The sequence below is a fragment of the Lysinibacillus irui genome, from assembly GCF_028877475.1.
Classification (GTDB): Bacteria; Bacillota; Bacilli; order Bacillales_A; family Planococcaceae; genus Lysinibacillus; species Lysinibacillus irui.
Window position 1 is genome coordinate 3,401,639 of record NZ_CP113527.1, and the last position, 57,671, is coordinate 3,459,309.

At 39.9% G+C, this 57,671-nt stretch carries 41 protein-coding genes, 40 tRNA genes and 4 rRNA genes (2 of these 85 running past the window's edge); 20 read left to right on the forward strand and 65 right to left on the reverse strand.

Annotated features, from left to right (window positions below):
• A protein-coding gene (locus OU989_RS17035) for a FecCD family ABC transporter permease (protein ID WP_274794193.1) crosses the window boundary here: on the forward strand, nucleotides 1-614 show its 3' portion. 442 nt of this gene lie to the left of the window's left edge; 614 of the gene's 1,056 nt are visible here — the last part of the coding sequence; the start codon falls outside the window, past its left edge; the stop codon is at nucleotides 612-614.
• Nucleotides 615-629: 15 nt separating this feature from the next.
• Nucleotides 630-1,427 (forward strand): ABC transporter ATP-binding protein, encoded by a 798-nt coding sequence (locus OU989_RS17040; protein WP_274794194.1) that lies wholly within the window; start codon nucleotides 630-632, stop codon nucleotides 1,425-1,427.
• A 132-nt stretch (nucleotides 1,428-1,559) separates the two neighbouring features.
• On the opposite strand, the gene OU989_RS17045 is transcribed toward OU989_RS17040, so the two are convergent.
• The 22 genes from OU989_RS17045 to OU989_RS17150 all read right to left on the reverse strand — a co-directional run bounded on the left by OU989_RS17045 (nucleotide 1,560) and on the right by OU989_RS17150 (nucleotide 4,895).
• Nucleotides 1,560-1,631: transfer RNA gene (locus OU989_RS17045), tRNA-Glu, on the reverse strand.
• Nucleotides 1,632-1,633: 2 nt separating this feature from the next.
• Nucleotides 1,634-1,724: transfer RNA gene (locus OU989_RS17050), tRNA-Ser, on the reverse strand.
• Nucleotides 1,725-1,734: 10 nt separating this feature from the next.
• A tRNA-Asn gene (locus OU989_RS17055) sits at nucleotides 1,735-1,811 on the reverse strand.
• Nucleotides 1,812-1,815: 4 nt separating this feature from the next.
• Nucleotides 1,816-1,892 (reverse strand) — tRNA-Ile (locus tag OU989_RS17060).
• Between the two features lies 1 nt (nucleotide 1,893).
• Nucleotides 1,894-1,967, reverse strand: a tRNA-Gly gene (locus OU989_RS17065).
• Between the two features lie 5 nt (nucleotides 1,968-1,972).
• Nucleotides 1,973-2,048 (reverse strand) — tRNA-Phe (locus OU989_RS17070).
• Nucleotides 2,049-2,106: 58 nt separating this feature from the next.
• Nucleotides 2,107-2,182 (reverse strand) — tRNA-Asp (locus OU989_RS17075).
• Between the two features lie 3 nt (nucleotides 2,183-2,185).
• A tRNA-Met gene (locus OU989_RS17080) sits at nucleotides 2,186-2,260 on the reverse strand.
• A gap of 53 nt (nucleotides 2,261-2,313) precedes the next feature.
• Nucleotides 2,314-2,406, reverse strand: a tRNA-Ser gene (locus OU989_RS17085).
• A 15-nt stretch (nucleotides 2,407-2,421) separates the two neighbouring features.
• Nucleotides 2,422-2,498, reverse strand: a tRNA-Ile gene (locus OU989_RS17090).
• 7 nt (nucleotides 2,499-2,505) lie between these two features.
• Nucleotides 2,506-2,579: transfer RNA gene (locus OU989_RS17095), tRNA-Met, on the reverse strand.
• 26 nt (nucleotides 2,580-2,605) lie between these two features.
• Nucleotides 2,606-2,681 (reverse strand) — tRNA-Ala (locus OU989_RS17100).
• A 14-nt stretch (nucleotides 2,682-2,695) separates the two neighbouring features.
• Nucleotides 2,696-2,772 (reverse strand) — tRNA-Pro (locus tag OU989_RS17105).
• A 10-nt stretch (nucleotides 2,773-2,782) separates the two neighbouring features.
• Nucleotides 2,783-2,859 (reverse strand) — tRNA-Arg (locus tag OU989_RS17110).
• An 8-nt stretch (nucleotides 2,860-2,867) separates the two neighbouring features.
• Nucleotides 2,868-2,956 (reverse strand) — tRNA-Leu (locus OU989_RS17115).
• A gap of 5 nt (nucleotides 2,957-2,961) precedes the next feature.
• Nucleotides 2,962-3,036, reverse strand: a tRNA-Gly gene (locus OU989_RS17120).
• A gap of 36 nt (nucleotides 3,037-3,072) precedes the next feature.
• Nucleotides 3,073-3,157: transfer RNA gene (locus tag OU989_RS17125), tRNA-Leu, on the reverse strand.
• Nucleotides 3,158-3,174: 17 nt separating this feature from the next.
• A tRNA-Lys gene (locus OU989_RS17130) sits at nucleotides 3,175-3,250 on the reverse strand.
• A gap of 7 nt (nucleotides 3,251-3,257) precedes the next feature.
• A tRNA-Thr gene (locus tag OU989_RS17135) sits at nucleotides 3,258-3,333 on the reverse strand.
• Between the two features lie 3 nt (nucleotides 3,334-3,336).
• Nucleotides 3,337-3,412 (reverse strand) — tRNA-Val (locus OU989_RS17140).
• A 10-nt stretch (nucleotides 3,413-3,422) separates the two neighbouring features.
• A 5S ribosomal RNA gene (gene rrf, locus OU989_RS17145) occupies nucleotides 3,423-3,538 on the reverse strand.
• Nucleotides 3,539-3,800: 262 nt separating this feature from the next.
• Nucleotides 3,801-4,895 carry a cysteine desulfurase family protein gene (locus OU989_RS17150; protein ID WP_274797371.1) on the reverse strand — a complete coding sequence of 365 codons (1,095 nt, stop codon included), beginning with the start codon at nucleotides 4,893-4,895 and terminating at the stop codon, nucleotides 3,801-3,803.
• A 91-nt stretch (nucleotides 4,896-4,986) separates the two neighbouring features.
• Between OU989_RS17150 and nadB the strand changes: the two genes are divergently transcribed.
• The 4 genes from nadB to OU989_RS17170 all read left to right on the forward strand — a co-directional run bounded on the left by nadB (nucleotide 4,987) and on the right by OU989_RS17170 (nucleotide 9,105).
• Nucleotides 4,987-6,573 carry an L-aspartate oxidase gene (gene nadB, locus OU989_RS17155; RefSeq protein ID WP_274794195.1) on the forward strand — a complete coding sequence of 529 codons (1,587 nt, stop codon included), beginning with the start codon at nucleotides 4,987-4,989 and terminating at the stop codon, nucleotides 6,571-6,573.
• Nucleotides 6,530-7,390, forward strand: coding sequence for a carboxylating nicotinate-nucleotide diphosphorylase (gene nadC, locus OU989_RS17160; protein WP_274794196.1), 861 nt, complete (start codon nucleotides 6,530-6,532; stop codon nucleotides 7,388-7,390). The genes nadB and nadC overlap by 44 nt, the downstream gene beginning before the upstream one ends.
• Nucleotides 7,377-8,480: a quinolinate synthase NadA gene (nadA, locus tag OU989_RS17165; RefSeq protein WP_274794197.1), complete on the forward strand. Its 1,104-nt coding sequence runs from the start codon at nucleotides 7,377-7,379 to the stop codon at nucleotides 8,478-8,480. The genes nadC and nadA overlap by 14 nt, the downstream gene beginning before the upstream one ends.
• Nucleotides 8,481-8,688: 208 nt before the next feature.
• Nucleotides 8,689-9,105, forward strand: a complete 417-nt coding sequence (locus OU989_RS17170) for a VOC family protein (RefSeq protein WP_274794198.1) — start codon at nucleotides 8,689-8,691, stop codon at nucleotides 9,103-9,105.
• A 62-nt stretch (nucleotides 9,106-9,167) separates the two neighbouring features.
• On the opposite strand, the gene OU989_RS17175 is transcribed toward OU989_RS17170, so the two are convergent.
• The 24 genes from OU989_RS17175 to OU989_RS17290 form a co-directional block, all read right to left on the reverse strand.
• Nucleotides 9,168-9,239, reverse strand: a tRNA-Glu gene (locus OU989_RS17175).
• A 2-nt stretch (nucleotides 9,240-9,241) separates the two neighbouring features.
• Nucleotides 9,242-9,332 (reverse strand) — tRNA-Ser (locus tag OU989_RS17180).
• Nucleotides 9,333-9,342: 10 nt separating this feature from the next.
• Nucleotides 9,343-9,419: transfer RNA gene (locus OU989_RS17185), tRNA-Asn, on the reverse strand.
• Nucleotides 9,420-9,423: 4 nt separating this feature from the next.
• Nucleotides 9,424-9,500 (reverse strand) — tRNA-Ile (locus OU989_RS17190).
• Nucleotide 9,501: 1 nt separating this feature from the next.
• Nucleotides 9,502-9,575: transfer RNA gene (locus OU989_RS17195), tRNA-Gly, on the reverse strand.
• Between the two features lie 5 nt (nucleotides 9,576-9,580).
• Nucleotides 9,581-9,656: transfer RNA gene (locus tag OU989_RS17200), tRNA-Phe, on the reverse strand.
• A gap of 58 nt (nucleotides 9,657-9,714) precedes the next feature.
• Nucleotides 9,715-9,790: transfer RNA gene (locus tag OU989_RS17205), tRNA-Asp, on the reverse strand.
• Between the two features lie 3 nt (nucleotides 9,791-9,793).
• Nucleotides 9,794-9,868: transfer RNA gene (locus tag OU989_RS17210), tRNA-Met, on the reverse strand.
• Between the two features lie 53 nt (nucleotides 9,869-9,921).
• Nucleotides 9,922-10,014: transfer RNA gene (locus OU989_RS17215), tRNA-Ser, on the reverse strand.
• Between the two features lie 15 nt (nucleotides 10,015-10,029).
• Nucleotides 10,030-10,106: transfer RNA gene (locus OU989_RS17220), tRNA-Ile, on the reverse strand.
• Between the two features lie 7 nt (nucleotides 10,107-10,113).
• A tRNA-Met gene (locus OU989_RS17225) sits at nucleotides 10,114-10,187 on the reverse strand.
• Nucleotides 10,188-10,213: 26 nt separating this feature from the next.
• A tRNA-Ala gene (locus OU989_RS17230) sits at nucleotides 10,214-10,289 on the reverse strand.
• Nucleotides 10,290-10,303: 14 nt separating this feature from the next.
• A tRNA-Pro gene (locus OU989_RS17235) sits at nucleotides 10,304-10,380 on the reverse strand.
• Between the two features lie 10 nt (nucleotides 10,381-10,390).
• Nucleotides 10,391-10,467, reverse strand: a tRNA-Arg gene (locus tag OU989_RS17240).
• A gap of 8 nt (nucleotides 10,468-10,475) precedes the next feature.
• Nucleotides 10,476-10,564, reverse strand: a tRNA-Leu gene (locus tag OU989_RS17245).
• Between the two features lie 5 nt (nucleotides 10,565-10,569).
• Nucleotides 10,570-10,644: transfer RNA gene (locus OU989_RS17250), tRNA-Gly, on the reverse strand.
• A 36-nt stretch (nucleotides 10,645-10,680) separates the two neighbouring features.
• Nucleotides 10,681-10,765: transfer RNA gene (locus OU989_RS17255), tRNA-Leu, on the reverse strand.
• 17 nt (nucleotides 10,766-10,782) lie between these two features.
• Nucleotides 10,783-10,858 (reverse strand) — tRNA-Lys (locus tag OU989_RS17260).
• Nucleotides 10,859-10,865: 7 nt separating this feature from the next.
• A tRNA-Thr gene (locus OU989_RS17265) sits at nucleotides 10,866-10,941 on the reverse strand.
• 3 nt (nucleotides 10,942-10,944) lie between these two features.
• Nucleotides 10,945-11,020, reverse strand: a tRNA-Val gene (locus tag OU989_RS17270).
• A 10-nt stretch (nucleotides 11,021-11,030) separates the two neighbouring features.
• Nucleotides 11,031-11,146 (reverse strand): 5S ribosomal RNA (gene rrf, locus OU989_RS17275).
• 161 nt (nucleotides 11,147-11,307) lie between these two features.
• Nucleotides 11,308-14,235 (reverse strand): 23S ribosomal RNA (locus tag OU989_RS17280).
• A 305-nt stretch (nucleotides 14,236-14,540) separates the two neighbouring features.
• Nucleotides 14,541-16,092: ribosomal RNA gene (locus OU989_RS17285) — 16S ribosomal RNA — on the reverse strand.
• Together the 16S, 23S and 5S rRNA genes with 20 tRNA genes alongside form the textbook arrangement of a ribosomal RNA operon.
• Before the next feature lie 269 nt (nucleotides 16,093-16,361).
• Nucleotides 16,362-17,261, reverse strand: a complete 900-nt coding sequence (locus OU989_RS17290; RefSeq protein WP_274794199.1) for a DMT family transporter — start codon at nucleotides 17,259-17,261, stop codon at nucleotides 16,362-16,364.
• A gap of 250 nt (nucleotides 17,262-17,511) precedes the next feature.
• Between OU989_RS17290 and OU989_RS17295 the strand changes: the two genes are divergently transcribed.
• The gene (locus tag OU989_RS17295) at nucleotides 17,512-18,234 is read left to right on the forward strand and encodes an MgtC/SapB family protein (RefSeq protein ID WP_274794200.1); all 723 of its coding nucleotides are present in this window, start codon (nucleotides 17,512-17,514) and stop codon (nucleotides 18,232-18,234) included.
• Between the two features lie 14 nt (nucleotides 18,235-18,248).
• Nucleotides 18,249-19,232, forward strand: a complete 984-nt coding sequence (locus tag OU989_RS17300; protein WP_274794201.1) for a cation diffusion facilitator family transporter — start codon at nucleotides 18,249-18,251, stop codon at nucleotides 19,230-19,232.
• Nucleotides 19,233-19,283: 51 nt separating this feature from the next.
• Here OU989_RS17300 and OU989_RS17305 read toward each other — a convergent pair whose 3' ends face one another.
• The 8 genes from OU989_RS17305 to pruA form a co-directional block, all read right to left on the reverse strand.
• Entirely contained in the window at nucleotides 19,284-20,021 is a 738-nt protein-coding gene (locus OU989_RS17305) for a hypothetical protein (RefSeq protein ID WP_274794202.1), read from the reverse strand.
• A gap of 358 nt (nucleotides 20,022-20,379) precedes the next feature.
• A complete protein-coding gene (locus tag OU989_RS17310; protein WP_274794203.1) occupies nucleotides 20,380-21,543 on the reverse strand; it encodes an iron-containing alcohol dehydrogenase in 1,164 nt (387 codons plus the stop codon).
• A 56-nt stretch (nucleotides 21,544-21,599) separates the two neighbouring features.
• Complete coding sequence (locus tag OU989_RS17315) at nucleotides 21,600-22,709, reverse strand: response regulator (protein ID WP_274794204.1); 1,110 nt, start codon at nucleotides 22,707-22,709, stop codon at nucleotides 21,600-21,602.
• A complete protein-coding gene (locus OU989_RS17320) occupies nucleotides 22,706-25,759 on the reverse strand; it encodes a sensor histidine kinase (protein ID WP_274794206.1) in 3,054 nt (1,017 codons plus the stop codon). The genes OU989_RS17315 and OU989_RS17320 overlap by 4 nt, the downstream gene beginning before the upstream one ends.
• A 192-nt stretch (nucleotides 25,760-25,951) precedes the next feature.
• Entirely contained in the window at nucleotides 25,952-31,696 is a 5,745-nt protein-coding gene (locus tag OU989_RS17325; RefSeq protein ID WP_274794207.1) for a DUF8202 domain-containing protein, read from the reverse strand.
• Between the two features lie 427 nt (nucleotides 31,697-32,123).
• Nucleotides 32,124-33,368: a Glu/Leu/Phe/Val family dehydrogenase gene (locus OU989_RS17330; protein ID WP_036119847.1), complete on the reverse strand. Its 1,245-nt coding sequence runs from the start codon at nucleotides 33,366-33,368 to the stop codon at nucleotides 32,124-32,126.
• A gap of 83 nt (nucleotides 33,369-33,451) precedes the next feature.
• Nucleotides 33,452-34,645, reverse strand: coding sequence for an ornithine--oxo-acid transaminase (locus OU989_RS17335; protein WP_274794208.1), 1,194 nt, complete (start codon nucleotides 34,643-34,645; stop codon nucleotides 33,452-33,454).
• A 241-nt stretch (nucleotides 34,646-34,886) separates the two neighbouring features.
• Nucleotides 34,887-36,431 (reverse strand): L-glutamate gamma-semialdehyde dehydrogenase, encoded by a 1,545-nt coding sequence (gene pruA / locus OU989_RS17340; protein WP_274794209.1) that lies wholly within the window; start codon nucleotides 36,429-36,431, stop codon nucleotides 34,887-34,889.
• Nucleotides 36,432-36,576: 145 nt separating this feature from the next.
• On the opposite strand from pruA, the gene OU989_RS17345 reads away from it, so the two are divergent.
• Nucleotides 36,577-37,884: an AAA-type ATPase lid domain-containing protein gene (locus OU989_RS17345; RefSeq protein WP_274794210.1), complete on the forward strand. Its 1,308-nt coding sequence runs from the start codon at nucleotides 36,577-36,579 to the stop codon at nucleotides 37,882-37,884.
• A gap of 43 nt (nucleotides 37,885-37,927) precedes the next feature.
• Here OU989_RS17345 and yugI read toward each other — a convergent pair whose 3' ends face one another.
• The 3 genes from yugI to OU989_RS17360 form a co-directional block, all read right to left on the reverse strand.
• The gene (gene yugI, locus OU989_RS17350) at nucleotides 37,928-38,305 is read right to left on the reverse strand and encodes a S1 domain-containing post-transcriptional regulator GSP13 (RefSeq protein WP_004228409.1); all 378 of its coding nucleotides are present in this window, start codon (nucleotides 38,303-38,305) and stop codon (nucleotides 37,928-37,930) included.
• A gap of 84 nt (nucleotides 38,306-38,389) precedes the next feature.
• Nucleotides 38,390-40,024 carry a hypothetical protein gene (locus tag OU989_RS17355; protein ID WP_274794211.1) on the reverse strand — a complete coding sequence of 545 codons (1,635 nt, stop codon included), beginning with the start codon at nucleotides 40,022-40,024 and terminating at the stop codon, nucleotides 38,390-38,392.
• Nucleotides 40,017-40,565 carry an RNA polymerase sigma factor gene (locus OU989_RS17360; protein ID WP_274797372.1) on the reverse strand — a complete coding sequence of 183 codons (549 nt, stop codon included), beginning with the start codon at nucleotides 40,563-40,565 and terminating at the stop codon, nucleotides 40,017-40,019. Before OU989_RS17360 ends, OU989_RS17355 begins: the two co-directional genes overlap by 8 nt.
• 209 nt (nucleotides 40,566-40,774) lie before the next feature.
• Between OU989_RS17360 and OU989_RS17365 the strand changes: the two genes are divergently transcribed.
• Nucleotides 40,775-42,115 carry a sodium-dependent transporter gene (locus tag OU989_RS17365; protein WP_274794212.1) on the forward strand — a complete coding sequence of 447 codons (1,341 nt, stop codon included), beginning with the start codon at nucleotides 40,775-40,777 and terminating at the stop codon, nucleotides 42,113-42,115.
• Nucleotides 42,116-42,192: 77 nt separating this feature from the next.
• Here OU989_RS17365 and OU989_RS17370 read toward each other — a convergent pair whose 3' ends face one another.
• The gene (locus OU989_RS17370; protein WP_004228396.1) at nucleotides 42,193-42,453 is read right to left on the reverse strand and encodes a DUF1871 family protein; all 261 of its coding nucleotides are present in this window, start codon (nucleotides 42,451-42,453) and stop codon (nucleotides 42,193-42,195) included.
• A gap of 72 nt (nucleotides 42,454-42,525) precedes the next feature.
• Here OU989_RS17370 and OU989_RS17375 point away from each other — a divergent pair, with 72 nt between their 5' ends.
• A complete protein-coding gene (locus tag OU989_RS17375) occupies nucleotides 42,526-43,698 on the forward strand; it encodes a MalY/PatB family protein (protein ID WP_274794213.1) in 1,173 nt (390 codons plus the stop codon).
• Between the two features lie 114 nt (nucleotides 43,699-43,812).
• A complete protein-coding gene (locus OU989_RS17380; RefSeq protein ID WP_274794214.1) occupies nucleotides 43,813-45,243 on the forward strand; it encodes a magnesium transporter CorA family protein in 1,431 nt (476 codons plus the stop codon).
• A 40-nt stretch (nucleotides 45,244-45,283) separates the two neighbouring features.
• On the opposite strand, the gene OU989_RS17385 is transcribed toward OU989_RS17380, so the two are convergent.
• Nucleotides 45,284-45,496, reverse strand: a complete 213-nt coding sequence (locus tag OU989_RS17385) for a hypothetical protein (protein ID WP_274794215.1) — start codon at nucleotides 45,494-45,496, stop codon at nucleotides 45,284-45,286.
• A 22-nt stretch (nucleotides 45,497-45,518) separates the two neighbouring features.
• Entirely contained in the window at nucleotides 45,519-46,106 is a 588-nt protein-coding gene (locus tag OU989_RS17390) for a peptidylprolyl isomerase (RefSeq protein ID WP_274794217.1), read from the reverse strand.
• 237 nt (nucleotides 46,107-46,343) lie between these two features.
• Here OU989_RS17390 and OU989_RS17395 point away from each other — a divergent pair, with 237 nt between their 5' ends.
• Nucleotides 46,344-48,194, forward strand: a complete 1,851-nt coding sequence (locus OU989_RS17395; RefSeq protein ID WP_274794218.1) for a transglycosylase domain-containing protein — start codon at nucleotides 46,344-46,346, stop codon at nucleotides 48,192-48,194.
• A 52-nt stretch (nucleotides 48,195-48,246) separates the two neighbouring features.
• Here the strand turns inward: OU989_RS17395 and OU989_RS17400 are convergent, their stop codons facing one another.
• The gene (locus OU989_RS17400; RefSeq protein WP_274794219.1) at nucleotides 48,247-48,810 is read right to left on the reverse strand and encodes a DUF5366 family protein; all 564 of its coding nucleotides are present in this window, start codon (nucleotides 48,808-48,810) and stop codon (nucleotides 48,247-48,249) included.
• 155 nt (nucleotides 48,811-48,965) lie between these two features.
• Here OU989_RS17400 and OU989_RS17405 point away from each other — a divergent pair, with 155 nt between their 5' ends.
• From OU989_RS17405 to mnhG, 7 genes are read left to right on the forward strand one after another with little or no spacing between them, the layout of a single operon-like run.
• Complete coding sequence (locus tag OU989_RS17405; RefSeq protein WP_274794220.1) at nucleotides 48,966-51,377, forward strand: Na+/H+ antiporter subunit A; 2,412 nt, start codon at nucleotides 48,966-48,968, stop codon at nucleotides 51,375-51,377.
• Nucleotides 51,364-51,786, forward strand: coding sequence for a Na(+)/H(+) antiporter subunit B (locus OU989_RS17410; protein ID WP_274794221.1), 423 nt, complete (start codon nucleotides 51,364-51,366; stop codon nucleotides 51,784-51,786). Before OU989_RS17405 ends, OU989_RS17410 begins: the two co-directional genes overlap by 14 nt.
• Nucleotides 51,786-52,127 (forward strand): Na(+)/H(+) antiporter subunit C, encoded by a 342-nt coding sequence (locus OU989_RS17415; RefSeq protein WP_274794222.1) that lies wholly within the window; start codon nucleotides 51,786-51,788, stop codon nucleotides 52,125-52,127. Before OU989_RS17410 ends, OU989_RS17415 begins: the two co-directional genes overlap by 1 nt.
• Nucleotides 52,120-53,607, forward strand: coding sequence for a Na+/H+ antiporter subunit D (locus OU989_RS17420; RefSeq protein ID WP_274794223.1), 1,488 nt, complete (start codon nucleotides 52,120-52,122; stop codon nucleotides 53,605-53,607). The genes OU989_RS17415 and OU989_RS17420 overlap by 8 nt, the downstream gene beginning before the upstream one ends.
• Nucleotides 53,608-53,611: 4 nt before the next feature.
• Nucleotides 53,612-54,091 carry a Na+/H+ antiporter subunit E gene (locus OU989_RS17425; protein ID WP_274794224.1) on the forward strand — a complete coding sequence of 160 codons (480 nt, stop codon included), beginning with the start codon at nucleotides 53,612-53,614 and terminating at the stop codon, nucleotides 54,089-54,091.
• Complete coding sequence (locus tag OU989_RS17430; RefSeq protein WP_054610630.1) at nucleotides 54,088-54,369, forward strand: Na(+)/H(+) antiporter subunit F1; 282 nt, start codon at nucleotides 54,088-54,090, stop codon at nucleotides 54,367-54,369. The genes OU989_RS17425 and OU989_RS17430 overlap by 4 nt, the downstream gene beginning before the upstream one ends.
• Nucleotides 54,353-54,721: a monovalent cation/H(+) antiporter subunit G gene (mnhG, locus tag OU989_RS17435; RefSeq protein ID WP_274794225.1), complete on the forward strand. Its 369-nt coding sequence runs from the start codon at nucleotides 54,353-54,355 to the stop codon at nucleotides 54,719-54,721. Before OU989_RS17430 ends, mnhG begins: the two co-directional genes overlap by 17 nt.
• A 46-nt stretch (nucleotides 54,722-54,767) precedes the next feature.
• Here mnhG and cysC read toward each other — a convergent pair whose 3' ends face one another.
• From cysC to OU989_RS17455, 4 genes are all read right to left on the reverse strand, one after another.
• Nucleotides 54,768-55,361, reverse strand: coding sequence for an adenylyl-sulfate kinase (gene cysC / locus OU989_RS17440; RefSeq protein WP_274794226.1), 594 nt, complete (start codon nucleotides 55,359-55,361; stop codon nucleotides 54,768-54,770).
• Nucleotides 55,358-56,497: a sulfate adenylyltransferase gene (sat, locus tag OU989_RS17445; protein ID WP_274794227.1), complete on the reverse strand. Its 1,140-nt coding sequence runs from the start codon at nucleotides 56,495-56,497 to the stop codon at nucleotides 55,358-55,360. The genes cysC and sat overlap by 4 nt, the downstream gene beginning before the upstream one ends.
• A gap of 68 nt (nucleotides 56,498-56,565) precedes the next feature.
• Nucleotides 56,566-57,630: a sulfate permease gene (locus OU989_RS17450; protein WP_274794228.1), complete on the reverse strand. Its 1,065-nt coding sequence runs from the start codon at nucleotides 57,628-57,630 to the stop codon at nucleotides 56,566-56,568.
• A gap of 12 nt (nucleotides 57,631-57,642) precedes the next feature.
• Nucleotides 57,643-57,671: the end of a phosphoadenylyl-sulfate reductase gene (locus tag OU989_RS17455; RefSeq protein WP_274794229.1), read on the reverse strand. 673 nt of this gene lie beyond the right edge of the window; 29 of the gene's 702 nt are visible here — the last part of the coding sequence; the start codon falls outside the window, past its right edge; the stop codon is at nucleotides 57,643-57,645.

Here is a 57,671-nt window from a genome sequence, read left to right on the forward strand (position 1 = left end):
CTGTTGTCGGATGTATTGTCTATCTATTTGCTTGGAAAGATGGTGTCACACCAAATCGTCTTGTCTTAATCGGTATTAGCGTGTCAGCTTTTATGCAAGCTATTACTACCATGTTAATGATTATCGGGCCAATTTATCAAGCAAGTGAAGCGAATAAATGGATTACGGGTAGTGTCAAAAGTGCAGATTGGGATCAAGTACAAATCGTTGTACCATTGATCATCGTTCTACTACTTATTACATTCTTTATTACACGACAGTTAAATGTTCAAGAACTAGGTGATGATACAGCGTCAAGCCTAGGGCAATCTGTTCAAAAAACACGCCTTTACTTAATCCTATTATGTTCCAGTCTAGTAGCGAGTGCTATAGCATTTGCTGGCGCCATTGGGTTTGTAGGATTAATGGCACCTCATATTGCACGACGCATTGTTGGTTCATCATTCGGTGTACTTATTCCAGCATCTGCAGCAATCGGAGCATTGCTTGTGATGATAGCAGATATTATTGGTCGTACTGCTTTTAGCCCGTTAGAAGTACCCGCTGGTGTCTTTACCGCTGCCATTGGTGCTCCCTATTTTATCTATTTACTATTTAGAAATCCTAATAAATAAAGGAGTCTATACTACATGACTGAATCGTTATTAACCAAATCCCTTACATTAAGTTATGGTGATTCCAATATTATAGAAGATCTCAATTTATCTATCCCTTTGAATGAAATTACTGTATTAATTGGAGCGAATGGCTGTGGTAAATCCACACTCCTACGCTCCATCGCTCGATTATTAAAACCTAAAAAAGGTTCCGTTCTATTAGATGGAGAGGATATTTTTAAATTATCAACAAAGCAGGTGGCTAGAAATCTTTCGATTCTTCCCCAATCCCCTGTTGCACCAGAAGGCCTAACTGTCCTACAGCTTGTGAAGCAAGGTCGCTATCCTTACCAAAGCTGGCGTCAACAGTGGACGGAAAAGGATGAAGAAATCGTATTAAATGCCTTAAGAGCAACAGGCACAGAGCATTTACAAGATAGACCAGTGGATGAGCTATCAGGAGGACAACGTCAACGTGCTTGGATTGCTATGACGCTTGCTCAAGATACCGATATTATTCTTTTGGACGAGCCTACGACATACTTAGATTTAACTCATCAGATAGAAGTTTTAGATTTATTGTACGAGTTAAACCAACAGCAAAAGCGAACGATTATTATGGTATTACATGATATTAATCTCGCATGTCGCTATGCCGATCATATTATTACTGTCCGTGATCGTGGTGTCTATCGTCAAGGTAAACCAGAAGAAATTATGACAACTGATTTAGTTAGTCATGTGTTTGACCTTGATTGCCAAATGACGACAGATCCAATATTTGGTACACCTCTATGCATTCCATATGGAAAAGGACGTAGAATTTCATAGCTTCTTAGTAAAATTAAAAGCCTACACAGATTAAACTATCCTGTGTAGGCTTTAATTTATGGTAGCTATATTATAAATCTATGACTAAAATTAAAAAGTGCAGTAGATGAATTTCATCTACTGCACTTAGTATGACCCGTACGGGATTCGAACCCGTGTTACCGCCGTGAAAGGGCGGTGTCTTAACCACTTGACCAACGGGCCAATGGCGGAGAAGGAGGGATTTGAACCCTCGCGCCGGTTACCCGACCTACACCCTTAGCAGGGGCGCCTCTTCAGCCTCTTGAGTACTTCCCCAAATAAAAAATGGCTCCGAAGGCAGGACTCGAACCTGCGACAACCTGATTAACAGTCAGGTGCTACTACCAACTGAGCTACTTCGGAATAATGGTGGGCCTAAATGGACTCGAACCATCGACCTCACGCTTATCAGGCGTGCGCTCTAACCAGCTGAGCTATAGGCCCTTGGAGCGGGTGATGGGAATCGAACCCACGACATCAGCTTGGAAGGCTGAGGTTTTACCATTAAACTACACCCGCATAAATGGTGGGTCAGGACGGAATCGAACCGCCGACACTTAGAGCTTCAATCTAATGCTCTACCAACTGAGCTACTGACCCATTTCGTCCATGCTAAGCTTGCTCACTCTTTTGCTTCTCATGTTTTTCATTATAATAATGGCGGTCCCGACCGGGATCGAACCGGCGATCTCCTGCGTGACAGGCAGGCATGTTAACCGCTACACCACGGGACCTTTTGGTTGCGGGGGCCGGATTTGAACCAACGACCTTCGGGTTATGAGCCCGACGAGCTACCACTGCTCCACCCCGCGATAATGATATTCTGTTTCGAGTTTTTAAAGCACCATTTATAAAAATTTAAAACTGGAGGAGGTAGAGGGATTCGAACCCCCGCGCGGTGTTACCCGCCTGTCGGTTTTCAAGACCGATCCCTTCAGCCAGACTTGGGTATACCTCCGTTACACTATATAAATGGTGGACCTTGCAGGACTCGAACCTGCGACCGGACGGTTATGAGCCGTCTGCTCTAACCAACTGAGCTAAAGGTCCTTTAAGATGGCGGCAGAGGGGATCGAACCCCCGACCTTACGGGTATGAACCGTACGCTCTAGCCAGCTGAGCTACGCCGCCAGGATCTTTATACTGGTTATTTACTATGGTGGAGCCTAGCGGGATCGAACCGCTGACCTCCTGCGTGCAAGGCAGGCGCTCTCCCAGCTGAGCTAAGGCCCCATAATTTTAGGAAATGGTCGGGAAGACAGGATTCGAACCTGCGACCCCTTGGTCCCAAACCAAGTGCTCTACCAAGCTGAGCTACTTCCCGTTCGTTCTTTTGGCGCGCCCGACAGGAGTCGAACCCATAACCTTCTGATCCGTAGTCAGACGCTCTATCCAATTGAGCTACGGGCGCATAATAAATGGTGCCGAGGACCGGAATCGAACCGGTACGGTAGTCACCTACCGCAGGATTTTAAGTCCTGTGCGTCTGCCAGTTCCGCCACCCCGGCACATTTGGAGCGGAAGACGAGGTTCGAACTCGCGACCCCCACCTTGGCAAGGTGGTGTTCTACCACTGAACTACTTCCGCATGTGCATAAGTTTTTTTATCTGGCAATGAAAATAATGGTGCGGGTGAAGGGAGTCGAACCCCCACGCCTTGCGGCGCTAGATCCTAAGTCTAGTGCGTCTGCCAATTCCGCCACACCCGCTTATTATTATTTCAAAATGGTGAGCCATGAAGGACTCGAACCTTCGACCCTCTGATTAAAAGTCAGATGCTCTACCAACTGAGCTAATGGCTCGAAAAAATGGTGCCGGCTATAGGAATCGAACCCACGACCTACTGATTACAAGTCAGTTGCTCTACCTGCTGAGCTAAACCGGCATATGGTGGAGGATGACGGGCTCGAACCGCCGACCCCCTGCTTGTAAGGCAGGTGCTCTCCCAGCTGAGCTAATCCTCCTGGGTATTATGCCTAGCGACGTCCTACTCTCACAGGGGGAAGCCCCCAACTACCATCGGCGCTAAAGAGCTTAACTTCCGTGTTCGGTATGGGAACGGGTGTGACCTCTTTGCCATCATCACTAGACTATTTTATGTATCTTGTTTTGAAGTTGTTTACCTGTCCTTCAAGACAAGAATTATTGTATAACGTTTTTTAACATTGTGCAATACTTTTTTATAAAAAAAAGAAATTATTACTTTTTAAAGATATTTTTGTTAAGTAAGAGAAAATATTGCCCTACAAAATATTATATCAATTGTTGTTTCAAAAGAAAACAATTATTTTTCTTGATATGTTTTATAGCCTAAAATCTATAATAAAACAAGTGAAGGTCTTATAATTTCCCTCACTTGTTATCTAATGAAATGGTTGAAAGCTCTATTGTTAATCTTGTAATCTCTTCAATTGTTGTCGAAGGTCCAAAAGAGATTCTAAAAAATTGGCGTGCTGCTTCCAAAGAAAAACCCATCGATAAAATAGCCTTCGTTCCAGATTCACTATGAATATCACATGCGCTACCTGTAGAGATACAGATTCCCGACTCGTTCAGCTTTAAAAGAACATATTGGCCCTCTACTCTATCCATCATTACACCACAAATATTAGGTAATTGCTGCTTACATTCTATTAGCTTGCATGTTTCAGGCAGTTTACTTTTTAAAACTCCTCTTAACATCACATAATGTTGTAATTCATATTGATAGTTTTCAATTGCAGCTGCAAAGGCCACAATTGCAGGCGTATCTAATGTACCTCCTCTTAACCCTCTTTCATGTGTCACACCTGGTGTTAATGCTTGCACGCGGATGGAGGGATTTAGATAAACCGCACCACACCCCTTTGGCCCACCTATTTTATGAGCCGAAATTGTAATAGCATCTATTCCTTTTGGTATAGCTAATTTTCCAAATGACTGAACACAATCAATATGACAGTAAACACCTGATTCTCCTGCCAGCTCTATTATTTTCTTCAGAGGCTGAATGGAGCCAATCTCTGAATTAACATGTTGAATGGTAATCAAAGCCGTGTCTAATCGTATTGTTTTTTGAAGTTCCTGCAAATCAATACAACCATCCTTCTGTAACGGCAATTTTGTCACTTCATACCCCATTTTCTCAAGTGTATTCAAAGCTGCGTGCACTGACGTATGCTCAGCTTGAGATGAAATAATATGCTTCCCTTTTTTAGAGGCTAGCGCTAATGACAAGATGGCCATAATATTTCCTTCTGTTCCGCTCCCAGTGAAAATAATACCATCGCTAGTTACGCCTAGAGCTTGCGCTACAACTTCTCTTGACTGTTGTACGAAATAATGCGCTTGTCCTCCTAGATCATGAAGACTTGAACTGTTTCCATAATAACGCTGCGCTACCCCTATATAGGCATCAAGAGCTTCCTTCGTCATAGGTGACGTTGCAGCATAATCCATATAAATCATCATATTCTTCCTCTCTAATTCATCGGGTCTTGTTTTCTTTTTTATTTTATGTAAAGATAGGTGTCAAGACAACTGTAAAGAAGGTATAACTATGGATGTAAAGACAGACGTCCTTATCATCGGCAGTGGTATTGCAGCACTTCAGGCTGCTTTACTACTCGAAGAACATTTTCAAATACAAATTGTTACAAAATCTTCTGTTTATATGAGTAGCTCTTATCGTGCACAAGGTGGTATAGCAGCCGTTACAAGCAAAGAAGATCATATTAAACATCATATTGCTGATACATTGAAAGCTGGAGAATATCATCATGAAAAAAGAAATGTGGAAACACTTATAGAAGACGGCACTAAAATTATGCAGAACTATTTAAAAACTGGTCTCCCAATTGATCGTCACCTCGATGGAAAACCTGTTCTAGGACTAGAGGGGGCACATAGTCATCATCGTATTTTACATGCAGGTGGTGATCGAACTGGTCAAATTTTCATAGATTATTTGCTTCATAAACTTTCACCCAAAACAAAGGTCAATTGTTATGAAATGGCTTATGAGCTTTTACTGAATACAGATGGTGATTGTATAGGTGTACTCACTAAAGGCGAAAAAGGGATTAAACGCTATTTGGCTCATCATGTTATTTTAGCCACAGGAGGTGCAGGGGCACTTTATTCAAGCACATCCAATTATCCAAACAATACAGGAGATGGTATTGCTTTAGCATTTCGTGCAGGCGCTGCGATCAGTGATATGGAATTTATGCAGTTTCATCCAAGTTTACTATGGTGTGAAAATAAGGCAAAAGGTTTAATCTCCGAAGCTGTACGAGGTGCAGGCGGTACCTTTGTAGATGCACAGTGTAAACCTATTATGAAAGGCTTACATCCACAAGGTGACTTAGCCCCTAGGCATATTACGGCACACGCACTATTTACTAAACGTGCTGCTGGGGAGGAAACGTTTATTGATATTGCCACCATCCAAAACTTTGATGCAAAATTCCCAGCAATTGCTCAGCTCTGCTATGACAATCAAGTTCATTTGCAAGATGGTTTAATCCCTGTGGCTCCAGGTAGTCATTTTTTAATGGGTGGTGTTATTGCTGATGACAACGGTAGAACTACTATCCCAAACTTATATGCAGTTGGTGAAGTGGCTTGTACAGGTGTCCATGGAGCGAACCGTTTAGCAAGTAATTCTCTATTGGAGGGCATTACATTTGGTCAAAAAATGGCGTATTTCATTATTCAACAAGGTTGTCATCAAAAAAATTTTTTACTTGACCAACCTCAATATGCTGATAAAAAACCACCTTTATTTAGCAAACAGCAATTACAGCAACGTATGATGCAGTTTGTAGGCATCGTTAGAAATATCGATGATTTACAGTACTTTGTTCAGCAACTCCCCTCTCTACAATCTCTTCTTCACACTAATCTAGAGGGTATGGAGCAAGCAGAATTGGAACTATTTATGATGCATGTTGTCGCAACACTGATGACACATGCGGCCATTATAAGAACTGAAACACGTGGTGCCCACATACGTACAGATAAATCCGAAATGGATGCACAATGGGCAAGCCGGTGGATTATTTTTTCGCAAGGACAATTGAAAGTGAGGAACTCATTGTATGAATATCATCAAACTCGAGGAAATGCTCAAACAGTTTTTTAATGAAGATTTAGGTGATGGGGATTTATCGAGTGAATTTATTTTTTCAGCCGAACAACAGGGATCTTTTTCGTTTTATGCTAAAGAAAAAGGAATTTTTTGCGGAGCTCTCATTATTGAGCATGGCTTTCTTCTACTAGATCGTTCTATGGAAATTTATCTTCATAAAAAGGATGGAGAGACAGTAGATGCAGGCGATATACTAGCCGTGATAAAAGGTCCCTTACAAAAATTGTTAATAGGCGAACGTGTCATCTTAAATCTTATTCAACGTATGTCTGCCATTGCAACAGCTACTCACCAAGCAGTCCAAGAAACGATAGGTACGCATGCGAAAATATGTGATACTCGTAAAACAATGCCTGGCATGCGTATGCTTGATAAATATGCAGTGAGAGTCGGTGGTGCTTTTAATCATCGAAATGGACTGTATGATGCCATCATGTTAAAAGATAATCATCTTGCCTTTGCAGGTAGTATAACAAAAGCTGTTCAGACCGCTAGAGAGAAAGTCGGTCATACCGTGAAAATTGAAGTAGAAATTGAAACAAAGGAACAGCTAGATGAAGCCATCATTGCTGGAGTAGATATCATTATGTTTGATAACCGCAGTCCAGAAGAAATTCGAGATTGGCTTCCTTCTGTCCCCCCTACTATTGCAACAGAAGCTTCAGGGGGTATCACACTGGATAATTTAAAGGCTTATGCACAGTCAGGTGTTCAGTGGATTTCACTTGGTTCATTAACCCATTCTGTCAAAGCTTTTGATATTAGTGCACTTGTTCAAATGAAAGGAGCTCATTCCCTTGTCCATCACTAGTTTATTACAACAGACGACACTACTTCCTGAGCATTATCGGACATTATCCGTAGAGGAAATGGAATCTCGTATTTTAGCAATAAAGAAAAAATTAGGCTCTAAACTTTTTATCCCAGGACACCATTATCAAAAAGATGAGGTTATTCAATTTGCTGATGCAACTGGTGATTCTCTACAACTAGCTCAATTATCTGCCGCTAATAAGGAGGCTGAACATATCGTATTTTGTGGTGTACATTTTATGGCAGAAACGGCAGACATGCTGACAATGAAACAGCAACATGTCTATTTACCAGATATGCGTGCAGGCTGTTCGATGGCTGATATGGCGAATATTTATCAAACAGAACAAGCATGGCCAATCCTTCAACAGCTCTTTGGCGATACGATTATTCCTCTAACTTATGTCAATTCAACCGCGGCCATTAAAGCCTTTACGGGACGACATGGTGGTGCCTGTGTTACATCATCGAATGCAAGGGAGCTTGTTCAATGGGCATTTACACAAAAACAGCGTATTTTCTTTTTACCCGATCAACATTTAGGGAGAAATACCGCCTATGATTTAGGTATTCCCCTTGAAAATATGGCCGTTTGGAATCCTCATAAAAATATGCTCGAAACTAAGGAATCACTTGAAAACATCCAGGTTATTCTGTGGAAGGGTCATTGTTCTGTGCATGAGGGGTTTACAGTTCAACATACGGAAGTCATTCGCAAAGAACATCCCACAATGAGAATTATTGTTCATCCAGAATGTAGTCGTGAAGTTGTTGCAGCAGCTGATGATGCCGGCTCGACAAAATACATTATTGATACAATCAATCGAGCACCAAGCGGATCTGCATGGGCCATTGGAACAGAAATGAACCTTGTCAATCGTATCATTAAGCAACATCCAGATAAACATATTATTTCGCTAAATGAAAATTTTTGTCCTTGTCTAACTATGAACCGAATAGACCTTCCACATTTACTATGGAGTCTTGAAAGTATTGAACAGGGGCAACCTCATAATCGTATACAAGTAGATGAACATACTACCGCTGAAGCACTTAGCTCACTTGAAAGAATGCTTGTACGGGGGTAACAAGAAGAATTTTAAAAGCAGACATGTTGTTGTATCAATATTTCTGCTTTTTTTGTAAAGTTAAGGAGTTATGAAAAACGTCGTTCATTTTTTGATATGACTTATACTTTTTCATTAAGGATGTTGGGAATTAAATGAAATCCATTTACTTGTAGAAATTGACATGGATTTATTTTCTATGATAATGTCGATTTGGAGGTGATAATCAATGGCTTTTCAATCGAAAAATATATTTATCAATTTACCAGTAAAAGATCTTAACAAATCAATCAACTTTTTTAAAGACTTAGGTTTTGAATTCAATCAACAATTTAGTGATGAAACAACAGCTTCAATGATTATTAGCGAAAATATCTTTGCATTAATAATGGTAGAAGAACGATTCAAAGGATTTACAAAGAAGGAGATTGCAGATACAGCTACTTCTGCAGAGGCGATATTATGTCTTTCCGCTGAAAACCGAGAACAAGTAGATCAATTAGTAAATAAAGCACTAGCCTCTGGTGGTAAACCTTACAGTAAACCACAAGATCACGGATTTATGTACGGCTGGGGATTCCAAGATGTAGATGGGCATATTTGGGAAGTAGTATATATGGATGAAAGCGCACTAAATAATGAGTAATTATATATCTATCTAAATATAAAAAAAACAGTAGCTGCAAATGCAGTTACTGTTTTTTAGTATGACCCGTACGGGATTCGAACCCGTGTTACCGCCGTGAAAGGGCGGTGTCTTAACCACTTGACCAACGGGCCAATGGCGGAGAAGGAGGGATTTGAACCCTCGCGCCGGTTACCCGACCTACACCCTTAGCAGGGGCGCCTCTTCAGCCTCTTGAGTACTTCCCCAAATAAAAAATGGCTCCGAAGGCAGGACTCGAACCTGCGACAACCTGATTAACAGTCAGGTGCTACTACCAACTGAGCTACTTCGGAATAATGGTGGGCCTAAATGGACTCGAACCATCGACCTCACGCTTATCAGGCGTGCGCTCTAACCAGCTGAGCTATAGGCCCTTGGAGCGGGTGATGGGAATCGAACCCACGACATCAGCTTGGAAGGCTGAGGTTTTACCATTAAACTACACCCGCATAAATGGTGGGTCAGGACGGAATCGAACCGCCGACACTTAGAGCTTCAATCTAATGCTCTACCAACTGAGCTACTGACCCATTTCGTCCATGCTAAGCTTGCTCACTCTTTTGCTTCTCATGTTTTTCATTATAATAATGGCGGTCCCGACCGGGATCGAACCGGCGATCTCCTGCGTGACAGGCAGGCATGTTAACCGCTACACCACGGGACCTTTTGGTTGCGGGGGCCGGATTTGAACCAACGACCTTCGGGTTATGAGCCCGACGAGCTACCACTGCTCCACCCCGCGATAATGATATTCTGTTTCGAGTTTTTAAAGCACCATTTATAAAAATTTAAAACTGGAGGAGGTAGAGGGATTCGAACCCCCGCGCGGTGTTACCCGCCTGTCGGTTTTCAAGACCGATCCCTTCAGCCAGACTTGGGTATACCTCCGTTACACTATATAAATGGTGGACCTTGCAGGACTCGAACCTGCGACCGGACGGTTATGAGCCGTCTGCTCTAACCAACTGAGCTAAAGGTCCTTTAAGATGGCGGCAGAGGGGATCGAACCCCCGACCTTACGGGTATGAACCGTACGCTCTAGCCAGCTGAGCTACGCCGCCAGGATCTTTATACTGGTTATTTACTATGGTGGAGCCTAGCGGGATCGAACCGCTGACCTCCTGCGTGCAAGGCAGGCGCTCTCCCAGCTGAGCTAAGGCCCCATAATTTTAGGAAATGGTCGGGAAGACAGGATTCGAACCTGCGACCCCTTGGTCCCAAACCAAGTGCTCTACCAAGCTGAGCTACTTCCCGTTCGTTCTTTTGGCGCGCCCGACAGGAGTCGAACCCATAACCTTCTGATCCGTAGTCAGACGCTCTATCCAATTGAGCTACGGGCGCATAATAAATGGTGCCGAGGACCGGAATCGAACCGGTACGGTAGTCACCTACCGCAGGATTTTAAGTCCTGTGCGTCTGCCAGTTCCGCCACCCCGGCACATTTGGAGCGGAAGACGAGGTTCGAACTCGCGACCCCCACCTTGGCAAGGTGGTGTTCTACCACTGAACTACTTCCGCATGTGCATAAGTTTTTTTATCTGGCAATGAAAATAATGGTGCGGGTGAAGGGAGTCGAACCCCCACGCCTTGCGGCGCTAGATCCTAAGTCTAGTGCGTCTGCCAATTCCGCCACACCCGCTTATTATTATTTCAAAATGGTGAGCCATGAAGGACTCGAACCTTCGACCCTCTGATTAAAAGTCAGATGCTCTACCAACTGAGCTAATGGCTCGAAAAAATGGTGCCGGCTATAGGAATCGAACCCACGACCTACTGATTACAAGTCAGTTGCTCTACCTGCTGAGCTAAACCGGCATATGGTGGAGGATGACGGGCTCGAACCGCCGACCCCCTGCTTGTAAGGCAGGTGCTCTCCCAGCTGAGCTAATCCTCCTGGGTATTATGCCTAGCGACGTCCTACTCTCACAGGGGGAAGCCCCCAACTACCATCGGCGCTAAAGAGCTTAACTTCCGTGTTCGGTATGGGAACGGGTGTGACCTCTTTGCCATCATCACTAGACTTGCACGTAGATGTGCTGTCTTCTGCATTACAATAAGGATATAGCATTCTTAGCAGAAGTTCCTATATGTTAAGCTTCAAAATACAGTATGTATAAAAGCTCTTATGAAAGAGTTGTTCTTTCAAAACTGGATAAACGTACATTGACTGCTTCAAACAATTTGGTTAAGTCCTCGATCGATTAGTATTCGTCAGCTCCATGTGTCACCACACTTCCACCTCGAACCTATCTACCTCATCGTCTTTGAGGGATCTTACTTACTTGCGTAATGGGAAATCTCATCTTGAGGGGGGCTTCATGCTTAGATGCTTTCAGCACTTATCCCGTCCACACATAGCTACCCAGCGATGCCTTTGGCAAGACAACTGGTACACCAGCGGTGTGTCCATCCCGGTCCTCTCGTACTAAGGACAGCTCCTCTCAAATTTCCTACGCCCACGACGGATAGGGACCGAACTGTCTCACGACGTTCTGAACCCAGCTCGCGTACCGCTTTAATGGGCGAACAGCCCAACCCTTGGGACCGACTACAGCCCCAGGATGCGATGAGCCGACATCGAGGTGCCAAACCTCCCCGTCGATGTGGACTCTTGGGGGAGATAAGCCTGTTATCCCCGGGGTAGCTTTTATCCGTTGAGCGATGGCCCTTCCATGCGGAACCACCGGATCACTAAGCCCGTCTTTCGACCCTGCTCGACTTGTAGGTCTCGCAGTCAAGCTCCCTTGTGCCTTTACACTCTACGAATGATTTCCAACCATTCTGAGGGAACCTTTGGGCGCCTCCGTTACCTTTTAGGAGGCGACCGCCCCAGTCAAACTGTCCGCCTGACACTGTCTCCTGCCCCGCTAAGGGGCATGGGTTAGAATTTCAATACAACCAGGGTAGTATCCCACCGACGCCTCCTTCGAAGCTGGCGCTCCGAGATCTCTGGCTCCTACCTATCCTGTACAAGTTGTACCAAAATTCAATATCAGGCTACAGTAAAGCTCCACGGGGTCTTTCCGTCCTGTCGCGGGTAACCTGCATCTTCACAGGTACTATAATTTCACCGAGTCTCTCGTTGAGACAGTGCCCAGATCGTTACGCCTTTCGTGCGGGTCGGAACTTACCCGACAAGGAATTTCGCTACCTTAGGACCGTTATAGTTACGGCCGCCGTTTACTGGGGCTTCAATTCGCAGCTTCGCTTGCGCTAACCACTCCTCTTAACCTTCCAGCACCGGGCAGGCGTCAGCCCCTATACGTCACCTTACGGTTTTGCAGAGACCTGTGTTTTTGCTAAACAGTCGCCTGGGCCTATTCACTGCGGCTCTCATGCGCTTGCACGCTCAAGAGCACCCCTTCTCCCGAAGTTACGGGGTCATTTTGCCGAGTTCCTTAACGAGAGTTCTCTCGCACACCTTAGGATTCTCTCCTCGACTACCTGTGTCGGTTTGCGGTACGGGCACCTCTCACCTCGATAGAGGCTTTTCTTGGCAGTGTGAAATCAGGAACTTCGTCCATACGGACTCGCCATCACAGCTCAACGTTACAGTGTGCGGATTTGCCTACACACACGCCTTACTGCTTGGACGCGCATAACCAACAGCGCGCTTACCCTATCCTACTGCGTCCCCCCATTTCTCAAACGGTGAGGAGGTGGTACAGGAATATCAACCTGTTGTCCATCGCCTACGCCTGTCGGCCTCGGCTTAGGTCCCGACTAACCCTGAGCGGACGAGCCTTCCTCAGGAAACCTTAGTCATACGGTGGACGGGATTCTCACCCGTCTTTCGCTACTCATACCGGCATTCTCACTTCTAAGCGCTCCACCAGTCCTTCCGGTCTGACTTCAACGCACTTAGAACGCTCTCCTACCACTGACATCGTAGATGTCAATCCACAGCTTCGGTGAATCGTTTAGCCCCGATACATTTTCGGCGCAGCGTCACTCGACCAGTGAGCTATTACGCACTCTTTAAATGATGGCTGCTTCTAAGCCAACATCCTGGTTGTCTGTGCAACGCCACATCCTTTTCCACTTAACGATTACTTTGGGACCTTAGCTGGTGGTCTGGGCTGTTTCCCTTTTGACTACGGATCTTATCACTCGCAGTCTGACTCCCGTGTATAAATATCTGGCATTCGGAGTTTGTCTGAATTCGGTAAACCGGGATGGCCCCCTAGTCCAAACAGTGCTCTACCTCCAGTATTCTCATCACGAGGCTAGCCCTAAAGCTATTTCGGAGAGAACCAGCTATCTCCAAGTTCGATTGGAATTTCTCCGCTACCCACACCTCATCCCCGCACTTTTCAACGTGCGTGGGTTCGGGCCTCCAGTAAGTGTTACCTTACCTTCACCCTGGACATGGGTAGATCACCTGGTTTCGGGTCTACGACCACGTACTATTTCGCCCTATTCAGACTCGCTTTCGCTGCGGCTCCGCCTTCTAAAGCTTAACCTTGCACGTAATCGTAACTCGCCGGTTCATTCTACAAAAGGCACGCTATCACCCATTAACGGGCTCTAACTACTTGTAGGCACACGGTTTCAGGATCTCTTTCACTCCCCTCCCGGGGTGCTTTTCACCTTTCCCTCACGGTACTGGTTCACTATCGGTCACTAGGTAGTATTTAGCCTTGGGAGATGGTCCTCCCGGATTCCGACGGAATTTCACGTGTTCCGCCGTACTCAGGATCCACTCAGGAGAGAACGAACTTTCGACTACAGGGCTTTTACCTGCTCTGGCGGACCTTTCCAAGTCGCTTCATCTAACTCGCTCTTTTGTAACTCCGTATAGAGTGTCCTACAACCCCAAGAGGCAAGCCTCTTGGTTTGGGCTCTTCCCGTTTCGCTCGCCGCTACTCAGGGAATCGATTTTTCTTTCTCTTCCTCCAGGTACTTAGATGTTTCAGTTCCCTGGGTCTGCCTTCAAGACGCTATGTATTCACGTCAAGATACTACGCGATTAAACGTAGTGGGTTCCCCCATTCGGAAATCTCCGGATCAAAGCTCACTTACAGCTCCCCGAAGCATATCGGTGTTAGTGCCGTCCTTCTTCGGCTCCTAGTGCCAAGGCATTCGCCGTGCGCCCTTAATAACTTAACCTACAGCTTTCAATACACATCGCATTTCGTTGTCAGCTTCACTCGTTCAATCAGTCACGTACTGAAGTACGCTCCTTCATTCACTCGATTGCTTCCTAGAACTGCTTGTGTCTTGAAACCTTACTAATGTTATTAAGCCTATAAAAAACTTAAAAAATAAATGTGTTTGTTACAATTTCAATGTCGTTTTATCCAGTTTTCAAAGAACAAGTTTTGAAGTATTTCATTCGGAAGAATGAACCTTCAAAACTGAACGCAAAACGTAATCTTACAAACCCTAGGTTTGTATTCCGAAATAATCCTTAGAAAGGAGGTGATCCAGCCGCACCTTCCGATACGGCTACCTTGTTACGACTTCACCCCAATCATCTATCCCACCTTCGGCGGCTGGCTCCAAAAGGTTACCTCACCGACTTCGGGTGTTACAAACTCTCGTGGTGTGACGGGCGGTGTGTACAAGGCCCGGGAACGTATTCACCGCGGCATGCTGATCCGCGATTACTAGCGATTCCGGCTTCATGTAGGCGAGTTGCAGCCTACAATCCGAACTGAGAACGACTTTATCGGATTAGCTCCCTCTCGCGAGTTGGCAACCGTTTGTATCGTCCATTGTAGCACGTGTGTAGCCCAGGTCATAAGGGGCATGATGATTTGACGTCATCCCCACCTTCCTCCGGTTTGTCACCGGCAGTCACCTTAGAGTGCCCAACTAAATGATGGCAACTAAGATCAAGGGTTGCGCTCGTTGCGGGACTTAACCCAACATCTCACGACACGAGCTGACGACAACCATGCACCACCTGTCACCGTTGCCCCCGAAGGGGAAACTATATCTCTACAGTGGTCAACGGGATGTCAAGACCTGGTAAGGTTCTTCGCGTTGCTTCGAATTAAACCACATGCTCCACCGCTTGTGCGGGCCCCCGTCAATTCCTTTGAGTTTCAGTCTTGCGACCGTACTCCCCAGGCGGAGTGCTTAATGCGTTAGCTGCAGCACTAAGGGGCGGAAACCCCCTAACACTTAGCACTCATCGTTTACGGCGTGGACTACCAGGGTATCTAATCCTGTTTGCTCCCCACGCTTTCGCGCCTCAGCGTCAGTTACAGACCAGAAAGTCGCCTTCGCCACTGGTGTTCCTCCAAATCTCTACGCATTTCACCGCTACACTTGGAATTCCACTTTCCTCTTCTGCACTCAAGTCCCCCAGTTTCCAATGACCCTCCACGGTTGAGCCGTGGGCTTTCACATCAGACTTAAAGGACCGCCTGCGCGCGCTTTACGCCCAATAATTCCGGACAACGCTTGCCACCTACGTATTACCGCGGCTGCTGGCACGTAGTTAGCCGTGGCTTTCTAATAAGGTACCGTCAAGGTACAGCCAGTTACTACTGTACTTGTTCTTCCCTTACAACAGAGTTTTACGATCCGAAAACCTTCTTCACTCACGCGGCGTTGCTCCATCAGGCTTTCGCCCATTGTGGAAGATTCCCTACTGCTGCCTCCCGTAGGAGTCTGGGCCGTGTCTCAGTCCCAGTGTGGCCGATCACCCTCTCAGGTCGGCTACGCATCGTCGCCTTGGTGAGCCGTTACCTCACCAACTAGCTAATGCGCCGCGGGCCCATCCTATAGCGACAGCCGAAACCGTCTTTCAGTGTTCCACCATGAGGTGGAACAGATTATTCGGTATTAGCCCCGGTTTCCCGGAGTTATCCCAAACTATAAGGTAGGTTGCCCACGTGTTACTCACCCGTCCGCCGCTAACGTCAAAGGAGCAAGCTCCTTCTCTGTTCGCTCGACTTGCATGTATTAGGCACGCCGCCAGCGTTCGTCCTGAGCCAGGATCAAACTCTCCATAAAAGAAATTTGATTAGCTCAAATTGTTTTGCTGGCATCAATTTTGATGTCCAAAATTTTGTTTTGTTCACTAGCCGAAACTAGTTACTTAAAACTTTATTGATTACGTTTTGCTTGTTCAGTTTTCAAGGTTCATTTTGTTTAAGTCGTTTTAGCGACTTTACTATCATATCTCATTCTCAACGAGAAGTCAACAACTTTTTAAATTTCTTTTTTCAAGTGTTCCTTCTTGTTAAGGACAAGTAATAATATATAATATATCATTTTTAAAATCAAGCATTTTTCATAAAAAATTTAAAAATCTTTTTTATATCAATTACAAACAATAGGATTCCTACTAATACAATTAACCCACCAAAGATTTGGGTAACGATTAAATACTCCTTAAATATCCACAATGCTAAAAGAGCTGCACCAACCGGCTCAAAGAGAATAGCTATTGAAACAACATTCGTACTTACGTATTTAATAGACCAATTAAATAAAGTATGACCAAATAAATTAGGTATTAACGCTAATAAGACAAACCATAACCAATCAGAATAAGAATACGGTCCAAATGATTCTCCTTTAATTAGTACATAGATAAATAAAGTAATTGTACTCACTACATAAACAACCATTGTATAAGTCATTAACGATAATCTTTTGCGTACATCCTGTCCTAATAAAAAATAAGCTGTAGCAAGTGCACAAGCAATGAGCGCTAATATATCTCCGTAAAAAGCTGTCCCACTTACTTTAAAATCGCCCCAACTAATTAAAATACTTCCCGCAATAGCAATTGTTCCAGCAACGATTGTTTTCATCGTTATCTTTTCTTTAAAGAAAAAGTATGTCCCCACAAAGGCAAACAAAGGTTGTAGCGTTACCAGAACTGTTGAACTTGCGACAGAAGTATAGTTGAGTGACTCAAACCATAAAATAAAATGAAATGCTAAAAAGATTCCCGCGGCTGTGGAAAAAAGCCAATCACGCCTCTTTAATGTTGTAAGCTCCTTTGAATATCTCCCCAAAAACAATGGAAGCATTATTAAAACCGAAAATAGCATACGATAAAATGCTATAATGCCCGCTTCCGCTGATGCTAATTTCACGAAAATAGCGGACATAGATACTGAAATAACACCAATTACGATTGGAATGTACGGATGAATCTTCGGCTTCTCCATAAAATCACCTCCATCAATTTCGCTCTCCTATTTCTTACGAAAGAAAACAATTAAGTAACCCTCCCATTAATGAGAGAGCATTCCATACTAATGCTTCATTTCAGAAATAATAGATTCTTGCTGTATCAAGATAAAAAAATACTTATATTTCCTTCCTTTCATGTTGTACAATACAAAAAAGTAATGGCACATATAATAATGACAGCTTGCATATCTCTTAGCAATACGAAATATCAATGGAGGGTTGTGTATGGAAACATTATTGGAAAATATGATTACATATGAAGTTGGCATAAAATTAGTTATTGCAGCCACATTAAGTTTAGTAATCGGTATCGAAAGGGAATTAAAGAAGAAGCCAGTTGGATTAAAGACAAGTTTAGTGATCGCTACTTTCAGCTGCTTACTTACCATCATCTCCATTGAAACAGCCTACTCAACTCCTCCCAGAGAAGATATTAATATTACGATGGATCCGCTTCGTTTAGCTGCACAAATCGTTAGCGGGATTGGATTTCTTGGCGCGGGCGTCATTTTAAGACGAGGCAATGACAGCATTACAGGTTTAACAACCGCGGCCATGATATGGGGAGCTGCTGGTATCGGTATCGCCGTTGGAGCGGGATTTTATATGGATGCAACATTAGCTGTTGTAATCATTGTTTTCGGAATCGAAATTCTATCGCCCTTTCTCATGAAAATTGGTCCTAAACGCATTCGCATGCGAGAGATTTTATTAAAAGTACAAATAGATGATGACAACAATACAGAATCGTTTCTATTATTTTTAAAGGACAACAACATCATCATCGAAAATATTCGCATTAAAGATGTACATTTAAAAAATAATAGTGTTTTACACGAGTTGGATTTACGTCTATCCTTAATTGTTTCTGATAATTTATTGTCATTTTATCGTTCATTACGAGAACTATCCTATATAGAAAAAATCGAAATGGAAATTTTAAATTAGTTGGAGGATTTTTTATGGCAGAACTATTTAAACTACTAAAAGATGGCAACAAACCCTCCCTTATGGCGGCATTTGTAAATGCCTTTTTAGGAATTATCAAAGGAGCCGCCTTTTTCTTTACAGGTAATGTAGCCATGTTTGCAGAAATGATGCACTCTCTTGGTGACGCAGCAAACCAATTTTTTGTATATATAGGTTCGGCCCTTTCAAAAAAGGCACCTACTAAAAAGTTCCCTGGGGGCTTCGGCCGTATTGTCAATTTGGTATGCCTATTCGCCGTTATTATAGTAGCTATACTTTCTTACGAAACAATAAAAGAAGGCTGGCATCATTTCATTCACCCTGCCGGTGAGTCTAGTGGGGTACTTATTGCACTTGGCGTATTGTTAATAGGGATTGTTTTAGAGGGCACAGTACTGGCTAAAGCAGCTGTAGAAGTACTACATGAAGCAGGACAAGAGAAAGCTGGAATCACATCTATTATTAAAGCATTTCCTTTCTTAAATCGCGCAAAGCCTGCAACTAAATTAGTCTTTATGGAAGATTTAGTCGCTACAAGCGGGAATATTTTAGCCTTCGCCGCTATCGTGATTGCTTATTTTACAGGTTGGGGCAGAATAGAAGGACTTGTTTCGATGATTATCGGGGCGATGATGTTCTATGTTGTCGGTAAGGTTTTCCTCGATAATGCACGCGGCGTCATTGGAGAAACAGATGAAGAGATGTTAAATCATATCGCTCACCTTGTAATGGATGATCCGAACATTAAAGACATTGTTCGTCTTGAGGTAATTAAAGAAGGGGAATTTTTACACGTTGAATTAGTTGCTGAAGCAGACCCCCATCTATCACTTGCTTTTTTAGATGATGTTCGCGATCATTTAACTGAGGTCATATTAAGTCAAAAAGGGGTATCCAAAGTAGCGATTTTATTCGATGAAGATGATGGAAAAACTAACTGGGTACATGTCGGAGAAAGACCAAACAACACTATATAATCATAAAAAAACAAATAGCCAATTGCCGTATTTCAGGCAGTTGGCTTTCTTTTATACTAATTTTAAATGGTTGCGTCCGTCATCACTATTCACTTCATTTAGATCTTCAGGGATATTCTCGTACCCCACAAAGACATGATTGGTAATCATAAAAGTGAGCAATCGGTTACAAGCAATGGTCCTTCTTTTACCATTCTGTTGAATGACGATTTTCGAAAATTGTAATGTTGCTTGTCGATTCGCTAAAGCATATTCTTCTGCATTCTGAATGTCTCTACCATCGACATGACAGCCTAACACAAAATTACCAGCGAATGAATCCTTTAAAACGTTTGGATGCATGGAATGATAATGTACTTCAGCAATGGAATCTTCCATATTCATCAATTGATGGGCTACCAAATAATGCTTCAAAGCACCTTTTAGGTCAATTGCTATAGCAGTATCTGCTAAAATTGTTCGATAATACACCGTAACAATTTCAGCACCCCCTAGATACGGCTTTACTTCTACAACAATTTCTCCTGAAGGACGAACAAATAATTGTACAATTGCTTTATTTACACCATCTGAAAAAATAATAGTCGTTTGCCCAAAACGTAAGCTTTTGAATAATATACTCTGATCAACAATGTATCCTGTAATAATTTTATCATTTTCAATTTGCAGTGATTTTGCTTCAATTCCCAATACTTCTACACAATTTTGCATTTTATAAACATGCTGCTGAAACGGTATCTCGATACAGCTTAATGTAACGATACGGTCCTCTAGCAATTGTTTCAACATTTGATCCCTCTCCTTTTTGTTTAATAGTGTAATTATTTTAATAAAGATGACTGAACAACTTCTGAACACCCCTACATTAATTGAGCAATTACGACAAAAACCTATCTTTCCCCTTCATTCACAGAAGGTTTCACATAACAAAAATTTGATATTATAGACCAAAAGATACATTGAACAAAGTACTTTTATCACTACAAAACCCCCAAAAATATAATTACCTCCATTTTGTATCTATCCATTTCATTATACACCAAGGACTTTAGAAACATCTACGACATTATTCAACATAAATCGTTATTTTTTCTAAACCTTTCAACAAAAAAGTGTGAGACTATAATCACAGTCTCACACTCATACCTTATAAAGAATTTCGCAAAATTGTTCTGACATCTTCCTCATGCAATTTATTAAAGTTTCCAAATGGACCGTTCTGCATTGCATGCTCTACAATCTGTTCAAATTTCGAATCATCAATATGATAATCAGCCAAACGATCAGGTGCACCTAATGATGTCCAGAATGCTGATAAACGATCGATGCCTTCGTAAGCCACTTCTTCTGCTGTCTTGTTCGTTGCATCGACGCCAAATACACGTGTCGCTATACCGGCAAAACGCTCTGGATTGACTGGCACACTTAAGCGCATCCAATGTGGCTGAAGAATAGCTAAACCACCCGCATGTGGAATATCATAGACAGCCGAAACAGCATGTTCAATATTATGTGATGCCCAATCACCACGAGAACCAATCGATAAAAAGCCATTTAAGCCAATTGTTCCAGCTAATAGAATCGTTTCACGTAACTTAGTATTTTCTAAATCCTCTAGCAATTTTGGTGCAGTCGTAATGACTGTTCGTAATACCCCTTCACACATCTCATCAGTAATCGGGGTATTCGTTGTATTATGGAAATATTGTTCGAATACATGTGACATCATATCAACAATCCCATAAACAGTATGGTTTTTAGGTACAGTCACTGTATAGGCAGGATTGAGTATTGAAAATTTCGGGAACGCTGCTGGGCTACCCCAGCTTAATTTTTCCTCTGTAGCAGCATTGGTAATGACAGACCCCGAGTTCATTTCTGAGCCAGTAGCAGCAAGTGTTAATACTGTTCCTAATGGTAGGGCTTGCTCTACAACTACCTTACGTTTAACGATATCCCAAGCATCTCCATCATATTTTGCACCCGCAACGATTAATTTAGAACAATCGATAACAGAGCCGCCACCAACTGCCAGCACTAAGTCGATTCCTTCTGTTTTACAAATCTCAATACCACGTCTAGCTGTTTCTACACGTGGATTTGGTTCTACACCACTTAATTCAAAAATCGTTTTACCAGCCTGCTGTAATTTGTCCATGACAGCCTTGTACACACCGTTAGCCTTGATGCTTCCACCACCATAAACAACTAATACTTTTTTTCCATATAGCTCTAATTCTTTCGGCAGCTTTTCTAGCGCATCCTCACCAAAATGTAGCTTCACTGGGTTATAAAATGTAAATGAATCCATGTCATTCGCCCCTTTCTTCTTGGATTTTCTCATATTCCTGTTGAAGAAAGCAAAGATTACACTTTCGACATGTAATCATTATAAATTTTATGAATGTTCTCAGGGACAGGCATATTAATCTCCGCTAATTTTTCCTGAATGGCTTCGTAGCACTTCGTACAATTCTGTTTTTTATTTTGCGAGATTAAAAATTTTAACAAAAGAAACATATACTTTTCATTAAATTCATCTAGCTCTAGCAATTTTTGCAGGCAATTATATTTCAACAATGAATTAACAGAATTTGAATGGGCAATATATGTTTCAAGCACATGCATTACACCCTGCTTTAAACGAAGTCTCATTTGAATAGCCCATGAATATTCCTCCTCAGCTAAAAAATCACCTTCATAGCAATTCAATAGTTGTTGAATGGAATCTTCGTCATGCGCACTCTGTTCCAATAATTGGTTCAGATAATCAAAATCACTTTTAATTTCTACATTTAATTGATAGTGGTTATTAATTAATTGAATGGAATCTTGCATTCCATTTTCTTTTAGCAGTTTTCTTAATTGATAGATCGTCGTATGTAAATTACTTGTCGCCTTCTCAAAATCTAAATCTGGCCATAATTCCTCTATAATGACAACATTCATCATAGGCTTTTTTTGATGAAACCATAGATATAAAAACAGCTCGCGTGTCTTCCTAGTACGCCACTTAATGACCTCCTGCTTAGCATCGAGTAAATAAAAACTGCCTAAAGTATGCGCATATATAGAATTCTCATTACGAACGGGTTGTGTTTCTACTTGTAATTGCATTTTCTTCTGCGCTTTTACTAATGCATTGACCAGTCGTTTTTCATGGACAGGCTTTAATAAATAATCTGTTGCCTCTACTTCAAATGCATCCACAGCAAATTGTGCATGGGCCGTCACAAAAACTATTTGTAAGGATGGATGCTTTTCTAGCAATTGTTTAGCCACTTGCATACCATGCATATCAATCATTTCAATATCTAAAAAGACAAGATCAACTGACTCTTTTTCAAGAAAACGGAGGGCATCCGCTGCATTTGTAAATGCCCCCTTGATGTCAATCTGAAATTGCGTAAGCCGCTGTAGCATGATGCTTAAAACATCGATTGCCATTTTTTCATCATCAACAATAATTATGTTCATGCTCCACCACCCTCTGGTAATAAAACGACAATAGTGGTCCCTTTTCCTTCCTCGCTGTATAAACGTAAACTTGCATTTTTCATTAATTTGAATTTCTTTAACGGATTCATAAAGCCAATACGGGTACTTTCTTCATTTACCAGCTGATGAAGTTTTTCCTCAGGGATACCCACACCATTATCATAGATTTTAATGCGGACAAACTGCCCCTCACGCTGTACACTGATCTCTACTGTACCGCCCTCTTGTTTTTTAGAAATACCATGGAAAACAGCATTTTCAACTAATGGCTGAATAGATAATGCAGGAATCATTAAATGAATGGATTCATCAATATCATATTTAATCGTTAAACGATCACCAAAACGCATCTTTTCAATATATAAGTATGCTTTTACCAGCTCCATCTCTTCTTCAACAGAGACAAAGCTATTTCGATAATGGACATTAAGCTTGGCTCGGAAATACGTTGCCAAACAATAAAGTGCTTCACGAGTATTGTCCATATCCGTATAGCTCAAACCAATAATTGTATTAAGCGTGTTATACACAAAATGTGGCGTGACCTGTGAATACAAATAATTCATTTCTACTTCTATGGCATCTATTGAAGATTGACGAACAGCTAACAAAGATTCAATGCGAATAAATAATTCATCCATTGAAATAGGTTTTTGTAAGTAATCATTTGCACCAACTTTTAAAGATAACACTAAATCAGAGTGCTTCATGATTGCTGTTAAGATAATGATCGGCAATTCCAGCATATCATATTGTTTGCGTACTCGTTTACATAACTCATAACCAGACATCCCATTCATCATTAAATCTATTAACATACAATCTACTTTATTTGCTTTAATATAATCTACAGCATCAAAGCCATTATCAACAGCTATCACTGTATATCCTTTGACAGCTAATGCGTCAGCTAAAGCTTTTATATTGACATGATTGTCATCCACAACAAGTATTTTTTTATCATTTCCTTTATGAATAAGTGGTAAGTTAAGCTGGAGTACCTCAGTAGTTGTCTGTGTGACAATCGCAGGTGATTGCTCAATGCTAACATTTTCACCAGTTGCAAGTGGCATTGTAAACGTAAAGGTTGTCCCTTGTCCTAACGTACTTGTTACATGAATGTCACCATTTAATTTTTCTACAATATTTTTAGTAATACTTAATCCCAAACCGAGCCCTTCTTTTTTATGTTGATTATTTACTTGATAAAAGGCATTAAAGATACGATCTAAATCCTGTGCAGGAATGCCAACGCCTGTATCACTCACTTGGATCACCATATGCTCTTCATTGACATAAGCCGTCACTACGATTTCGCCATTTTCTGTGTATTTCATGGCATTATGCAGTAAATTATAGAGCACTTGCTTAAAGCGTAACTCGTCTGTCCATATAGCTGGCAGCGCTAAATCAACTTCAGCATGTAAACGGACTTGACTATTCTTAGGCATCACACTAAGAATTTCTTCTACTACCTCATTGACAACAGAGATAGGGACTTGACGAGGAGAAACTCTTACTTCACCCGTCATTTGGTTGGATGAAAACAATAAATCCTCTACTAAATGTCCTAAACGCTGTGTGACATTATGGATCAAAATGACTTGCTCCTGTTGCGTCCGCTTCAACGGTCCCTGCCCACCTTCCATTAAGGTTTTTGATAAATTTAAAATACCATTAAGGGGGGTACGTAATTCATGGGATGTTTTTAGTAGAAATTCATCCTTCATTTGATTGTGTGCTAGCAATTCTTCTGATAAAGTTTGGATTTTCTCAAATGCTTGATTAGCCCGGTAATTTAATAATGAAGCAAAGCCGAATAAGATCAGTAAAAACAGCACAAATTCTGTATAATCAATCGGTATACCAAATATAAAATTAATAACAAGTAAAATCGTATAACAACAAATAGCTGAAATAACGATTAATACATAACGAACACCTTCAAGTCGATTTAACATCACTCGAATCAGAATCCAAACATTATAGAAAATAACGGGTAACGTTACACTGATATACGCTATTTTCCTCAGGAACACCTCTAAATCAGAAGACGCTCTTGCATTTTGAGTAATTGGATTGTAAAAACCGTAAAATACAAAAACAACACTGAGTAAGGCCACAAGCATATAAATAACTTTTCTCTTTTGTAATTGTGGGTACATCGTATAAATAAATAATGTTAAAGAAAGGAGCGCTATTGGAATCGAACCTAGCTGTAAACGCAATTGATCGATTGGTACTATATCAGAAAATAATAGGAAAAATACTTTTTGATTAATAAACGACATATAAAATCCTAATGAAATCGTAAATAGGCCAAAAAACAGTTCTTCTTTACGTCTACGATTCTGTATATAGGTAAAAGTATAAACGACCCCAATAACGATATGCCCAATGCTGATTAATGCATCTAAAAACACTTTCCAATTATAATGCTGTTGAATAACCTTCTTTTTGCCAAATTCAATAGGATAGACGATACCAGGCTGAAAATTATTGTAGTTCACAACATGAATAATGATGTCTAATTCTTTATTTTCACTATAGGCGTAGACAGTATATCTATCATCATTTTCAGAGCCATATTCGCTTAGCACTGTACTTACTTTTCCTTTAGCCCCTACCTCTACACCATTTAAAAAAACACGATTAGCCTGTCGAATTGATCGAATATATAACCCATAAAATCCATCTTTCGGAACCTCTACTTTGACGTGGTAGGTGCCAACCTCAATCCCTTCTTCATTTGGCTGTACATATTTCCCCCAATCAAAAGGAACATCAAGTGTAAGCCGTGTATTTTCATAGTTATCAAGCTTTTCCCATGAAGGAATTAAGACATTAGGATAAAAAGCCCATTCTCCTTCTAGCTTTATTGGTTTTTGTAATTGCTCCTCCTCTATTTTTACAACACCTTCATGTACCGTTTGAAGATGATTATTGGAGAAATAATGCCAATTGCTAAAGAAAAAGACCATAACAAACAGCATGATAATACTCACAATAAGTAGGATATTCTTTTTCATTATCACGCCTCCGTAGACGAGTAAATTCTTATGTATGTTAACATCATATTGCTTATGTTTTTTTCAATCAACTCCTTTTGAATAGTAACATAGAATGTATGAACAAAATCTGAACAAGAAATCATTTGAATGAATGATAAATCTATTAAAAAAACAGGCTAAGGATTTTACCCTAGCCTGTTTAAACTATCATTATTTTGAAAGCTGTTCTTTGCCATCCTCATCAATAAAATATTTGTGAGAGTTAGCTGCTTCTTCGATTTCTTTGAAAGCCCAGTGTGTAGCTTTCACATCTGGGAAGCTTGGTTTTGCCACACCTTGTAATGGACCACGTTCAAACATGCGGTTCATCATCACAACAGCCTGTGCACGTGTTAACGCTGCATTTGGTGCAAAGCTTCCATCCTCAAGACCGTTGATGATGCCTGAGGCGCGATTTGCTTCTATGATCCATTGTGCCCAGTGGCCTTTTGTATCCTTGAATGTAATCGGCACACCTTCTTCTACAGAAAGCTGTTTATAGTTGGCTACGACTGCTGCCATTTCAGCACGTGTAATGTTGGCATTTGCATGGAAGTTGCCGTATTGATCACCATTCATAATGCCTTGTTCTTTTACAAAGGCAATCGCTCCTGCCGCACTATGATCTTTTGCTACATCTTTAAATGGTGCTTTATGGACTGCTTGTCCTTCTGTGTAGCCTAAAATACGAGCCATCATGATCGCTATCTGTGCACGTGTTACATTCTTATCAGGACCAAATGTGCCATTCGGGAATCCTTTAATATAAGCCTCGTGCTCACTTACCTCTGGTTTTTCAAATTGAATAATTGTAAATGTACTAAACTTCTCTACCGTGAAACGTAGACCCAGTTCACCCTTCGCCATTGTTACGACTTCAGGGAACACTACTTTTTTCTCACCATCAGAGTGTTCAATGAATACAGCTAATTGATCAAGGAATGCTTGACGCTCCGCTGCCACTGTTGGTACATTCACACCTTTTAAAGGTAGTGTTACTTGAACAGGACGACTTGGCATATTCGTTTCAATTGTCATCGGACGTGCTACAACATGTACATCATCACTTTCTAGTGTTTCACGTACGACTTGCTCTGCTTTTGCACGTTCCTCAATCGCTTGACGCTCACTTTCCTTCTTCACTGGTACTAAACGGAAGTAGAAGTTGTCGTCAATGCCTTCCATTGAGCTATGCGGAATCGCAATATGACCATTTTCAGTAGAAATTTCTAATGATAAACCATTGTCACGTAACGTTTGTAGAGATTGTTTTGGTACTTCTACCGTTACTTGATCCACTTCATCTTTGACATCAGGAATAACAATACGTGCAATGCTATTACCAATTTGTTTCGCTTTTTCTACTGCTTCTAGTGCTTGCGCTGGTGTTAAGTTGACAAAGTCTGTTACGTCACCATTCGCATGCTTCGTACGTTCAATTTCCACTGTTGTTTTTTCAAGTGGATTGTCACCGTCAATTTCAAGTTCTACCTGAATTTTTGTTTTTGTTTCACTTGGTGTCGGTGTTACCGGTGGTGTTGGATCTGGCGTCCATGTACCTCCGCCGCCTGAATTACCTCCGCCTGTATAGGCTTCACGGTATACTTTAATCGTGTAATGTTTCACATTGCCGTTTCCATCTGCCACTGTGATCACAATAATATTTTCCCCTACTTGTAGTGGAATTTGTTCAAGGGTACCTAGTTGTCCATTGACCGTTGTTGTCACCGAAGCACCTGGAATAATTGGTGTTGCTAAGAACGATAATTGTGATGTGGCATAATCAACGTTCATCGTATAATCTGTTACTTCTGAAGAGAAGCTTGGACTTAATGTGCCTTGAGATGGTATTAATGAGCCTAGACCTGGTGCCTGTGGTAGTGGATTCTTTGTAAGTGCATTTTGTGCTTTGGTTAAGGCTGCTAATGCTGCATCTACTTCTGCTTGTGTTGCATCCGGCTTAGCTAATATTGCCTTCGCTTCTGTTAGCTTCGCTTGATATTCTGTCCAGCTTGTTGGTGTATAGTTTACTTCTGTTAATGTGCCTTCTTCTGTCACTTTCGCTTGAAGGGCTGTTTTATCTACTTCTGACACTGGAACTAAGTCGTTTTGTGCTTTGGTTAAGGCTGCTAATGCTGCATTTACCTCTGCTTGTGTTGCATCTGGCTTAGCCAATACTTCTTTCGCTTCTGTTAGCTTCGCTTGATACTCTGTCCAGCTTGCTGGCGTATAGTTTACTTCTGTTAATGTGCCTTCTTCTGCTACTTTCGCCTGAAGGGCTGTTTTATCTACTCCTGGTACTGAAGGAACCAAGTCGTTTTGTGCTTTGGTTAAGGCTGCTAGTGCCGCATCTACCTCTGCCTGAGTTGCATCCTGTTTAGCCAATACTTCTTTCGCTTCTGTTAGCTTCGCTTGATACTCTGTCCAGCTTGCTGGCGTATAGTTTACTTCTGTTAATGTGCCTTCTTCTGCTACTTTCGCCTGAAGGGCTGTTTTATCTACTCCTGGTACTGAAGGAACCAAGTCGCTTTGTGCTTTGGTTAAGGCTGCTAGTGCCGCATCTACCTCTGCCTGAGTTGCATCCTGTTTAGCCAATACTTCTTTCGCTTCTGTTAGCTTCGCTTGATACTCTGTCCAGCTTGCTGGCGTATAGTCTACTTCTGTTAATGTGCCTTCTTCTGCTACTTTCGCCTGAAGGTCTGTTTTATCTACTTCTGATACTGGAACTAAGTCGTTTTGTGCTTTAGTTAAGGCTGCTAATGCTGCATCCACCTCTGCTTGTGTTGCATCTGGCTTAGCTAATATTGCCTTCGCTTCTGTTAGCTTCGCTTGATATTCTGCCCAGCTTGATGGTGTATAGGCACTTTCTGTTAATGTGCCTTCTTCTGCTACTTTCGCCTGAAGGTCTGTTTTATCTACTTCTGATACTGGAACTAAGTCGTTTTGTGCTTTAGTTAAGGCTGCTAATGCTGCATCCACCTCTGCTTGTGTTGCATCTGGCTTAGCTAATATTGCCTTCGCTTCTGTTAGCTTTGCTTGATATTCTGCCCAGCTTGATGGTGTATAGGCACTTTCTGTTAATGTGCCTTCTTCTGCTACCTTCGCCTGAAGGGCTGTTTTATCTACTTCTGATACTGGAACTAAGTCGTTTTGTGCTTTAGTTAAGGCTGCTAATGCCGCATCCACCTCTGCTTGTGTTGCATCTGGCTTAGCTAATACTGCCTTTGCTTCTGTTAGCTTCGCTTGATATTCTGTCCAGCTTGATGGTGTATAGGCACTTTCTGTTAATGTGCCTTCTTCTGCTACCTTCGCCTGAAGGGCTGTTTTATTTACAATTGATTCTTCAAAGTCACTTACAGGCACACCATTTGTCCCTTTTAAGTTTCCTAATCCATCATATTTGATCGTTACTTCTTTACCTGTTAAATCTTTATCAACTGGTAATGAAATAATAACTTTTTTCGCATCAGTTGGATCAACTTTAAAAGTCGCATTTTTAATATTCTCTCCGCCAACTGTAATCGTAAATCCTATTCCACTAATTGAGGAGGCGATGTCTTTGTCAAACGTCAGGGAAATTTGATTGCCCCCTGCTTGTGCTTGCTCAAGTTCTGCACTTGCAAGTTTTGGAGCAGGTGAAGCAAATGTGAAATATTGCCCATTGGCTAATGTCACGTTTGCTGCATAGTAGTTAACACCGTTTATCATGATTTTAGTTAATGTTTTTTCTTGTTTAATGCTAAATGTTTCAGTGTCACTTACCAAAAGTGTTGCATCTGCATCAACCGCATCTGCTGGAATAGCAATTTGCACCTGTCCAACATTATTTGTGTTTTGTACTTTCCAAATACGCTCTGCATGACCTTTTTCTGTTGTATCTTCAATTGGTTGTGTAAATGTTAGAGCTTTACCATTATCACCCCAAATTAAATATTGCTTGTCAGTCAGTGGGTTCGTATTTTCAGCATTCGTTCCTGCCAGTGCACCTAAACCAATTGCAACTTGTGGTTTATCTGCGTTAATACTTTGACTTTGCTTTTGAAGCAAGTCCTCTGCATCGTCTCGCCCGATCCCCGCGATATTGCTCTTATAAATAGGGTCAGCATTCCAAACAGGATTACCGTTTGTATCAATGTAATCGCTATTGCCACCATTCAACGTGATCCCATACTTTACAGCTAAGTAGCTCTCTATCTTTGGCGCATCTGCACTTGTTAATTGGTCATACAAAATAATCTCGGCGACATCACCGCCAAAGCCATGCCAATCACTGCCGCCGCCATTCGTAGCCCCTACAACAGGATAGAATTTGAATTCGGAAAAACTATTATTCCGGCTAAAGCTTGCTACTTTACCGTCTATTTTAGCCGAATGATTATTTGAAGCAGCGAGTTCATAATTGGCAAGCTGATGTCGGGTCCTATCCACAGTTCCAAAATAGTCATAAGTTACGGAAATTCCAGGCCCCGTAACAAAAGCATTTCCAAAACCACCTATTATAATCACACCATTTGCTTGGATATTACCATTTCCATCTAATCTCTGATCTTTTGCCCCGACTAAAGCACCTGCACTGTCGGTAGGGTTCTTATAGACCGCAAAACCCGATCTGAAAGTAATTTCCTTATCCCCAATCAATTTGGGTGAAACGGCATAATGTTCAGTAGTCACAGCATTGTTTTTAAATTTGACACTCGGATTAAAATTCACTCCGTTTGTATTCACTTCAGGAGTCTTTATTTCTTGTCCCTCAGGTACATCAAGAGTAAAGTTAATAGGCTCGAAAGATTGATCTTCCCAACCAGTCAGCAATCCGGCCTGTTGTCTCAGTCCTTCATTGGCTTTTAACCAAAGGACAGGTTGTTTATTTTTTATTCCACCTGGAGCTACCTTAGATTTCCATACCAAAGCTTTATTTTCGCCATATGCTGCAATAAGATCTGGAATGTTGTCAGCAAATAGATTCTTTAGTCCTGTCAATCCTTCTGTAGTTGCTTGACCAAACTGCACTCCCGGTTTCATACTATTTGCGGTAATACCTGCTTTTCCATCAAAAACACCGTTTAGAGTAACAAGCGTAGTACCTTGCAAAATAACGTTTCGCTCGGTTGCTTGGCCAGATACATCGACCGTATTACCTGTGATTTGTGCATTGCCGGAAAGCATGAACCGACCTCCCGATTCGACATCAACGCCTCCCCCACTATTACTAGTGATTTGGCCGCCGCTCATACTAAATGTTGCACCACTAGCATTAATTAAGATTGCACTTGTTCTCGATTTCAAATCTAAACTTAGGTCCTTATTACCCGTAACTTCTCCACCAGTCATTTCTACAACCGCATTACTGTTGTTGAGAATAATTGCACTTCCTACAACTGAGCTTTCATTGTTACGTAATATAGCACCATCTTTAATAATCAGTTTTGCATTACCGACATTGATTATTCTTCCAGCAGCTGTAGTTCCCTCAAGGCTGCCGTCAATAATAATATCTTTTAATGTAAGCTGGCCCAATTGAAGATCTATAAGCGATGTTTCTCCCGAGCCACGACGAATCACAGCATCAGCAGGCTCGACTCCCGGAGCTGCAGTGATCGTAACATTTTTGTCAAGAGCCATATTAAGGAATTTTTTATCTCTTCCGACCATCATAACTTTCAATGTGATATCGTCCATGACATATATCGTTCCCTCATTGTCCACCTCTTGATAGGCCTTGTGCAATGAATTATAAGGACTCGCCTCTGATCCATTACCTGTAGTGTCATCGCCTCCATTAGATACATAAACAACATCCAAAGAAGCAGCATAACTTACCGGCATTCCTCCAACCAGAAAACTACTGATCACTAGCACTAACGAGAGCATCAGTGCTAATGAACGTTGCCACCATTTTTTCTGTTTCCTCTCCATTTTTAAACCTCCATTCAAAAACTCTTTTATTTCAATTATTTTCGCTACTCCCTCCTATAATTCTAGTATTTTCAACACATTCTAATGTACTATATTGTGTCTGAACAAAATCTGAACAAAAGGCTCATTATACTGGTTTTATCTAATCGTAATAGTTCATCTGTTCAGATTTTGTTTAGGCTGCATCTGTATAGTTAGGGTTACTTTAAGGAAAAGGGATTTTGCTATGGTTATGCTTATAATTGTCGTTTTTTGTTGTATCCTGTTGATCGGGGGAATCATTACGTTTAAATATCTTCAGGTACGGAGAGTTCGGCAGGAGAAAAAAATGATGTTAGAGCAGCGACTTGAACATCTTATTTATACGAATAAACATGAAAAAAACGAGCCATCCGATTAAGGAATGACTCGTTTTTCGATCTATTGCTTACACCCATCCACGGAAGCGAGAAGCTTCTGCAGTACGGCGAACACCTACCATGTAAGCTGCTAAGCGCATGTTGATGTTACGTGTTGTAGCTGTTGTATATACATTATCAAATGCTTCAACCATTTTTTTGTATAGACGTTCTTCCACTTCTTCTTCTGTCCAGTAATAACCTTGGTTATTTTGAACCCATTCAAAGTAAGAAACTGTCACACCACCAGCAGAGGCTAATACGTCTGGTACAAGTAAAATGCCACGCTCTGTTAAGATTTTAGTTGCTTCTGCAGTTGTTGGACCATTTGCTGCTTCTACTACGATATTGGCTTTAATATTGTGAGCATTGTCAGCAGTAATTTGGTTTTCAATTGCAGCTGGCACTAAAATATCACAATCAAGCTCTAATAATTCTTTGTTTGAAATTGTGTTTTCAAATAAAGTTGTTACTGTTCCGAAGCTATCACGACGATCTAATAAATAGTCGATATCTAAACCTTCAGGATCATGAAGTGCACCATAAGCATCTGAAATACCGATTACTTTTGCACCTAAATCATGCATGAATTTCGCAAGGAAGCTTCCTGCGTTACCAAATCCTTGAATAACAACGCGAGCACCTTTAATATCAATACCACGTTTTTTCGCTGCTTCTTCGATTACGATTGTAACACCTTGTGCAGTCGCACGGTCACGACCTTGAGAACCACCAAGTACTAGTGGCTTACCTGTGATAAAGCCTGGAGAGTTGAATTCATCCATGCGGCTATATTCATCCATCATCCATGCCATAATTTGTGCGTTTGTAAATACGTCTGGCGCAGGAATATCTTTTGTTGGTCCTACGATTTGACTTACTGCACGTACGTAGCCACGGCTTAAACGTTCGATTTCGCCCATAGACATTTGACGAGGGTCACAAATGACACCGCCTTTACCACCACCGTATGGTAGGTCGACAATACCACATTTCAATGTCATCCACATTGAAAGCGCTTTAACTTCCTCTTCAGATACTTGTGGGTGGAAACGAACCCCACCTTTTGTTGGGCCTACTGCATCATTATGTTGTGCACGGTAACCAGTAAACACTTTTGTTGTACCATCATCCATTTTCACTGGGATACGTACTTGGAGCATGCGAAGCGGTTCTTTTAGTAATTCATACATTGCTTCATCATAGCCAAGTTTATTTAGAGCATCTTGAATGACATCTTGTGTTGATGTGAAAAGATTTAAGTTTTCAGACATTATTAAATCGCCTCTTTGTTTTTTTTAATGATAGTTATCGGCATCATTGTAACATACTTCCGAATTAAAATGTGAACATTTTGTTAAAGTTTAAATACTTTTTCAATTTGTTCGATTGACCAATCTAAATCCTCTTGAGAAATCACTAGTGGTGGTGCAAAACGGATAACTGTATCATGTGTTTCTTTACATAATAAGCCTAGTTCTTTTAGTTTTTCACAGTATGGACGAGCAGCCTCTGTTAATTCCATACCGATAAATAAACCACGACCGCGTACTTCTTTAATGACTGGGTTGTTAATTTCTCTTAATTTACCTTTGAAATATTCGCCAAGCTCATGAGAACGCTCTGCTAATTTTTCATCAAGTAAAACTTTAATAGATGCAATAGAAACTGCACATGCTAAAGGATTACCACCAAAAGTTGAACCGTGTGAGCCTGGGTTGAAGACACCTAAGATGCTACGGTTTGCAGCCACACAAGAAATTGGGAATACACCGCCACCTAGTGCTTTACCTAGGATGTACATATCTGGCTCTACTTCTTCCCAATCACAAGCAAACATTTTACCAGTACGTGCTAAACCAGCTTGAATTTCGTCTGCGATGAATAATACATTGTTTTCACGGCAAAGTTCACGAGCTGCTTTTAAGAAACCTTCTGGAGGAATAACGATACCAGCTTCACCTTGAATTGGTTCAATTAAAAATGCAGCAGTATTTGGTGTAATAGCCGCTTTTAATGCTTCAAGATTACCGTAATCTACTAGTTTAACGTTTGGTAACATTGGACCGAAGCCACGACGGTATTCTTCATCAGAAGATAAAGATACAGCTAGCATAGTACGACCATGGAAGTTACCATTACATGCGATAATTTCAGCTTTACCATCTTCTACGCCTTTTACATCATATGCCCAACGACGAGCTGCTTTAAACGCAGTCTCTACAGCTTCAGCACCTGTATTCATTGGTAATACCATTTCTTTATTTGTTAATTTACCTACTAGCTCATACCATTCACCTAGGTTTTCACTGTAAAATGCACGAGAAGTTAACGTTACTTTATCTGCTTGCTCTTTTAAAGCAGCGATAATTTTTGGGTGACGATGACCTTGGTTTACAGCTGAATAAGCAGATAACATATCTAAGTATTTGTTGCCCTCTGGATCTTTAACCCAAGCACCCTCAGCCTCTGAAATTACGATTGGCAGTGGATGATAGTTTGCTGCACCAAAATTTTGCGTTTGTTCAATAACTTGTTGACTTTTTGTCATATCCTGTTCTCTCCTAACTAAATCATAATAAAAACTCTATGGAAGAAAGGGACTATGTATCTCTATAAGTAGAATGATTAACCAATAATTCAAACGGTAAATTTGTTCACTTCTCCAAAGTAAACTACCATGTCATGTTACGGTTTTAGCCAGAGGTAGCATTACCTGGAGAAGTGTCCCAAATTCATTTGAAATGCCTCAATTTCTACTTATTTGAACAGCCCTAACGTCAATTTGAAAATTAAAGCATTTCTGAAGTTGTTTTAGCTTGCATATGCAGTTGTAGGTAGTCTGGACCACCAGCTTTCGAGTCTGTACCTGACATGTTAAAGCCACCAAATGGTTGGTAACCTACGATTGCACCTGTACAGCCACGGTTGAAGTAAAGATTTCCTACATGGAATTCTTCACGAGCTTTTTCTAAATTCATACGGTTCTTCGTGATAACTGCACCTGTTAAGCCGTATTCTGTGTCATTTGCGATGTCAATTGCTTGGTCAAAGTCTTTTGCTTTTGCAATCGCAACAACTGGTCCGAAGATTTCTTCTTTCATAATACGAGCTGAAGGATCAACGTCAGCGAATACTGTTGGTTGTACGAAGTAACCTACTGAATCGTCAGCTGTACCACCAGCTACTAGACGGCCTTCGCCTTTACCGATTTCAATGTACTCAGTAATTTTGTTGAAAGCGGCTTGGTCGATAACTGTTGCCATGAAGTTGCTGAAGTCTGTTGGGTCTCCAACTGTTAAAGCGTTTGTTAATTCAACCACGCGCTCTACTACTTGGTCATACACATCTTCTACGATGACTGCACGAGAACATGCTGAACATTTTTGACCTGAGAAACCAAATGCTGATTTCACGATCGATTGTGCAGCTAGCTCTAAATCCGCTTCTTTATCGACAACGATTGTATCTTTACCGCCCATTTCAGCGATAACACGTTTAATCCAAATTTGACCTTCATTTAACACAGAAGCACGTTGGTTAATACGTAAACCAACATCACGTGAACCTGTGAAGCTGATGAAGCGCGTTTTTGGATGATCGACTAAGTAGTCACCTACTTCAGCACCAGAACCTGGTACGAAGTTAACAGCTCCTGCTGGAAGACCAGCTTCTTCTAATACTTCGATAAATTTATATGCTATAACTGGAGTTGTTGACGCTGGTTTTAATAACACTGTGTTCCCTGTTACTAATGCAGCTACTGTTGTACCAGCCATGATTGCAAATGGGAAGTTCCAAGGAGAAATCACGATACCGATACCTAATGGAATGTAGTCATAACGGTTGTATTCACCTGGACGGCTTTCTACTGGGTGGCCATCTTTAATGCGTAGCATTTGGCGACCATAGTATTCCATGAAGTCGATTGCTTCTGCAGTATCTGCATCAGCCTCTGCCCAAGGCTTACCAGCTTCTTTTGTTAATAATGCAGAGAATTCATGTTTGCGACGACGGATAATCGCTGCTGCTTTGAAAAGAACGTCTGCACGAATAGCTGGATCAACTTTTTTCCAAGTCTTAAATGTTTCATCTGCTGCTTGCATTGCTTTTTCAGCTAAATCTTTGCTCGCTTTTGAAACGCGACCAATTACTTCTGTTTTCTTTGCAGGATTGTACGAAACGATTTTATCTTCAGTTGTAATGCGTTCGCCACCGATAATTAGTGGATAGTCTTGACCTAAGTAACCTTCAACTTTATTTAAAGCCTCTACATAAGCATTGTAGTTTGCCTCTTGTGAAAAATCTGTGAATGGTTCGTGTTTGTATGGAATCATACTTAATCCTCCCTTGTGAGATCTATTTGGGTATGCAAAAAACATTGACGCAAAATATCTTTGCGTATAAAATATTCTTACACTTATTATAATGCAAAATTTCGTTGCATATTTCAAGTAAAAAATTTTTGAGGTGCACTTTTTTATGAAAATTTCTGAACCTTTACTACCTTTTTATGAGTTTATTGCAACAAATGTATCCGTTGGTATTCATGCAGTAGACCTATCTGGTAAAACAATTATTTACAACACAAAAATGAAAGAAATTGAAGGATTTCATTTTGATGAACTTGCAGATCGTTCGATTATTGAAATGTTTTCCTTCCGTCAACACGAAAGTACATTAATGCGTGTTTTACAAACAGGAAAAAAAGAAATCAATGTAAAACAATCCTATTGGAATAAAAATGGCCATGAAATTACAACAATCAATGATACTTTTCCACTTTTTGTTGAAGGTAAGCTGATTGGAGCAATCGAATTTGCTCGTGATATTACTTCTTTGGAAAAGCTTGTTTATCAACCCCTTCGTCGTTACGATGAACCCCTAACATTTGATATGATTAAAGCTGACTCTGAAGCAATGAAGCAGGTGATCGAGAACGCTAAAAAAGCTGCTGCCGTAAAATTACCTGTCTTATTAATTGGCGAATCGGGCACTGGGAAAGATTTAGTTGCTGAAGGTATTCACCATGCTGCTTCTCCGGATCCTGACGCCTTCGTAACACTCGTTAGTCGCCGCTCAGCTCAATCGGTTCTTGATAAATTACAACAGCTTTTAGAAGAAGATAAAGAGTATACCTTTTTCTTTGAACGCATAGATTTTCTGAGCTTAGACATTCAAGAGCAGCTGTTAGATATACTACAATCGCTTCCCCAGTCCAAATATATGCTGATTGGAAGTGTAGGTAGTGACCCTATTACATTGATTGCCGAGAAAAAGCTGTCAAAGTCTCTTTATTATTTCTTTGCAACAATGGCTATTACCATTCCTAATTTAACGGATCGAAAAGAAGATATTCTTCCATTTGTCGAAGATTATTTTAGTCGACATCGAGAACGATTTGCCTCACAAGTCACTGAACTTGCACCAGATGTACAAGAATTATTTTTACAATATGATTGGCCAGGTAATTTAAAGGAACTTGAGCTACTACTCGATGAAATTGTGTCCTTTATGACAACGGAGTCCACTGTTACTTCAGATTTATTGCCTTTACATTTCCGCTTCAAAGTACAACAGCAAGACACAAACAATCGAGAGCCCGAGTTCTTTATGTTTCATCAAAATCATAATGTCATGCCGCTTGATGCTTATTTGCGTGAAGCCGAATCATATTATGTGCAAAATGTCTTAAATTTATATGAGGGCAATATTACAAAGGCAGCAAATGCGCTTGGAATGAGCCGACAAAACCTACAATATCGAATTCGCAAACTAAAAAAACAATAGTAAAAAAACGAGGATACCTTCATTCGAAAGTATCCTCGTTTTCTTATTGACCGGATTGTTCAATCCAGTCCTGTAATTTATCTTTTAAGGAATTAAAACCATTTGCATCCGATTCATCTACACGGTCCTGCAATGATTTGCGTGGTGGTGCATCTTTTTTTCTTACTGTTGCTGGGCGATCCTGTAGCGCTCTCATCGATAAACTTATCTTTTCGGCCTCTTCATCGATTTCAAGTATCTTAACCTCTACTTCTTGCCCAACAGCTAAAAATTCACTAACGTCCTTCACAAAGCCGTATGTTATTTCCGAAATATGCACAAGGCCTTGCGTATTGTCATCTAATGCAACAAATGCACCGTATGGTTGAATACCTGTAACTTTTCCGGTCAACACGTCTCCTAATTCATATTTTTTTACCATAACCTTTGCCCACTTTCTATTTGTTTGCTACGTATATATCGCTTAAATTATAACATACGAGTAAAAACGGGGCAAAAAATCTCCTTACTCGGAAATGGCTGTAATGATGCAACGTTTTTCACCTTTTCCTGTAGTCACTGTACCTAACTGGAAGGTTACATGCTGACCAATTAGTTGAACTGATTCTGGCTTAACACCAGCTTTAATGGTTGTATGAGAGGCATCTGTTGCATAAAGAATTGTAAAATGTTCCATCCCATCAAATGGAGACACTTTACTTAAATCGACATCTTGAGATAGTAACTGCTTAGCTGTTTCTTGATCACCTTTACCTTGTGCATATAAGAATAGGCTTACAACGTTTATTGGGTTCAATGATTCTAGAATGCTATCATCTTTACTTGTTATATAGGCATTGTAAAGGGATTCAGTTTGATAAATCCATCGAAAATCAATACGCAAACTTGTTGCACCATCTTCTGATTGTCTGTAGACATCATTACTTAAACGAGAAAGCTCTATCCCAATATCCTGTTTTGTTAGCTGATCTAGTGTTTTGGATTTCCCACTTCCCTTAAATTCTTCAACGATGAATTGTGCGGTCAAGCGCATCGATTCTCCATACTTCCCATTTGCCGTATCCTTTAATAGCTTTATATGTTCGGGTGAGTATCTCATTTTGTCATCAATACCTTTTAATAATACAAGCCAGGCATTTTCGAACTCTTTGTTTAAATTTCGCAATAGGTTATCGAGTCCTGATGTTGATAGGTCATTTACTAATGTTCTTTCGTATAACTTTAAAATACGAGCAGATTCTTCTGCAGAAAATCGTAAATCCTCACCATTGAATAAAGAGCCCATAGCTAAATATTTAAAATAACCTAATACATCAGGATGAAGACGGTCAATAGATACTGGTGCATCCTTCATAAAAATGGGATTTGTTCTAAAACTATAGTTTTGTCCATCATAAGACAACTCAAAATATTGTTTTTTGGCCGTTGCAATTAACTGATTTAGCTCTTTAGGATAATCGTTCTTTTTTTGTGACAACATTGTATTATAGTGGGAAAGCTCATTTGTATAATATTGTAAAACACCTTTCGTTGGGTAGTAATATTTGCTAAAGAAATATCTAGACTCGCCAAATGACATCGGTTTTTTGTTCTTCTCAATTCGCTCAATCATTTCTCGAGGTGTTTGCAAACTATCTAGTATTTCTTGCTCTAACTGCGTTAAATATTTTGAATCATAAGCCATTCTATTTAACACTATTTTTTTATTTTTAGCTTTATCATTGTATATATAGTCCGCCGTTTCAACAAACGAAAGTTTCTTAAAGTCATCCTCAGGTATATTCAACTCAATGCGTGTTTTTTCACGTTTCTCTTGATACTTCTTTTGTAAACTAGAGAACCACTCTTCATAGCTGCTTTCAATCTTTTCTTCATCTGACTGAACGAATGCTGAAGGATACATATAAGACGAAATTAAAATACCTACCAAGAGCACACTGGCAATGCTAGCGATCCATACAGCCGTTTTTTGCCACTTTGCAGAAGGCTTTTGAGCCATATTGACGCTTTCTAAAGATTCTCTTGCGTAATCCTCGGCATCAATTTGCTGAAGAACTCGTTGTGGATCTAACTGTGATTCCATTTGCTCATAGGATTTATTCAGTAGTGCCATACGTTGCTCAAATTGCTTATCATCCATTTTCAACACTCCCCTCCTGCATTAACGCTGCCTTTAGCTTTTCTTTCGCACGTAATAATCGCACTTTGACCGTAGATAATGAAATATTTAAGACTTCAGCGATTTCTTCGTATTTTAATTCGTGGAAATAATACAAGACGAGAGGATAACGGTATTTTTCATCAAGAGCTTGAATAGCACTGTGTAGATGCCTGTCCTCTTCGAACAAAAGTACATTATCTTCTGCTGATGAATAGGCATTTTGTTGCTGAGCATGGAGTTTGTCCTCTTTTGCCTGCTGTCGTTGTTCCTTCCGATAGTAATCACGTGTTGCATTTAAAGTGATTTTATAAAGCCACGTTGTAAATCGATCCTGTTTAAATTGATGTAAAAACCGATACAGTTTCACAAATACTTCCTGTGAAACATCAGCTAAATCATTTGTATGTACACCACATTGAAAGGCAAACTTTTCAACGGTTCGTTGATGAATGCGGATAAGTTCAATATAAGCATCTTTATCCCCTTGCTGTGCCCTCGCTATTAACTCAGCTTCCGTCAACATGATCCCTCCTTTTGTTAATGGAACGAAACTTCTCATCCAATTGTTACAAACTTTTACTCAAAAAGGAGTACCTTCCTAATAAGTTACCAGTCTAGTTCCTATCCACTGGGAATGAACAAATAGCCATCATCAATATTCTGATAATAGCTTGTGTTATGCGAATATTGAGGTAAAATAAAACTTTAGTATAAGGAGGATTTATTTTCGTGTCATCGAGAGATCAATTTACAACTAAAATTGGGTTTATATTAGCTGCTGCAGGAAGTGCAATTGGGCTAGGGGCCATTTGGAAATTTCCTTATATGGCAGGTACAAATGGCGGCAGTGTCTTTATTTTATTATTTATTTTATGTACATTCTTTATTGGCTTACCAGTGCTCATAGCAGAGTTTATGATTGGTCGACGAGGGCAAAAAGATGCTGTTACATCATTTAAGGAACAAGCACCAGGAAAGCCTTGGTATTTAATTGGCTGGGGCGGTATGGTGATTGCGGGCCTTATTTTATCATTTTATAGTGTTGTTGGTGGATGGATTTTAAGCTACTTAGCACGCGCCATTTCGTTTAAGCTGACGAATGCTAATTCAGACATCAACTACGCTGATTTATTTGGCACTATTATTTCCAGCCCAATTGAAGCAGTGCTTGTACAAGGACTATTTATGTTGCTAACAGTGGTCATTGTGTCAGCAGGTATTAAGGGTGGAATCGAAAAAGCAAGCACATGGATGATGCCTCTACTCTTCATTTTCTTTATTGTGTTAGTGATACGCTCCTTAACTTTAGATGGAGCAATGGAAGGCGTTAAATTTATGTTTGTACCTGATTGGTCTTACTTTAACGCTGAAACGTTTTTAATGGCATTAGGACAAGCATTCTTCTCACTAAGTGTAGGTATTGCTGTAATGATTACTTATGCCTCCTACTTGTCTAAAACCGAGAAGATTGGTAACTCTGCGATTAATGTTGCATCCATGAACATTATCATCTCTTTACTAGCGGGTCTTGTTATTTTCCCTGCAGTATTTGCGCTTGGCTATACGCCCGATCAAGGGCCGGGTCTCGTATTTATTATTTTGCCAGCTGTCTTCGAGCAGTTACCTCTTGGTGGTCTTTTCTTAACAATCTTCTTTATCCTATTACTTTTTGCTACAGTCACTTCTTCCATTTCCATGTTAGAAATAGTGGTGGCCATTGCGATTGGAGACAAACCTGAAAAGCGTAAAAAGATTGCTTGGATTGGCGGCATTATCATTTTCATCTTCGGTATTCCAAGTGCGCTATCATTTGGTATATTATCCGATATAAAAATTTTAGACCGCTCTATTTTTGACTTTGTTGATTTTATGACAAACAGCATAGGCATGCCTATTGGAGCCTTTTTAATTTCTATCTTTGCAGGTTATTATTATACAAAGGATATTTCGCGTAAGGAATTGGCTGCATCTAGCTTCATGTTTACTATTTGGTTCATGTTAATTCGTTACGTTTCCCCTATTGCTATATTCATTATTTTCATTCAGGGAATCCTACCTTTATTTAAATAAGAAGTGGCCTCAAATATGCAATAAAAAAGAGGTTGTCCCATGACAACCCCTTTTTTATAAGAAAAATGCAAAATATTTTAGATAATACATTTTGCTTCAAATTTAATCGCAATCAGTTTATAAGAAATGGCTACACAATCTTCAAACGGTATCCATTGTTCAAACGAATGCTCATATGTTTCTTGAATTACTTTTGCAAGAGTTGAAGGATCATCAATTCCTTGCAATGCCGCTACAACATCTGCTGTTTCCGTATCATAATGGTCTGGACCTAAGTGGAATGGATCCCACTCCTCTAGCAGATGGACAGCTGCTTGATTCATTTTTATATTTTCCAAAATACTCACCTATTATCCTTTGATCATACTCGTATGATACCATAGTAAATAAAAAAGAAAAGAGTGATTTGCTTGTCTATTTTTGATCAAACTATTAAACGTCGTTGTACAAATTCCGTAAAATGGGACGCAATGGAAAAAGTTTATGGCTTACATGATGCGTCTGATATCTTGCCAATGTGGGTAGCTGATATGGATTTTGCAGCTCCAGCAGCTGTTTCAAAGGCATTACAGCAACATGCAGCACAAACTGTTTTTGGTTATAGTTTTATTGGCGAAGATGCAATCCAGTCAATCGTAGACTGGCAAAATACTCGTCATGACTGGCATATTGACAAAGAGTCTATCGTATTCTGCAATGGTGTCGTCGCTGCTTTAGCCAATAGCATTGTAGCTTTCACTAACCCTGGCGACAAAGTACTCATCTCCTCACCGGTTTATCCACCATTCTTTAACATACCGAAAAGTAATGGTCGTGAAGTTATAAGCTGTCCATTAGTTGAAAAAGATGGTACCTATGTTTATGATTTTGAAGCGTTTGAACAAGCATTAGCGCAAAATGTGAAAGCCTACATATTATGTAATCCTCACAATCCAGGGGGTTATGTATGGGATGAAGCAACTTTAAAAGAAATTGTACGACTTTGCGCTAAATACGATGTCATCATTATTTCTGATGAAATTCACGCTGATTTAATGATCAAGGGGGAAAAACACATACCTTTAGCAAAAATTGCAGGAGATGAAATTAATCGTGTTGTCACGTGTATGGCTCCCACTAAAACATTTAACTTAGCAGGAATTCAAGTTTCTTATATGATCGTGACAGATAAGAAAAAACGTTTACAACTAGAGGCAATTAATATGGCTAGTGGGCAAGGCTCACTGAATACGTTTGCCTCTGTAGCACTTCATGCCGCTTATACTGAGGGCTCAGCTTGGTTAGATGAACTACTCACATATATTTCTGCCAATATGGACTATGTAAAAGCCGAGTTAGAGCAGATTCCAGGCATTCGCGTGACGAAACCACAATCCACTTATTTAATTTGGATTGATTACAGAGAGCTAGCTCTTGAAGAAAAAGATCTTATGAATCGCTTATTAGAAGTAGGTAAGCTTGCATTAGAACCAGGGACAAAATACGGTGAAGAAGGCCGAGGCTTCCTCCGTATGAATGTAGCTTGTTCATTTGAAACCGTACAAGATGGTGTAAAACGATTTAAAAAGGCTTTTGAACAATAATAAAGAAATAAAAGAATGGGATATCTCCACTTTGGTAGATATCCTTTTTATGTTTAAAATGATTATTTTGTGGAAAAGTATCTTATCAATTGGATGTAAAGAGAGGTGTTTTTCATGAGCTTGGCTCCATTAACGATTAAACGCGCATATATGACGTTCCTTTTTCCCTTTGCCTATTCCACTAATAATCGTGAAAAGATTGGTGATGTACTATTACAAGAAGGCTTTTCCTTTTTCACGTTGAATAACACCACTCTTGAAGAAGCATTTTATGGTGATATAACGATTATCCATGAGGAGCTTGCTCAATTTTTCTATCCCTTTTTAGAGGATAAATTATTTCCAAACGAAATGGACAGTCCTGATTTTATCCGTTTTTCAAAAGCATTCTATATACAAGGTTCCTTACAACATCAAGAAAGTCGCAGCCATTATGACTACGAGGTGATGAGTATCGATGTGACACTATGTCCCTTTGGGAATGGTATTGTCACTGTACGGACAAGCATGACAGATACCCCAAATGATCTTAGTGATATTTTGAATTTTATTCACTATTTTAGAGTGTTAGAGGCTAAGTTGCGTGAGGAAAAGGGAGCCAGTCATCTTTTTTCATTTGGCCATTGTTCATCCACAAGTGAACTATTATTTAAGCATTTCATCCCCTATTTACGGCCTTTTCTACTGCACCAACAAGATCATAGCTACGAAGGCTTACCTTTTTTTGAGGATGAGCGCATGTTAGCATCTGCTTATTTAATAGCTGAGGAAGAAGCAGAAATTTTACCTGAGCATTTATTTCGATTAGGGCAAGTGGATGGTAGGACACCAGATGGCAAGCCTTTTATATCTAGCACGAATCCTCAATATATCTCTAATTATGTGCAAGAACACGCTCATACACGATGGGCACCTAACAGTTATATTATCACCTCATCACAGGCACAAATAACGATTACAAATAAGCCTTTTGATAAATGTACTCATAGTATTCAGGAATTTATGGGTACCCATTATTACAATCTGTTCATTCATTATTTTTATAAAATGATGCTCTTAAAGCTGTCCTATGAATATAGTGAAATAAAGTGGGGCAAAGATAAACAGGTTGTCAACGAATTAATCGAGCTCATCACAAAGTTTTCTGCTCGTTATTATTTTGAAGAAGTCATTGTTCGAACAGAAGGCAGAGAAATATCTCAAATGCTGCGAACGTATTTCCGTATAAACGAGCACTATGTGGAAACGAAAGAAACATTGAACAGCTTATACCGAACACAAGAAGATCAATCAGATAATCGCAGTAATAATTTACTGTTTATCTTAACTGTATTTACTGTTGTGTCGGGTATTTACGGTATGAACTTAGTCATTGAAGGTTGGAAGGATAGCAGTGATTTTGAGAGTATATGGAGCTATACACTGTTTGAATGGGTAGCCTTTATTACCGCATTAAGTGGGATTGGCTTATCCCTAATCCTTGTTTTTGTCACTGCCTTTAAAACGCTACAAAACATGGTTCGTCAGGCTAAAAGAAAAATGTAAATAAAAGAATCTGTCTCCAGTGGAGACAGATTCTTTTTAATTAAATATTCTGTTGGTTGTTTGTACTTTTCTTCTCTGCTAAGATACGCGCTTCAATTTCCTTTGATTTCATTTCTTGCTTCTTTGAAATTTTTCGGAAAAGCGTAAACACGATGATACATAAAATAAGCATGATTAAAAATTCAAATGCCGCTGGAATATATCCTGATTTATCTTCAGGGAAATATAAAAATTGGTACATTAAATTTTGCATACTCTACACGTCCTTATAAGAATTATTCAAAGACTGTAATTGACTCAATTTTCACATCTTCTAATGGCTTATCACGGAAATCCTTTTCTACATCTGCAATTTTATCTACAATGTCCATACCTTCTACAACATGGCCGAATACTGTGTGTTTATGGTCTAACCAAGGTGTACCACCGTTTTGAGCGTAAGCTTCAATAATCTCTTCTGGGAAGCCTGCTCCTTGTAATTGACGAAGCATATCACTTGGAAGGTGCTTCATTTGTACAATAAAGAACTGAGAACCATTTGTGTTTGGACCTGCATTCGCCATTGATAGCGCACCACGAAGGTTAAATAATTGATCAGAGAACTCATCCTCGAAAGAATTACCCCAAATAGATTCTCCACCCATACCAGTACCAGTTGGGTCACCGCCTTGAATCATGAAATCTTGAATAACACGGTGGAAAATGATGCCGTTATAATAGCCTGATTTAGCATGCCCTAAAAAGTTCTCAACAGTTTTTGGTGCATGTTCCGGGAACAATTTAATTTTGATAGCACCTAATGTTGTGTTCATTTCTACAAGCACTTCGCCTGCTTGTACGTCTGTTGTTAATTGTGGAAACATGGAAGTCTCTCCTTTAGTGATAAATTTCAGTTTCAATGAAAAAGATGACATTTCATCCTTTCTGACCTCATTTTAGTCTAACATACTTCCTATTGGTTTTCTTCATCAAAGTATTGACGATTTTTGCACTTTTAACATTCATTCTCAAAATGCTGGAAATAGGTCCGACCGGGTATTTGGAATCAATCCAAAATATGTTATTCTGATGAAGGATTTATAGAAAGAGTGGAGGCACACATGAAAAAGGCTTTTGGTTTTTTTATTATACTTCTTTCCCTACCGGCTCTATGGTGGATTAGTACCAACATCCGAACAGAAATCAATACAGCACAAGCACATGAACAGCAGATTTCACAGGCTATTCATTTGCCTGAAGTACAAACACAGCTACCTGTCACACTGAAAGATCAAGACGGGCAAACATTTAGTGAGGAATATGTCGAATGGCGGCAGCCACTAACCTTACAAGAAATTCCACAAATTGCCCAGGAAATATTCATCACAAGTGAAGACGCTGATTTTTATGAGCATATCGGCTTTGATTTAAGTGCAATCATAAGAGCAGTTGTTGCGAATTCGAATAGCAACACCACTTCCCAGGGAGGTAGTACGATTACACAGCAACTCGTTCGAATGCGTTATTTATCTGATGAAAAAACATACGAACGGAAATTAACAGAGCTTTTCTATGCTTATGAATTAGAAAAAGAGTTTGATAAAGAAACGATTTTAACAATGTACCTGAATGAGTCTTATTTTAGCAATCAAGTGTATGGCATTGGTGGAGCAGCTACTTATTATTTTCAAAAGCCACTCCAAGAATTATCCATTGCTGAAATAGCCTTTATTGCAGCTATTCCAAATAACCCCTCACTTTATAACCCGTTAAAAAATTTCGATCAAACTAAAGCGAGGCAGGAACGATTATTAGATACACTTGCAATAAATGGGGCTATTACAAAAGAAGATGCAGCTACCTATAAGGCTGCACCGATTACATTGAATATTAAAGATAAAATTCAAAGTTATCCAATGTACAGTACCTATGTACTCCAAGAGTTAAAATGGTTAGTTGCAGAAAAGGAAGGTTACGCCGATCGACTGAGTAATACCGATAATGAGGAAGAAAAGAAAGCAATTAAGGCACAACTAGACAAACGACTGGATACCTTATTTCAAAATGGACTAATTATTAACACGGCTCTTGATCCAACTAAGCAGCTACACGATGAAGAGAAAATATCAGCCATTCTAGGAACAGGTGAATTGCAAGCAGCAGGTGCTGTCATAAATAATCAATCGAGAGAAATTGTTAGCCTGTATGCAGGAAAAAACTATGAAAAGTTTGATTATCATCGTGCATTCCAAGGAACCCGTCAGCCAGGCTCAGCCTTTAAGCCACTAGCCGTCTATGCTCCTTTTTTTGAAACGACAGCACATACACCCGATTCAATTGTGAATGGAGGTCGTTACTGTGTTGGCTCGTTTTGTCCGCAAAACTATGGGGGCTATACCTATGGAGATGTGTCTATTCGAACAGCCTTTCGACACAGCTATAATACATCTGCATTGCGTCTCTTTCAAACAGTTGGCGTGGAAACGGCCTTCCATTACTTAGACCGTTTTCACTTCCGCTCCATTGTAGAAAAGGATCATAATTTTGCCGCTTCTTTAGGGGGGCTTACCTATGGTGTGACAGCACTAGAGCTGGCAGACGCATATACAAGCTTTATTGACGGATCTTATGCTCTAGCCCATAGCATACGGAAAGTCACTGCTTTAGATGGTACAGAACTTTATAGTTGGGATACACAGCGCGATCAAATCTGGTCTCCTAAAACCGTAAAATACATGCGGGAACTACTTGCAGATGTTGTAGCAAACGGAACGGGACAGGGTGTCTATAGTAACAGCAGCTACGTTGGTGCAAAAACTGGAACAACGAATGACTATCGTGACTACTGGCTTGCTGGACTTAATGATGAATATACTGCAGCTGTATGGTTAGGGTATGATAAGCCTCAAACGATGCAAAAGTTAGAGGAATACAAAATCCATCATCAATTATTTAATGTTTTACTTGAGTAGAACTAAAAGGTAGCAGTCTTGAAGCGACTGCTACCCTTTTTAGTATGTGTATCTAATTTGCAAACGGCAAACTTGCCAAAATACCATTGTATAGTTTCAACACAACATAAATAACAAGTGTTAAAAGAATAGTCCACATAAAAAGCTCAAAGATTAATAGACCGATTGTGCTGCTCATTGACATGAATTGGCTCATTTTATAGATAAGGTAAATAAAGTATGTAAACACCGTAATCACAAAAATACCTATTAAAACATAAATAAATTGAATGGCAAATGCCGAACACATTGCACCTATAAATAAGATAATATAGCCGCTTCGAGCCTGACTAACAGTTGCTCCATCGTTGTCTTTAGAAAAGAACAGCATACCTAACTCATGAATCGTTTCCCCTACTAGTTTAAGTGCAGAAAATAACATAAAAAAAACAATGGCGAAAACGATAAGGAGAAATACACGTAATTCAAAATCAGATAAAAATTCCCGCATACCTGAATAAACGCCAATCGATTGAAAAATCTGTAAGGATTCGCCAACAGCATACATGCCAAATGTCAAACTAAACAATAAAATTGTAATTAATGGTAAATAACCATAGATATATGGATTCCTCATAAAAAATTTTTTTCCTCTATTTTTATTGATAACTTCCTATTTATAATATAACGAAAATTCTTCCACGACCGCAAGCTAAATCCCATTAGTGCATATGCATTCCCAATTAAAGTACGTTATAATTGATATACTTACCTGCATAAAGGAGGGTTTTTTTGTTACAAGTACTTTATATTTTCATTCCAATGCTTGCTGCAATATTAGTGCCATTATTATATAAACGCATGAAAAATATTCACACAGGCTGGTTTGTGCTTGCTGTACCTGCTACGCTTGCGGTTATTTATGCAACATATATTGCTCAAGTGTCTAAGGGGGAAGTATTCACTGCAGAGCTTCCTTGGATTCCATCGCTTGATATTTCCATCGTCTCGTATTTGGATGGACTAAGCTTATTATTTTCTTTACTTATTACTGGAATTGGCTCGTTAGTCGTACTTTACTCTATTTTTTACTTAGATAAACATAAAGAAAAATTACATAACTTTTATGTTTACTTACTGTTATTTATGTCAGCCATGCTTGGAGTAGTACAGTCAGATCATTTAATTTCATTATATTTCTTTTGGGAACTAACCTCTATTTCGTCATTTTTACTCATTGGCTATTGGTATACTCGTGATGCCTCTCGTTTTGGCGCACTCAAATCAATGATGATTACGGTTGGTGGCGGCTTAATGATGCTAGGTGGCTTCGTTCTTCTTTATTTAATGGGTGGGACCTATTCAATCCGAGAATTGATTGCCATGGCACCTAATTTAGTAGAACATCCTTTATTCACTTGGTCACTTATTCTATTGCTCTTAGGAGCATTTACAAAATCCGCACAATTCCCATTCTATATTTGGCTACCTGATGCAATGGAAGCGCCTACACCAGTTAGTGCCTATCTGCACTCTGCAACAATGGTAAAAGCAGGTATCTATTTAGTTGCACGATTTACACCGATTTTTGCAGCCTCAGAGCTATGGGTGTGGCTTGTTACGGGTATCGGTATCTTAACATTATTCTGGGGTTCCTTCTTTGCAGTGAAGCAAACGGATTTAAAAGGTATCCTTGCATTCTCTACAGTAAGTCAACTTGGTCTTATTATGTCGCTCTTAGGTGCAAGTGCAGTTGCTTTTCATTCTAGCGAATCCATAGATACGATAAAATTTGCGGCATTTGCTGCTATCTTCCACCTGATTAACCACGCTACATTTAAAGGTAGTCTATTCATGATTGCCGGTATTGTCGATCATGAAACAGGTACACGAGATATTCGTAAGCTTGGTGGGCTAATGAGTATTATGCCGATTAGTTTTACAGTTGCGGCAATAGGGAGCTTATCAATGGCTGGTCTTCCACCATTTAACGGCTTCCTAAGTAAAGAAATGTTTTTAACTGCTATGCTTGCACTTCAAAAGTTTGAATTTTTCGGCTTTGATACATGGGGTGCTTTATTCCCTATTATCGCTTGGATTGCTAGTATATTCACATTTATTTATAGCTTTTATTTTGTTTTCAAAACATTCAATGGAAATTATAAGCCTGAACAATTACCTCATAAGCCACATGAGGCGCCAATTGGGATGTTAATTTCCCCTATACTTTTAGCAGCTTTAGTTGTGACAATATTCTTTATTCCGAACTTTATCGGGAATACCTTTGTCAAGCCAGCTGTTCAAGCCATTCAACCATTTTTATATGATACACCTCAAGCGATTGATATACATGTAGAAGCTTGGCATGGCATTAACCCTGAGCTACTCATGACTATTGGAATTGTTATTATAGGTGTACTGTTATTTGTAGCCTTACCAAAATGGCAAGGAATGTATCAAAGATTCCCACAAGCATTCACACTCAACAATGCTTACGACAAAATGATGCAGGGATTAGATACTGGATTAAACCGTCTATCACGACTATATATGACAGGCTCTATGCGTCATTACTTACTATATATGTTTAGTGGTATAGCTATTATTGTCATCGGCTCTCTTTTTGTAAAAGATGCCTTTAGTATTTCATTCGAAGAGACCTCACCAATCAAGCTATATGAAATTATCTTAATCTTGGTGTTATTGATTGGAACAGCTATTACTATACTGGCAAAATCTCGTTTAACAGCTATCATCGGTCTTGGTGCTGTTGGATATACAGTTGCATTATTCTTTGTCATTTTTAATGCGCCTGATTTAGCGCTAACACAGCTAGTTATTGAAACCATCTCTGTAGCACTATTTTTATTGGCGTTTTACCATCTACCTAAGCTTGGTAAACGCGAAGAGCGTATGAGATTTCAGTTAAATCGAGCTGTTGTTTCCATTGCAGTTGGTGTAATGGTGACGCTTGTTGCACTATCATCACATTCACAAAAACTTATTCCTTCCATCTCTAAGTACTATGAGGAAACCGTTTACTCAAAAGCTGGTGGTGGAAATATTGTCAACGTAATTTTAGTAGATTACCGTGGCTTCGATACATTATTTGAAATTACAGTACTAGGCATTGCCGGTATGGCCATCTTAGCCATGATTAAGCTACGTATGAATAGAAAGGAGAAAACACATGAAAACAAATGATGTGATAATACAATTTACAGCTAAAATTGTATTTTTCATTATTTTCTTCTTCTCCATTCATATCTTTTTAGCCGGTCACTACACTCCTGGGGGAGGCTTTGTTGGGGGACTGTTAACTTCAAGCGCGATTGTTCTTTTGGTGTTAGCCTTTGATATTAATACAGTTCGTCATATTTTACCTATTAATTACACGTATCTAACAGCAATTGGCTTACTTTTAGCCCTTGCTACAGCGGCATTTCCCATGTTTGTAGGGAAACCGTTTTTCACTCATTTCTTTGATTATTTCGATTTACCGCTTCTAGGCAAACAGTCCTTACACACAGCTATGCTTTTTGATAGCGGTGTCTATTTGGTTGTTGTCGGCGTTACGATGACCATTATTCAAACGATTGGGGAGGATGAATAATGGAAATAATTATGGCCTTTGTGATCGGCTTTCTCTTTATGGCAGCTGTCTACTTACTATTATCGAAAAGCTTATTACGTATTATTATAGGCACGGGCCTGCTCAGTCATGGTGCCCATTTACTAATCTTAACAATGGGTGGTCTTGGTGGGGAAGCACCTCCCGTTTTAACTGAAGGATCTAAAACTTTTGCAGATCCATTACCTCAGGCACTCATTTTAACAGCTATTGTTATAAGCTTTGGGGTAACAGCTTTCTTCCTGGTACTTGCCTATCGTTCCTATCAGGAGCTAAATACAGATGATATTAGCTTAATGAGAGGAAGTGATGAGGATGAATAACTTCCTACTACTGCCCATTATCATCCCGTTTTTCTTTGGCATGATTTTAATGTTTGGGCAAAAAAATCTAACGTATCAACGATCATTTTCATTACTTGGAATTGGACTTGCTTTTATTTCAGCCATTTCCCTACTTTTTAAAGTGAAAAATGATGGTATTCAAAAAGTTACCTTCGGAGACTGGCCAGTTCCTTATGGGATTACTATGGTTTCTGATATGGTATCCGCGTTACTCGTCACAACGACATTGCTAATTGCATTTTTTGTTGTTTGGTATGGCTTTGGTTCCATTACTAAAGAGCGTGAACGCTTCTTTTATTATCCTGGTATTATGTTTATTTTAACTGGGGTAAACGGAGCCTTTACAACAGGCGATATTTTTAACCTGTTCGTTTTCTTTGAAGTATTGCTCATGTCTTCCTATTTACTGATCGTTCTAGGTGGAGAAAAGGGCCAACTGAAAGGCTCTATCAAGTATATTTTAATTAATGTTATTTCATCAGCCTTATTCGTTATTACCGTTGCCTTTTTATATTCGGTAGTAGGTACATTAAATATGGCGGATATTGCCGTCAAAATAGCTGATATCAATCAACCAGGGATTATTACAGTTATTGCTGTCCTATTTTTAATGGTATTTGGACTAAAAGCAGCTATTTTCCCACTCTATTTTTGGTTACCTACTTCGTATGCAGCAGCACCTATTCCGGTATTAACACTATTCGGTGCCCTGCTTACAAAGGTTGGTGTTTATGCTATTGCACGTACCTATACACTGTTCTTTGTACACGATTTATCCTATACGCATGATTTACTAATGGCATTAGCTATCGCTACTATTATTGCGGGTTGTATTGGGGCTTTAGCCTATTTTGATATCAAACTCATTATTATCTACAATATTGTCATTGCAGTCGGCGTCATTTTATTTGGAGTCTCCCAAATGAACGAGGTTTCATTAAAAGGGGCTATGTTCTATTTAATTCACGATATGCTTATTAAGGCCGCGCTCTTTATGTTAATTGGTATTATCATCTACATTACTGGTACATCCGATTTGCGTAAGATGGGTGGTCTCATGAAGAAATATCCTGCTCTTGGTTGGTGTTATTTAATTGCAGCCTTTGGTCTTGCTGGTATACCACCACTTAGCGGGTTTGTTGGAAAGTTGTTGATTGTACAAGGTGGCTTTGAGGCTGGAAGTATGTGGAGCAGTATTTTCATATTAGCCTCTTCACTACTCGTGCTATTGTCCGTGATCCGTATCTTCCTTTATGCCTTTTGGGGTGAGGAGAAAAACACACATGGCACTATTAACAAAGCAAACTATAAAATGCTGTTTATCCCTACGGCCCTTTTAGTGATTATTTCTGTAGCATACGGGGTTGGTTCCGAATGGGTAACACCATTTATGGACGATGCTGCAAAACTATTACATGATCCATCTATCTATATAGATGCTGTAATGAAGGAGGACTAACACTATGGCATTTCAAATGATTTTAAACTTTGTCCTTGCCTTTGTATGGATGTTCCTTTCCTCTAATTACACAGCAGCCGGCTTTATTATTGGGTTTATAATGGGGATTATTTTACTGATCATCATGCGGAGATTTTTCAAGTCACGACTTTATGTCTACCGTTTATGGGCCCTTCTAAAATTAACTTTGCTGTTCTTTAAAGAATTAATATTAGCCAATGTGCAAGTTTTGAAAGTTGTGTTAAAACCTAAATTGGATATGCAACCAGCCTTTTTTGCATATCCTACTGTGCTAACACAGGACTGGGAGATCACTTTACTATCAAGTCTAATTACTTTAACGCCAGGAACAGTTGTCGTTCATGTTTCAGATGATGCGAAAACATTGTATGTACATGCCATTGATATTAGTGATGTAGATGAAGCAATTGCTTCCATACGAGATTCATTTGAGAAAGCAATTTTGGAGGTGAGTAAATCATGACAACATTTATTATTGCAGTCATTGTAGTGATTTGCTTATCGATGATTGCTGTCATATATCGAATGGTAAAAGGCCCTTCAGCATCTGACCGTGTTGTAGCTTTAGATTCCCTTGGTGTATCACTTATTTCCCTTATTGGCCTATTTTCAATCTTAGTGGAAACAAGCTTCTTCCTTGAGATTATTTTATTGCTAGCAATTTTATCGTTTATCGGTACAGTGGCCTTCTCTAAATTCATAGAGAAAGGAGATATCATTAAACGTGACAATTCTCGCTAATAGTTTAGTTATCTTTTTCATTACAGTTGGTGCACTGTTTATTGTCGTGACAGCGATTGGACTTATCCGCTTACCTGATTTGTATACGCGTGCCCATGCCGCTTCCAAAAGTGCCACACTCGGTGTTATGTGTGTACTAATCGGTGTATTCTTTCACTTTTGGCTGATTGAAGATCATTTCAATCCACGTATATTACTGGGGATACTATTCCTCTTCATTACTGGACCTGTTGGTGGACATATTATGACTCGTTCCTCCTATATTGCTGGTGTAAAGCCATGGAAAGGGACAGTACGTGATGAGCTAGGTCCTGAAATTGACAGAATGAAAAAGGAACAAAATGTGAAATAAATATAGAAAAAATCTGCTCGATGGTCCTCTCGAGCAGATTTTTTCGTTAAATATATCCCTTGGCTGTTAAAATATCGGTCAGCTGTTCAACGCATTCCTCTATGGAATATTGTTCTGTATCCAAAATAACTTCTGGATTTTCTGGTTCTTCATACGGTGAGCTAATTCCTGTAAAGTTAGCAATTTCCGCATTTCTTGCTTTTTTATACAGACCTTTTGGATCTCGTTTTTCACATATTTCTACCGAACACTTAACAAAAACCTCAAGAAATTCGCCATCTTCTACAAGCTCGCGTACCACTTGGCGATCCTCCCGATAAGGCGAAATAAAAGCTGTTAACACAATTTGACCGCCTTCTATAAATAGCTTAGAAACTTCTCCTATTCGGCGAATATTTTCCTTTCTGCCTGCCTCATCAAATCCTAAATCCTTATTCAAGCCATGACGGACATTATCACCATCCAACACGAAGGCTTGATTACCTCTTTCAAATAATCTCTGAGCAAAGGCATTTGCTACCGATGATTTTCCTGAAGCAGATAAGCCTGTAAACCATAATATAAAGCTATGATGCTTGTTTTTTGAACGGCGCTCCTCTTTCGTAATGGAGGCTTCATGCCAAACGATGTTTGAGCTCATTTAACTACCTCCTTACGCATGCCTTTAATTAGGACGTCTACCACTTCTTTACGACTGAATGTGCTTGGAGGCACTTCTCCATTTCGTAGCATTTCACGTACTTTTGTTCCTGATAAAATCACATGAGCCGAACTATCGTGTGGACACGTTTTTGTCGTAGCCATTCCCTCGCATTGTTGACAATAAAAACTATGCTCAAATTTTAATGGGACGATGCCTAATTCATCTTCAGTAAATTGCTCAAAGATTTTTTGTGCATCATACGTACCATAATAATCACCTACACCTGCATGATCACGACCTACAATAAAATGAGTGCAGCCATAATTTTTTCTCACTAGTGCGTGAAAAATAGCCTCTCGTGGTCCTGCATAGCGCATAGCTGCTGGGAACACACCTAATTGAACACGATTTTCAGGATAATAGTTTTTCAATAAAACTTCATAGCTCTCCATTCGAATTGCAGCTGACACATCGTCCGATTTTGTTTCACCAACAAGAGGGTTTAGAAATAACCCATCAATCGTTTCAAGTGCTGCCTTCTGAATATATTCATGTGCTCTATGGACAGGATTACGAGTTTGGAAGCCGACAATCGTCTTCCATCCCTTTTCAGCAAATAATTGTCGTGTTTCCACTGGATCAAAGGAATATGTAGGAAACTTTCGAGCGATACGGTTGATTAATGTAATTTTTCCTCCAACATACATTGCAGGTCGTTCATGAAGCTTTTGAACTCCAGGATGGGCTAAATCCTCCGTACCATAAACGAGCAATGTCTCTTTTCGCTTATTCGGTTCATAAATATCTGCCACTTCAATAACCCCATAAATTACATCATTAAATACTAATGTAGCTTCATCACCAGGCTCTAGCGTTGCAGCTTTCTCTTTTGTAACAGGTAAAGTAATAGGAATACTCCATACTACTCCAGATGCTAAGCGGCTTTGTTCCACGACTGACTCATAGTCTTCCTGTGTTAGAAAGCCTTCAATTGGGCTATAGCCTCCTATCGCAATTAGCTCTAAATCACTCAATGAAATTGCATCCAGCTCAATCTTTTTGTGAATCGTTGTAATATCCTTTTCTGGATTAAATGCTTGCACAAGAAGACCACCATGTGGTTGTAAACTCATCAAAATCTCCTCCTAATTCTAGTGAATTACTAAGTTTTATATATTAACATATATTTATAGGAACTAATTTAAATGCCTTCCCCTGCATCATAGATAGATTGCTCCTCTTCACGCATTGTACGCATTAAACTAATGACTCCCAGTGTTCCAACAATAATACTGCCAATTAAAATAATGGCGTAGAGATCCTTCTCTAAAAATAGCTGTACTAGAAAATAAGAAATAGCTAACGAAAAGATGGGTGAAACAATCCAAATGCGAATAATTTTTTTCACAATATGCTGATGAAAAATTTGTTTCCCATTTTGTGCCATACCCATTCCAATAATGGATGAAGACGTTACTTGTGTTAATGGAACCGGAAGTCCAAATATTGAACTAATCCCTACAAGAAGTGCACCTGTACTAGAAATTAAAATTCCTTCTGCTTTTTTAAAGCGCACAATTTTTTTGCCGTTTGTTTCAAGAACACGTTTGCCAAGTAGCATAGCGCCGATTGCGACAAAGGCCCCACCAAGGATAATACCTGTCGTAACGTCCATCATACCTGCACCAACAAGTGGTCCAACTGCATTTGCCACATTGTTCATGCCAGCCGAAAAAGCTTCAAAAAATCCAGCCAATACTAGAAGGATCGTTAAAATCGGACGATCTTTTAGCTGTCCTCTACTTTGTAATTTATATAACAGCTTGCCAAATATAAGAGCTATAATAAAAGCTACAAGTGGTACAATAATCCAAAATGAGATGATAACAAGCAAAGAATTGACGAATAGCACTTTATAGGCAATACCAACCCCAACAACGGCACCTACCGTTACTTCACTTGTTGATAATGGTATGCCTAGAAGATTGGCAAAAAACAAAGAGCTTGTTGCTGAAATTAAAATAATGACAACAATTTTTACCGTTATATACTCCTGTGGCATAATGCCAGAGCTAATCGTTTTGACAACTTCTCCTCCGCCTAATATCGCTCCACTAAAAACGCCGACTGCGCATAACAGCAATGCTTGCCACGCTTTTTTGATGGCACCTGCACCATAAGCAACCCCCATAGAGGCTGCTGCTCCGCTAGCACCTATATTCATCGCAAAAAATAAACTAATCGCTATTGCAAAATATTCAAGCATGGCATAACTCCTTTACTCATGTAACCCGCACTCTGTTTTAC

Bases quoted from the DNA above. Each gene is read 5' to 3' on its own strand.
- OU989_RS17400 (WP_274794219.1), bottom strand. From the start codon at position 48,810: ATGAGGAATCCATATATCTATGGTTATTTACCATTAATTACAATTTTA.
- OU989_RS17320 (WP_274794206.1), bottom strand. From the start codon at position 25,759: ATGAAAAAGAATATCCTACTTATTGTGAGTATTATCATGCTGTTTGTT.
- OU989_RS17305 (WP_274794202.1), bottom strand. From the start codon at position 20,021: ATGTTGAAACAATTGCTAGAGGACCGTATCGTTACATTAAGCTGTATC.
- OU989_RS17395 (WP_274794218.1), top strand. From the start codon at position 46,344: ATGAAAAAGGCTTTTGGTTTTTTTATTATACTTCTTTCCCTACCGGCT.
- OU989_RS17415 (WP_274794222.1), top strand. From the start codon at position 51,786: ATGGAAATAATTATGGCCTTTGTGATCGGCTTTCTCTTTATGGCAGCT.
- OU989_RS17420 (WP_274794223.1), top strand. From the start codon at position 52,120: ATGAATAACTTCCTACTACTGCCCATTATCATCCCGTTTTTCTTTGGC.
- OU989_RS17330 (WP_036119847.1), bottom strand. From the start codon at position 33,368: ATGTCTGAAAACTTAAATCTTTTCACATCAACACAAGATGTCATTCAA.
- OU989_RS17355 (WP_274794211.1), bottom strand. From the start codon at position 40,024: ATGGATGATAAGCAATTTGAGCAACGTATGGCACTACTGAATAAATCC.
- OU989_RS17325 (WP_274794207.1), bottom strand. From the start codon at position 31,696: ATGGAGAGGAAACAGAAAAAATGGTGGCAACGTTCATTAGCACTGATG.
- pruA (WP_274794209.1), bottom strand. From the start codon at position 36,431: ATGATTCCATACAAACACGAACCATTCACAGATTTTTCACAAGAGGCA.
- OU989_RS17410 (WP_274794221.1), top strand. From the start codon at position 51,364: ATGAAAACAAATGATGTGATAATACAATTTACAGCTAAAATTGTATTT.
- nadC (WP_274794196.1), top strand. From the start codon at position 6,530: ATGAATATCATCAAACTCGAGGAAATGCTCAAACAGTTTTTTAATGAA.
- OU989_RS17390 (WP_274794217.1), bottom strand. From the start codon at position 46,106: ATGTTTCCACAATTAACAACAGACGTACAAGCAGGCGAAGTGCTTGTA.
- OU989_RS17300 (WP_274794201.1), top strand. From the start codon at position 18,249: ATGGCAGAACTATTTAAACTACTAAAAGATGGCAACAAACCCTCCCTT.
- OU989_RS17345 (WP_274794210.1), top strand. From the start codon at position 36,577: ATGAAAATTTCTGAACCTTTACTACCTTTTTATGAGTTTATTGCAACA.
- OU989_RS17385 (WP_274794215.1), bottom strand. From the start codon at position 45,496: ATGCAAAATTTAATGTACCAATTTTTATATTTCCCTGAAGATAAATCA.
- OU989_RS17040 (WP_274794194.1), top strand. From the start codon at position 630: ATGACTGAATCGTTATTAACCAAATCCCTTACATTAAGTTATGGTGAT.
- OU989_RS17425 (WP_274794224.1), top strand. From the start codon at position 53,612: ATGGCATTTCAAATGATTTTAAACTTTGTCCTTGCCTTTGTATGGATG.
- OU989_RS17295 (WP_274794200.1), top strand. From the start codon at position 17,512: ATGGAAACATTATTGGAAAATATGATTACATATGAAGTTGGCATAAAA.
- OU989_RS17335 (WP_274794208.1), bottom strand. From the start codon at position 34,645: ATGACAAAAAGTCAACAAGTTATTGAACAAACGCAAAATTTTGGTGCA.
- cysC (WP_274794226.1), bottom strand. From the start codon at position 55,361: ATGAGCTCAAACATCGTTTGGCATGAAGCCTCCATTACGAAAGAGGAG.
- sat (WP_274794227.1), bottom strand. From the start codon at position 56,497: ATGAGTTTACAACCACATGGTGGTCTTCTTGTGCAAGCATTTAATCCA.
- OU989_RS17315 (WP_274794204.1), bottom strand. From the start codon at position 22,709: ATGAACATAATTATTGTTGATGATGAAAAAATGGCAATCGATGTTTTA.
- OU989_RS17380 (WP_274794214.1), top strand. From the start codon at position 43,813: ATGAGCTTGGCTCCATTAACGATTAAACGCGCATATATGACGTTCCTT.
- nadB (WP_274794195.1), top strand. From the start codon at position 4,987: ATGGATGTAAAGACAGACGTCCTTATCATCGGCAGTGGTATTGCAGCA.
- OU989_RS17310 (WP_274794203.1), bottom strand. From the start codon at position 21,543: ATGGATTCATTTACATTTTATAACCCAGTGAAGCTACATTTTGGTGAG.
- OU989_RS17150 (WP_274797371.1), bottom strand. From the start codon at position 4,895: ATGATTTATATGGATTATGCTGCAACGTCACCTATGACGAAGGAAGCT.
- yugI (WP_004228409.1), bottom strand. From the start codon at position 38,305: ATGGTAAAAAAATATGAATTAGGAGACGTGTTGACCGGAAAAGTTACA.
- OU989_RS17290 (WP_274794199.1), bottom strand. From the start codon at position 17,261: ATGGAGAAGCCGAAGATTCATCCGTACATTCCAATCGTAATTGGTGTT.
- OU989_RS17430 (WP_054610630.1), top strand. From the start codon at position 54,088: ATGACAACATTTATTATTGCAGTCATTGTAGTGATTTGCTTATCGATG.
- OU989_RS17170 (WP_274794198.1), top strand. From the start codon at position 8,689: ATGGCTTTTCAATCGAAAAATATATTTATCAATTTACCAGTAAAAGAT.
- OU989_RS17450 (WP_274794228.1), bottom strand. From the start codon at position 57,630: ATGCTTGAATATTTTGCAATAGCGATTAGTTTATTTTTTGCGATGAAT.